A 57,671-nucleotide genomic window follows, 5' to 3' on the forward strand; every position below is an offset into this window, starting at 1 on the left:
TTTGAAATTCTTTTAATTAATTTGAATTTCATGCAGAAAGCCTTAGATAAACAAAAAGACACCGAAGTGTCTTTTTGTTTATCTCATTACTTAAGCATCACCTATCAACAACTACAACACAAACAAATGGTGCTTCTTCTTACCTAATTTGACTAGGAAGTACTTCCCAAAATAACCATTTTCAGCAGTAAAAATATCAGCAGCAGCCATATTGTCGCTTAACCCTTTTGCCACACCATTAACAAACACAGAATCACGCTGAAGAGCATCTTTAACTTGTTTACCACTAGCTGCCAACCCAGCATCAGCCATTAGGCTAGTAAGCGGCATCTCAGAAAGATTAATTCCGGCCAAAGAACTGCTCGGCAAACCATCAAGCTGAATTTGCTCAAGGTCTTGCTCGCTTAACTGATCCGCTTCACCACTAAACAAAGCGTTAGTAATACGCTCAGCCGCTTGCAAGCCATCTTCGCCATGCACCAACTTAGTCGCTTCACGAGCAAGAATTGATTGCGCTTGAGGTTTACCGCCACTTTCTTTATCTGCTTTTTCTATTGCATCAACTTCAGCGAGATCTAGAAAGGTGAAAAATTTCAAAAATTTATAAACATCAGCATCTGCAGTATTCATCCAAAATTGATAAAACGCATACTGACTAGTCTTAGTAGAATCCAACCAAACCGCACCAGATTCTGTTTTGCCAAATTTAGTTCCATCTGACTTTGTAACCAAAGGAACAGTCAAACCAAATGTTTGAGACTGATTTTGACGACGAGAGAGATCAATACCACCAACAATATTTCCCCACTGATCACTACCACCTATTTGCAGAGTACAACCATACGCTCGATTCAACTCAGCAAAATCCATCCCCTGTAGCAGAGCGTAAGAAAACTCTGTAAAAGAAATACCAGCTCCTTCTCTATTAAGGCGCTGCTGAACGGATTCTTTATTAATCATTGCGTTTACAGAAAAATGCTTACCGATGTCTCGCAAGAAATCCAGTACGCTCATTTCACCAGCCCAATCAAGATTATTGACGACTCGGGCAGGGTTAGGGACCTCATCAAATTTTACAAACTGACTCACTTGTCCGCGAATCTTTTCAGCCCAGCTAGCAACTACATCAGATGTATTTAATTGGCGTTCAGCTGCTTTAAAGCTCGGGTCTCCAATCAAACCAGTTGCACCACCAACCAAAGCAATTGGGTTATGTCCAGCATCTTGGAAGCGTTTTAAAACAAGAAGAGGCACAAGATGACCTAAATGAAGGCTATCTGCGGTTGGATCAAAACCACAATAAAGAGTACGACTTCCACCATCTAGATGTTTTTTTAGCTCATCTTCTGCCGTCATTTGGGCGATAAGTCCGCGAGCTTGCAAGTCATTCAAAAGGTCTTTACTGCTTACAGTCATTATTTTGATCCATATCCTAGTTAGTTTATCTTACTTAAGCATTCAATTATAAAAGTAATGTTGGTAGGATTATAAGGCTTTTATTAAAGATTTTTTCAGGTACGCATTTTGATCAAGCTATTACCAACAAAGCATTTACTCCTAATTTCAGGAGTAAGCGTATTCCTCGCCGCAGTGCTTATTGCACTCCCTGAGGAGAAAACCGACGAAAACAACCTAATTTCCCTCGAAGCAAACTTTGAGGTGATAGACCAGTCTCAGCTCATGCTTCAGGACTTACAAAAACTCACACCCAAAAGTAGCACCCTCCCCTTAATAGCCGCTTCACCTAACAATACAAACTCCACCACCTACGAGATACCCACTCCTGACACCTTAGTAAAAAAGAGCCGCCCAGCCACATTCAGAGAACAATCTGTTGAGGTCAAATCTGGCGACTCCCTATCAAAACTATTAGCAAACGAAGGCATATCAGCACAAGACATATATAAAGTATCTCTAGCTGACAAAAAGCAAAAAACCTTACTGCAAATGAGGCCAGGACAAACAATCAACTTCACAACTAATGAAGCATCTGGAGAGCTTACTCAGTTAACACTTGTTCTCAACCGCTTAGATAGCGTAACTTTTGAACGAAATGATGAGAAATTCAATAGAACAGAAACCTCCAGAACACCAGAAATTGTCCAAGCTTACAAAGAAGCAGAAATCAATAACTCCTTATTTGTCGATGGACTAAGATCAGGAATAGATCAACCTCTCTTAATAGAGCTCGCAAACATATTCGGCTGGGATATAGACTTCGCTCTGGATATACGAAAAGGAGACAGCTTAAGCATTCTGTACGAAGAAAAATTTCTTGATGGTGAAAAAATAGGACACGGCAACATAATAGCTGCTCAGTTTATCAATAATGGCCGGACCTATCAGGCCATTAGATACAAAACTGAAAAAGGAGCTAACTACTACACCCCAGACGGTCTCGCTATGAGAAAAGCTTTTATACGCACACCTGTAGATTTCACAAGAATCTCATCAAAGTTCAACCCTAATAGACTACACCCTATATTTAAAACTAGCCGACCACATCGAGGCGTAGATTACGCTGCCGCAAGCGGCACTCCAGTCAAAGCCGCAGGCGATGGAAAAATATCCTTTGCCGGCAAACAAAACGGCTATGGCAACGTTGTTATCATAGATCACGGCAAAGGCTATCAAACCCTGTACGCACACTTAAAGGGTTTTGCGAAAGGCACCAAACGCGGAGCGAGAACCAAGCAAGGAGACATTATTGCTTATGTAGGACAAACCGGCTGGGCAACAGGCCCACATCTACATTACGAGTTCAGAATTAATGGAACTCACAAGAACCCAGTTACAGTGAAGCTACCGAATGATGATCCGATGCCTAAAAATGATTTGAAAAATTATTTACCGTATGCAAAACAAGTGGTTGCCACACTAGCAAACTCACACTCGCCATCGTTCGCACAAAAATTCGCCTCTCTAAAAGAGTAAACCACATTCGATACTTCTTTGCATAATCAGCGCAACCAACTCGCTGATTATGCAACACCCTATATCGTTAAACATGTGAAACCAAGACTTAGTCAATATCAGCTTTTTTGATAAAACCCTACCTACAACTTCATCAAAGAACAAATCAGCAGTTACAAAAAAGCCCATCTATGCACGCTAGACAGGCTCCTCAACAACAAAGCAAGATCTCTATAGAGATTTAGCCTTGTAGACAATACCTGGGTGACATTGAACAATCTCAAAATAATCAGATAAACCGCTCAACGCCTCAGACCCACCAAGAAATAAATAACCTCCAGGCTTCAGAGAGGCATGCATTCTTTTCAAAATGTCCAACTTAAGATCAACAGTAAAATAAATTAGAACATTCCGGCAGAAGATCACATCAAACTTACCTAACATAGAAAATGATTCGATAAGATTCAAGTACTTAAACTCAACTCGAGCACCCAAATGGGGCTTAATTTTCCAAGTTAATTCGTTCACTTTGTCAAAGTAACGACGCTGTAAATCTGCACCAAGACCTCGAGCAATAGCTAAACTGTCATACTCACCCTGCTTAGCATGCTGCAAAATATTAGTACAAATATCTGTCGCTATTATTTTCTCACCCGCCTTCAAAACACCAGGTCGAGACGACTTAAATTCTTCTATAACCATACTAATAGAATAAGGCTCTTGACCTGTCGAAGACGCTGCAGACCAAATTCTTAAAGGCCCCGCAGTCATTTCAGGCAATACTTTGTCTTTTAGAATAGTAAAAGGATGAGTATCTCTAAACCAAAGCGTCTCGTTAGTTGTCATTGCATTAATGACTTCTTCTTTTAGCTTAGACCCGCCCAATCGCTCCAAAGCATCCACTAGCTGCTCGATCTTAGAAAAACCTTCCCTTTCTAAGATTTTCCCTAGCCGACTGGCAACCAAATATTGCTTGTTATCACTCAGTGAGATCCCGCATACTTTCTGCAGGTAATCTCTGAACCTGATATAACCATTAGGTGTAATTGCATTTGTACTACTGAGCATTAAAACTCCATAAGTGTCAGGTTCAATAAATAAAGGCAAATAGTGAGAGCCTAAACATTACTCTGATTGCACCTGCACTGTTTCTATCGCCAATCGAGCCAATTCATCAGGCTGGAACTTCGCTAAAAAGCCATCAGCTCCCACTTTTTTAACCATCGCTTCGTTAAACACACCACTCAAAGAGGTATGAAGAAGAATAAATAGGTCTTGCAGACGACTATCGTTACGGATCGCAGTCGTTAGCGTATAACCATCCATCTCTGGCATCTCTATATCAGATATGACCATTGAGAATTCTTTCGTCACATCCTTGCCTTCTGCAACCATATTTTGAAGATAAGTAAGCGCCTCACGACCATCACATAAAACTGTCGTAGCAAAACCAACCTGCTCCATACAACGCTTAATCTGTTTACGCGCAACCGAAGAGTCGTCTACGATAAGGATATGATGTTTTTGCGCATTTTCTGTCACGCCAGCATTAACAATACCTTCAGAAATATCCTGACGAGTAGGAGCAACTTCAGATAAAATCTGCTCAACATCAATAATCTCAACCATTTCTTTATCAACCTGACAAACGGCCGTTAGGTAATTATCATTCGACAAACCTTTTGGAGGCGGCTGAATATCACTCCAATTCATGTTTACAATGCGCTCTACACCTCGCACTAAGAAACCCTGAATTCGACGATTGTATTCCGTGATAATCACAAAACACTGACTGATATTTTCAATTGGGCTCGCGCCCGTAGCCAACCCCAAATCTAAAATAGGAATAGTACCGCCACGAATATGAGCAACACCTCGAACCACAGGAGAGCTATGAGGCATGGTAGTTAATTTAGGACACTGCAACACTTCTTTCACTTTAAAAACGTTAATGCCATAAATTTGCTTGCCATTTAAGCGAAACAGCAGCAATTCAAGTCGATTTTCTCCTACGAGCTGTGTACGTTGGTTAACAGTATCCAGAACTCCAGCCATAAACGCCTCCAAAATGTGTAAACATTATACTGAGGTATCACCTCAAAATTGTTAAAATGTATCATCCAATGATAAAGTGAATTCAAATTTTTTACTAACTATCTTATTTATAACGTAATAATAAACAAAGAGAACAAATCATGCGAATCATAAGGCTAAGCATAGCCTTCATTTGTTTCCAAGCTGGCTTCACATTTGCCACAACGACTGAAGAACAAATTAATCACTACATCAATCAAGTAGAAATCCCTCGGTTATCAGAAATATACCCTGACGCCACTATCAACATAACATTAAATAATCTCGCAGCTCTCAATTACCTACCTGATTGCGAAGACAAATCCATTCAGATCAACAATCAAAGACCAGACGCCACCAAACGCACAAACTATGAAGTCAGCTGTGACTCACCGACCTGGAAATCCTACGTACCAGTAACACAGTCAATAATGATTCCAGCAATAAAGACCATCACCCCGATAAATAGAGGCCAAGTCATCAGTAAATCAAACACTGATGTAGGCGAAGTTGACATATCCAACCTAAGAGGACACGTTTATACCAAAAGATCCCCACCTTATGGCCTAATTGCTTCACGAAACTTACGTATAAACACAGTTATCACTGACGATCTAACTAATCAGCCGACCTTAGTTAAAAAAGGCGATTCAGTACTAATAACAGCAAGCAGTGGCACTATTATAGTCCGAATGAACGGTGTTGCTTTAGAAAATGGTGTTAAGGGTCAACAAATCCGAGTCAAAAACACAAGTTCTGAACGAATTATATACGCCAAAGTTGTAACTGACAGTGAGGTTCTTGTAAACTATTGAGTACAGACTGATCGGCAACAAATAAATACTCTTTTTTGGGGCTTTTAATTAAAGTTCTTATAGACCCAGCCGACAACATAGACAGGCAAATCATTAAAGGGCGGAAAACCCAATGGCAATACATTTTACAGGTCTATCAAACCAGAGCACGATCAACAAAAGCGAACGATCGCAAAAAGACGATGCAACAAGTAGTGCAACGGAGAAACAAAGTACAGTTCAAAGTGGCGGCACGTTAGCAGAAGACACAGTCAAATTAAGCGGAACTGCGCAAACGCTACAAAGTCAGCAGTCTAAAATTAACAACCTGCCTGATGTCGATATGGATAAAGTAGAACAAATTAAAAGCGCTATTGCAGCTGGCGAATACAAAATAGACACACAGAAGTTAGCGAATAATATGGCTTCTATGGATTCGCTATTCTAGACTGTTACCTCTATACAGTCTGTAAACGGTTTGTCTTATGATTCCTATCGTACCAATATTTATCAGAAGCAAAGAGATTTTAGAAAGACTCTCTTCGCTTCTTGATGAAGAACGTTTAGCTTATGGTGAATTAGATACCGAACTTATTGTTAGCCTATCAGAGCAAAAACAAACCCTTCTTGATGAAATGAATCAACTTAACGAGAAAAGAGTTAACATTCTCATTAAATTTGACATCATCGACAGAAAAAAACCTACCGAAGAAGAATTCAAAAACTGGCTTAGCCTTCAAGACAGCTCTATGGACAAGGTTCGCCTATTAATGCAAGAGTGTGAAGCACTGCTAAAAAAATGTAAAACACAAAACAACACAAACGCTCGAATTCTCAACACGTTACAAAAGCGTAATAAGCACCTTTTCGAACTACTCCAAGGCCATAGCAGTAAAAACAAAGTTTATACCGCCAGAGGCTCTACACGACCAATAAGCAGTAAGCACACACTAGGCAGAGCTTAAAAAACCATAAGAATCAACATCATACTTAGCTGCCATTTGTATTTTTATCGTAATTAATGTATAAATCTCTCCTTGCAATACGTCCTCATAGGTAAACAGGATATACCGGCCGCCTCCTAAGCAGCTATTCCAGGTTCGAGTCCTGGTGGGGACACCAATACCTCAAGCCCAACAGAAAAAATCAAAAAAAAGAACCTCTCGGCTCTTTTTTTAAAACACTCTTATCAAGCAATATCCTATTCAGCTTCAATAACTTCAAAGCTGTGAACAATTTTCACACCGCCTCGCTCTAACATTAGAGACGCTGAGCAATACTCTTCTGCAGACAATTTAACAGCCCGAGCAACAACACTTTCTTTTAGATTACGGCCCGTAACGACAAAGTGCACACGAATTTCAGTAAATACGGCAGGAACAGCATCAGCTCGATCAGCATCAATTTGAGCAACACAAGAAACAACATCTTGACGGGATTTTTTTAAAATTCCAACCACATCATAAGAAGTACAACCGCCCAACCCTGCAAGTATAAGTTCCATTGGTCTTGGCCCAGCAAGCTGATTACCGTCGATTTCTACCCTAAAACCAGAGCCTGTTTCAGCAGTAAAATGCACATCTTCTTGCCAACTAACATTCGTCTTCATATTCCCACCTTACTTAATTCTGCTATAGCTGAAGCTATTATCACTACGACTGAAATAGCTCAGCCAATTTTTCACCTGGATCATCAGCGCGCATAAAAGCTTCGCCAACTAAAAATGCATGAATACCATTTTGTCTCATCAAGGCCACATCATCACGAGTATGAATTCCACTCTCAGTAACAATCAAGCGATTGGAAGGCACACTCCCCATCAATTCAAACGTATGATCTAAACTAAGCTCAAAGGTATGAAGATCACGGTTGTTAATCCCAAGCAGTTCGGTCTGTGTGTACTCCAAAGCCAACTCTAACTCTGGGCGATTATGCACCTCTACCAAAACATCCATACCAAGATCACGAGCCATTTGATCCAACTCTCGCAATTTTTCACCACTTAGACACGCTGCAATCAATAAAACACAGTCTGCACCTATTGCTCTAGCTTCAAGCACCTGATATTCATCGACAATAAAGTCCTTGCGAATCACCGGCAACTTACTAGCCGAGCGCGCTTCAACCAAATAATCTTCATGGCCTTTAAAGAAATCACTGTCTGTTAGAACTGACAAACAAGCGGCACCGGATCTTTCATAGGAACGGGCAATATCTGCAGGAATAAATGGATCGCGTATAATCCCTTTACTAGGCGAGGCTTGCTTAATTTCAGCAATAACACCAGATTTACCGATGGCTATTTGATGCCTTAACGCATGAGCAAAACCGCGAGGAGCGTTATGAACATTCGCCACAGATGCGGCGACCTCTAAGTTGCCATACGGTGTATGAGATTTGCGCTCAGTAATCTCTTCATACTTTCGAGCTACAATTTTCTTTAAAATTGTCGGTGTTTCTATTTGCATTAGGCTACTGCTCCTATCATTACAGTGAGTCAGGACTCATAAAACAACGCGTGAAACTGGCTAATTCAGACATCTTAACTTTGGCCGTACCACCACCAATCACGTCTTCCGCAATATTCACACCTTCAGCTAAGGTATCAGCAATACCTGAAACATAAATTGCTGCACCAGCATTTAAGGCAACAATGTCCCTAGCTGGGTTTATTTTACCTTTACCATCCAATGCCATTTTGACTAAAGCAAGGCTTTCTGTCGCATCTGTTGCTTGAATAGTATCAATAGATTGCAATGGAATACCGAAATCTTCAGGAGATATTTTGTATTCTGAGATTTCCCCATCCTTTAACTCCGCCACATAAGTTGGCGCAGCAATACTAATTTCATCCAAGCCATCTTCAGAATGAACTACCATCACATGCTCACTGCCCAGGGCTTTTAACACCTCAGCAATAGGACGAACCCACTTCTGATGAAAAACCCCCATCACCTGACATTTTGCATTAGCAGGGTTGGTCAATGGGCCAAGCAAGTTAAAAATAGTGCGTGTTGCCATTTCTTTTCGAGGACCGACTGCATACTTCATCGCAGAATGGTGGTTCGGTGCAAACATAAAGCCTAAGCCAATCTCTTCAACACAACGGCAAACCTGTACTGCATCAAGACCAAGATAAATCCCTGCTTGCTCCAGCACATCAGCACTACCAGACTTTGAAGACACAGAGCGACCACCATGCTTAGCAACCTTGCCGCCCGCAGAAGCAACAACAAACGCAGACGCTGTCGATACGTTAAACAAGTTTCCGCCATCGCCACCAGTACCACAGGTGTCAACCACGTGCTCAAGATCCAAGTGTACTTTGCTCGATAATTCTCGCATTACTTGCGCCGCTGCCGTAATTTCTTCGACAGTTTCACCTTTCATTCTCAGGCCAATTAAAAAACCGCCTATCTGTGCTGGTGTGGCTTTTCCCGTCATGATGTCATTCATCACTATTCGCATCTCGTCGCCGCTTAAATCTTGGCGCTCAACAACGGTAGCAATCGCTTTTTGAATATCCACCAGCCTCTCCTATTGTATTAAAACTATCTTGTTAAGAAATTGGCCAATAAGGCATGGCCTGCTTCGGTCAGAATTGACTCAGGATGAAACTGCACCCCTTCAACGGCAAGCGTTTTATGTCGAATCCCCATAATTTCCTCTCTATCGCCTCCTGCATTTTGACTCCAAGCGGTCACCTCTAGGCAATCTGGTAATGAGTCTGCAGAAACAACTAAAGAATGGTAGCGTGTCGCGATCTGTGGATTTGGCAAACCAGAAAACACAGAAGTATTTTGGTGGTAAATCAACGATGTTTTACCATGCATGACACTTTTAGCACGAATTACCTCACCACCAAAGACCTGACCAATACTTTGATGGCCTAAGCAAATACCCAATATTGGAATTTTTCCAGCGAATGCCGCGATTGCAGCCAAAGAAATACCCGCTTCATTTGGCGTACAAGGCCCTGGCGAAATAACCAAATGAGAAGGAGCAAGCAGTTCAATGTCTTTAAGACTAATTTCATCGTTACGATAAACCTGCACATCCGCACCCAACTCACGAAAATACTGAACAAGATTGTAAGTAAAAGAGTCATAATTATCGATCATCAATAACATAAAGAAGAGGCGCGCCTATAAAACAATGTTGACCTAAACTAATGTCACAATCCTCAGAAACTGACATCAAAAACTAAATACACCGACAAACAAACAATAAAACCGAAGTTTAAAGTGCGCTAAATTCTACACTGTCAGGAAGTCCCTGTCTCGCCAGTCCTTACAACCCTAAAACCAGATAAAGCTTAAATAGCACACGCTACTGGCTAACATCTTCATCAACTAACTCAATTATTTGGATTTCATATTTTCAGCATTTTGGAAGGTTTTAAATAATATCGTGTAAAAACAAAGCCTTGTTTGATATGCAAGAGGTTATACCGCACACTAGAAAGCATGTTATCTTTACCGCCATCATTCAGTGTTTTAAGGATGCCCAGTGCATAGCCAAGTCGCCGCCCTCATCGAAACCCTCATTCATGACGAGCACTCTCCTGAGTCCGTTAACAAGGCCATTTCAGAATTAACACCAGATGATGTGGCATTAGCGCTTGAATCCATTCCGCTTGCCCAACGACGACAAGCATGGGCCAATATCAAGCAAGCCAATCGCCTAGACATCTTGGTTGAAATGCGCGGGGAATCCCGCCAGTTACTATTAAAAGAGCTAGATGACTCAGAGATTGAAACCTTATTCACTGATGTCGACGCCGAAGACCTACTCGAAATAACGGACTCATTACCTGACCGCCTTGTCGACATTGCTTTAAAGCAAATGGACAACAAGCAGCGCGAATACTATCAACAAGGTATTGTTTACGATGATGACGTTGTCGGCCGCTGGATTGATCACGAGTTATTAATTGCATCACAGTCTATTCGCACATCTGAAGTAATGAGACTCTTGAAAAAAAGTACGCCAGATTACACAGACATGATCTATCTAGTAAACAGAACTGGCCGCTGGGTCGGTTGTGTAAAATTTGATAAGCTTTTTAAAGCACAAGGCCATGAACCCATTTCGAGCCTAATAGATGAAGATTGCACCTTTATCCGCGCCGATACTGAACTAACAAAAGCTGCTGAGCAACTAGAACGCTCTTATCTCTCAGCACTCCCTGTCGTAGATGACAATCAAATCTTACTAGGTCGTTTCCATGCGGGACTTGCTATGGAAACATGGCGCTTAGAGCATGAAGCACAGCAGATGTCGACCGCAGGTCTAAACGAAGAATCCGATCTATTTGCCCCCGTAAAGCGCAGTGCAGCAACACGTGGCATTTGGCTTGGCATAAATTTACTGACGGCTTTTTTAGCCTCGGCGTTTATTGGTCTGTTTGAAGCCACGCTTCAGCAAGTCGTTGCACTAGCGGTATTAATGCCTGTTGTTGCCTCCATGGGCGGTATTGCTGGTAGTCAAACATTAACCCTGATTGTACGAGGCTTAGCTCTAGGACAAATCACTCGCAGCAACTTAAAATCACTTTTATCAAAAGAGCTAAAAGTCGGTGGATTAAACGGTATTTTATGGGCCATTGTCATTGGCGTCGTCACTTTATGGTGGTTCGAAAGCCCAATGCTTGGCATGGTAATCGGCTTAGCCATTATCGTTAATATTATAATGGCAGCCCTGTCTGGCGTTCTAATACCCGTATTGCTTGATAAGTTACGTATTGATCCGGCGCTCTCTGGGTCCGTCATTTTAACCACTGTAACCGATATTGCTGGTTTCGTTGCTTTCTTAGGATTAGGAACATTATTACTTATTTAGCGTAACACTATAGATCTAACCTCTAATCAGAGCCATTCACGAACTTAACAAAGAGATAGAGTAAGCATAATGAATTGGGAAACAATGCAAGTATATTTGGGCTTGGGCGACACTAAAATGCACTGGGTTGTCCGAGTTTTTTTAGTTGTACTCGGTACACTTATCGTTAATTTTATTGCCACTCGCATATTAATGCGCATAGACAAACAACTCGAAAAAACCAAAACCCCTTGGGACAATGTCTTAATTCACGCCGCCCAAAAACCTGTTGGAGTATTTATCTGGTTAGCTGGCTTGAGCATTGCGGCAGAAATCTCTGGATCAGAAGTCGACCCCAATTTTTTGTCACTTGTTCATGCAATACGTGAAGTTGGAGTTATCGCTATCCTGACTTGGTTTGTATTACGCTGCATATCCGAAAGTGAAAGAACCTTAACAAGCTCTAGTAAAATATCCACCAATGTAGATTACACAACAGCCAGCGCAATCAGTAAATTACTACGTGCATCCGTTATCATCACTTCCGTATTGGTTATTTTACAAACCCTGGGTTACAGCATTTCCGGCGTATTGGCATTTGGCGGCATCGGTGGTATTGCCGTCGGTTTTGCAGCTAAAGACTTACTGGCCAATTTTTTTGGTGGTTTAATGGTGTATTTAGATCGCCCGTTTGCGATTGGCGATTGGATTCGCTCTCCAGATCAAAACATTGAAGGTACGGTTGAACATATTGGCTGGCGACAAACCCGCATTCGCACTTTTGAAAAACGCCCCTTGTATGTTCCTAACTCTACTTTTTCGTTGATTTCAGTTGAAAACCCATCACGCATGACCCATCGACGTATTAATGAAACCATTGGGGTACGCTATCGTGACTTTAGCCTGCTACCAACGATTCTGGCAGATATAAAAGACATGGTTGCCAATCATGAAGATTTGGACACAAACGAAACCTACATGGTGAACTTTAATCAGTTCGGCCCATCCTCTTTAGACTTCTTTATTTATGCCTACACAAAAACCGTAGACTGGCGGACTTACCACAACGTCAAACAAGATGTGCTATTCAAAGCCATGCAAATTATTGAGTCGCACGATGCGGAAGTTGCTTTCCCAACCCATACGGTTCATATGGCAAATGATAGCCAAATGACTCTAGTGTCAGAGCAGGCCAACTCATCTGAGCTGCTTACAAAAGAGCAACCTCAGAAAGAGTCATCTCCGAGAGAACAGAACTAAAGTAATTCATAACGTTTAAAACACTAAATTTCAAACACAAAAAAAGGCCAAACTAGAAACAGTCTGGCCTTTTAGCTTTATCTCACAATCAATAAAATCAGACTAACAGCTCAGCTAAATCATCAATTATTGCATCAGCACCTAGCCCCGCAAGATCAATACCTTGGTTGTAACCATAGGTAACCAATGCACATTTGAAACCAGCATTGTTTGCCGCTTTAAAATCGGTAATCGAGTCACCGATCATCAGGCAATTTTCAGGTAAGGCTTCGATAGACTCACTACAATGCAACAAAGGCATAGCAGATGGTTTTTTCTCCTCTAGCGTGTCACCACCTAACAACCAACCAAACTGTTCGGTCAGCTCAAAATGATCTAGCATGGGTTTCACAAACACACTTGGCTTATTGGTAATCAGAGCCACGGGCACACCGTTATGCTTAAAGGCTTTCAGTAAGGCTTTCACATTTGGATAAAGCGTCGTGCCATCGGTCAAGTGCGCACGGTAATGCGTCAAGAAAATGCGATACGCTTCTTCATGCTTAGCTGAATCAATCTTAGCCCACTCAAGCGCTTGCTCAATCAATTTAGCCGAACCAAAGCCAACCCAACCACGAACAAGTTCCTCGCCCGCAAGCGGCGCACCAAGTTCAGCTAAGAAAGCGTCTACGGCACCTGCAATATCAGGAACACTATCAACTAGCGTGCCATCAAGATCCAAGCAAACTAACTCAGGCCAACCATCAAACCACTTTGAAAAATAGCTAGGCGTTTTCATTAACGTATACTCGCCAATTCTTTACGCATCGCATCGATAACGGCTTTGTAATTGTCTTTACCAAAAATCGCAGAACCAGCCACAAAGGTATCCGCGCCAGCACGTGCAATTTCAGCAATGTTCTTTTCACTCACACCGCCATCGACTTCAAGACGAATGTCATAACCACTGGCATCAATCAAGGCTCGAGCTTCACGTAACTTATCTAAAGTACCAGGAATAAAAGATTGACCACCAAAGCCTGGGTTTACCGACATTATCAAGACCATATCGATTTTATCCATCACATATTTTAAATGCTCAAGAGAGGTTGCAGGATTGAATACCAAACCGGCTTTACAACCACCATCTCGAATCATTTGCAAAGAGCGATCAATATGCTCACTGCCCTCTGGATGAAAAGTAATCATAGAAGCACCTGCTTCAATAAAGTCACCAATCATACGATCTACTGGTTTCACCATAAGATGAACATCAATATCAGCAGTCACGCCATGTTTGCGTAATGCTTTACAGACCATAGGACCAATCGTTAAATTAGGAACATAATGATTATCCATCACATCAAAGTGTATGATGTCGGCTCCGGCCTTCAAGACATTGTCGACCTCTTCACCTAGTCGAGCAAAATCGGCAGAAAGGATCGAAGGGGCAATGATAAAATCATTCATATCTGACTCCAGCAGTGACACAATAAAGGTCTCATAGTGAAAATTTAGACCGTATTTTAACAAGGCCTTTAGAAGAAGTATTGAAAACAATGAAGAAAATTACTGCACTGCGTCACGCTATCATTGCACTTCTTTGCTTAGGCATAAACGCCCATCTTTTCGCAGAAGAATCCCAAGCAGCGCCTAGCAGCACACCCACTCCGCAACAAACTACGCCAGCAGAAAGCACTAAAGAGTACATCATTCCAAAACCACAGGCATCTCGGATTGACGCGCTAAAAACCTCATTAACGATAAGACGCTTAGAACACCAAATCCAAAACCTAGAAGCCAGTGGTGAATCTTTTCTAACGCTTTATCGACCATCACTCACCAGCTCAACCCAAGGCTGTGTGATCATGCTGCATTCAGATAACGAACACCCTGACTGGCCAGATGCCATTGCACCATTACGAGATGCTATGCCGGAATATAGTTGGTGCACGTTATCTATCGAAATACCTGACATTGTCAAACGTGCGGAGCCAGTAAAAATAGCTACACCGCCAACAAACAATACTCAATCACCTATAGGACTTCCTAACCAATCTATAGTTTTCGCTCGCATACAGTCCACTATCGATTATGCAAAAAACCAAGGAGTCGAACAATTCACTTTTCTTGGTTACGGAACAGGAGCTAGTTATGCTCTAAGTTTTTTAGCAGCCAATCCGAGCTCAGGTGAGGCTTTAGCTCTTATCGATATAGAATCCCCACCGAACCTATCAGATTACGAAGTGGCACAACAGATTCGCCAAGTTACCCAGCCTATCCTAGATTATTATGTCAATAAGACAGGAAACGATCAGTTTGCGCTGTGGCGTAAACAAGCAGCCAACCAAAGAGAGGATAAAATTGGCGACTTCACTCAAATAGACGCCCTGCCAGATAGAGTCACAGGAAAAAACAGCAAACAATTACTAATTCAACGAGTTCGTGGCTTTTTAAAGCAAAATACCAGCCAAATAAACCAACGAAAGTCATTACCAAGCGCAAAAAAAGGGCTTTTCTATGAAAGCCCTGTGAACAATTAGATATTAACTTAAGTTACTATTTACGAGCATTTTTTACCATTTCGTAAGCAGACTGAATTTCTTGTGTGCGCTCTTTAGCCAACTCAATCATTTCATCCGGTAAACCTTGTGAACTTAATTTATCGGGATGATTTTTGCTCATAAGGCGTCGATAGGCCTTTTTAATATCAGCATCGCTCATCTCTGGCGTAACACCTAGCGCTTCATATGCAGCCTTCAATAAGTCTTTTGAACCCGCATTGTTAGAAGAATAATCAGAAGAAGATTGGTAACCTTGTCTAAAATGCGCTTGCTGCTTAACTTGAATATGCAAAGCCTCAAACTCTGCCACAGACACACCAAGATATGCACAGACCTGAGACACAAATGACTTTTCTTCAACGCTAAAGTGACCATCTGCATAAGCAGATACCAGCAACACTTCCAATAAAGTTCGCGTTAAATCCCCAGGACCTACAACCTGTTTAAAATTATTTAAAACAGACGCCAAGTCAAAATTGTCAGATTTACCTTCGTTAAACAATTGCTTCGCTTGCTCTTGAGCTGCTGGCGATAAACGCAATCGCTGCATCACAGATTGCGCTAATTGGATCTCTGCTTCCGATACTTGGCCATCAGATTTGGCCAAACGCCCCATTAAAAGAAATAATGTTCGAAAAAAAGTTTCTTGCTGAAGGCGCATATCGGCACGACCACGAATACCGCTGAAAGCGCCGCCAGTCTGCGCCCTATCTACGACTCCGCCGACAATGAACCCCAACAAAGCGCCTAAAAAACCAGCTAAAATATAGCCCAAAATCGCGCAAACAATTTTCCACATAAAGATATTTCTCCAGAATCGGTAGCCCCTATGGGCCTGCTTAGATTATCATTTGTCTTATTACGTGGAACCGCTTAAGGGCAGTATCCGATTTAGGACAATAATTTTTGGTGGCAAGTATACCCTGCATGGTTAAGCATTTACGCACCTACGCCTTATTTTTTCAAAGTCTTTTCATATTGCCTCTTGCGCAAGCGCAAGTTGATCAATGGGACTGGACGCCCAAAGAATCCCTGACGACTGAGCAGAAAGCACAGCTAAGTCGATATTGTCAGGGCTCATACATTAGCAGCTGGACAGCGACAGATACAGAGGGAACTAATCTCACCGCTGACCTCATCGTTCGTGACGAGAACGGTGTCATTCACCTTCAAGGTGCGGCTGAAATCATTCAGCCTAAATCTACCTTGTCCGCGGATAGCATAGAAGGCATTCCAGATGATTATTATCTCGCTGAGGGCAATGTCACCTTGCGAAGTGAAAATCAGCTCATCCGCAGCTCAACGGGTTATATCGCGAACAGCGGTGATGCACCAACAGTATTCAAAGATGCCAAATTCCTTAGCCACGAAACAGGTGCGCGCGGCGAAGCTAAATCCTTATCTCGCAATCAAGACGGAGTCGTCTTTATTGAGGAAGGCTTTTTTACTACTTGTGAACCAAACCAAGAAAGCTGGAAGCTATATGGCAGCTCAATAAAGCTAGACACAAAAAGTGGCTTCGGTACAGCAAAGCACGTACAGGTGCGTATTGCTGACATACCTGTTTTCTATTTTCCTTGGTTAAGATTCCCAATAGACAATGCTCGTCAAACCGGTCTTCTCTTTCCTACTTTTAGCTATTCCGGATCAGATGGACTGAGTGTTTCGACACCCTTTTACTGGAATATTGCCCCAAACTACGATGCGACCATTACGCCGCATTTTATCCAAGAAAAAGGCGAAGGGATTGACTTAGAACTCCGTCATTTAAGCCCTTATGGGGAAACAACTTACGAGCAATCTACTTTTTCTGACAACGATGAAGGCGAACAGACTCTCTTAAAATTAAAATCCACGCAAAAGTTTAATCAGTCCTTTAGCGCTGGCTTTTTATTAGAAGACAATCCAACAAAAGATAAATACCCAGAAGCAAACAGCACGTCGATAGCAGAAAAAGACCATTACGAACGCAGTCTGTACTTTGCCTTTAACAATGGTAACTTTCTTAACAAGGTGACTTACTTAACTTATCAAACACCTGATGATACAGAAGACGAACCATTTGAATGGTTGCCTCGTATAGACAGTTCTTATCGTATAGCAACATCCTTCTTGGATTATAAAATTGATGCTCAATACACAGACTTTTATGACCCAGCCGAAGACAACTTTGACGGACAACGTATCGCTCTTAATCAGGACATCAAACTTGACCTAGGCAGTGACTGGGGAAGCTTAACGCCAGGTATTTTAGCTCAATATAGAGATTACGATCTTCATGACTATACATCAGACTCTGATAGCAACACCTCTGTTGGGCATATCACCAGCTATGTAGATTCATCATTACTATTTGAACGTAACTTTCTGAATAATCAAACAGTATGGCGCCAAACACTTGAGCCTCGTTTAAGTTATTTGAACTCACCATTCGAATCACAAAATCAGATTCCTGATTTTGATGCCAGCGAACCGACTATGACCTACTCTCAAGCCTTTAGTCATAGCCGATTTAACGGCAATGATCGCATTGGTGATACAGAACAAGTCACTCTTGGTTTAGAAAGTCGTCTATATGATGAAAACAATAATGAAAAATGGGCATTCAAAGCAGGTCAGATCTTCTATTTAGAAGACCGTTATGTTGGTATTGAAGGGACAACGGATAAAAATACCGCCATTGATGACGCAAAACGAAGCGATCTACTGACATCAGCTAATTATAATGGCAACCGCTACAGTCTAACGGGTAATTTGAATTACAACCTAGACGATAGCGAGGTAAACTTAGCTCAGCTTATCGCGTCTTTAGAGCCAGTTGATGACATAAAAATAAACCTAAGCTATTTGTACTCAATCAATAACACAGACCCGGATGATGATGCCAAACAAGCAAGCATAGGAACTATTTTGCCGATCAATCAAAATTGGTCCATGTATACACAATATACCTATGATTTCTTAAGAGAGGATGGCACTAAAGAAATTGCAGGGGTAGGCTATGAAAACTGCTGTATCAAGGTTTCGATGAGCTATCAACATTGGCTCAACAATGACAATGAGTTTGATAGAGGCGTCTTTTTACAATTTATTTTACGTAGCTTAAGCAGTTCTGGCGGCGCTAACACCGAAGCCAACAATATTGCTGACAGCTATTGGAACCAAGGAAAAGTTGGATATTAATCATGAAGTTGTTTTCTTTTTTCTGTTACATTCTATTGGCTTTAATGCCGCTACAAACACTGCACGCAGCACCAACAAAAATTGATGGCATTTCGGCTATCGTTGATTCTAAACCCATTTTGGAAAGTGACATTGTGAGCCGCTTTCAAATCGTAAAAGACCGCGTTCCAGGCGGAGTAATGACAGATAATATTCATCGTCAAATCCAGAACCAAATGATTGATGAAGCATTACAAGTCAACTATGCCCGCAAAGTCGGTATGCGCGCATCTAGCTCAGAGGTAGATAATGCCATCCTTGGTGTCGCAAAAAACATGAATTTAGACTTACAAGGTTTGAAAAATGTTCTTGCTAGCAAAGGCATAAATTATGATCGCTACCGCGAGCAGATTGAGCAAGAAATTCTTATCAACAACATAAAACGCGAAATCGTTAAAAAACGTATCGCTATTTCAGATCAAGAAATTAACGACTACCTCAGCTCAGACACCAGCATCACCAAAGAAAAAGAGCAAGTACATCTGCGCCATCTAATTATTAGAGCAAGCAACCCTGAAGAAGCCGCTGCCAAAATTAAAACCATTGCTGGAAAAATAAACTCAGAGGATGACTTTGTTCAGCAGGCCATTGAAAACTCAGACGGTCAATTTGCCATAGAAGGCGGAGACTTAGGCTGGCGCCCATTAAACCAACTACCACCATTATTTGTACGAGCTCTCGAAACGGAAAAAGGCCCACTTATTGGCCCATTGCAAAGTAATGCAGGTTTCCATTTATTGTGGGTGATAGAAAAGCGTTCACCAGATGTAACGCTACAGCAACAAACTAAAACTCGACACATCCTAGTTCGCGCTAATGAAATCCGTAACATGGAACAAACAAAAGTTCTTGCTGATGAAATTTACAGCAAATTAGAAAATGGGGCTGACTTCACTCAACTAGCAAAAGAATACAGTGAAGATCAAGGCTCTACGCTACAAGGTGGTGATTTAGGTTGGGTAACGCCTGGGACAATGGTACCTGAATTCGAAGAAGTAATGAAAAACACCAACATCGGTGACATTAGTAAACCGTTCCGCACACAATTTGGCTGGCACATTCTGCAAGTCGAAGGTCGTCGTGAAGCGGACATCAGTGACAAAGTAAAACGTGTCAATGCTGAACGAGCTTTAACAGCGCAAAAACAAGACATAGTACTTGGCAACTGGCTTGATGAACTACGAGCTGACGCCTTTATTGATATTAAAAATTAAGAGAAAAACAATGGCACATAATTCGGTAGAATCACTCCCCATTATTGCCATTACCTCTGGTGAACCTGCGGGTATCGGCCCAGATATTATTTTAAGCGCTTTAAACGAGCAGGCATTCCCTGCTCGTTTAATTATCCTAGCAGATCCTGATTTACTTGAAGACAGAGCTCTAACGCTAGGCCTAGCGGTAGAGATTAAAACACTCAATAGCTCACAAGATGTCACAACACACCAGCAAGGTACAATTAGCGTATTGCCGGTCCAACTGGCAAATAAAACCATTGCCGGTGCTCTGGATATTAGGAACTCCCCCTATGTACTAGAAACCCTAACAAAAGCAGGCGAAGGCTGTATAAACAAAGAATTTGATGCCATTGTCACACCACCCGTTCATAAGGGTATTTTATGTGAAACCGGAATTCACTTTTCCGGACATACTGAATTTTTTCAAGCTCAATGCAAGTCACCACATGTCGTTATGATGCTAGCAACAGAAGCAATGAAAGTGGCGTTGGTAACAACACACCTACCACTTAAGGATGTGTCTTCTGCTATCACAGAGCAAAGTATCAGCCTTGTAGTGAAAGCACTCAATCAAGACCTACAAGAAAAATTCGGTATTGCACAACCTAAAATCTTAGTCTGCGGTTTAAATCCACATGCAGGTGAAGACGGCCACCTTGGCCGAGAAGAAATTGACGTCATTATCCCGACCCTCAATAAACTTCGCCAAGAAGGCCTAAACTTAATCGGACCACTCCCTGCAGACACCTTGTTTACACCAAAATACTTAAATGATGCCGACTGCGCCTTGGCTATGTATCACGATCAAGGTTTACCTGTGTTAAAATATTCAGGTTTTGGTAATGCCGTCAATATTACATTAGGCTTACCTATTATTCGGACATCCGTCGACCACGGCACAGCCATTGACTTGGCTGGCACAGGCAAAGCAAATAACGGCAGCCTTAAAGTGGCCATTCAACATGCTATTAACATGGCAAATAACGCGAAAAAGTTTTCTAAATGAGCAAACCACAACCCCATAAAGCCAGAAAAAGATTCGGCCAAAACTTCCTTCATGATCACGGTGTTATTCGTCGTATTGTGGCGTGCATTGGCCCTAAAAAAGGTCAGCGCATCGTTGAAATTGGGCCAGGTAAAGGCGCATTAACGGAAGGCATTATCAGTGTTACTGAGCGCATGGACGTTGTCGAGCTTGACCGTGATCTTATTCCTATTTTAAAAGTGAATCTGTTTCGCTTCCCTGAGCTTACTGTTCATGAAGCTGATGCTATGAAATTTGATTTCACGTCATTAAGTACTCCAGAACAAGCCATTCGAGTTGTAGGTAACCTGCCTTATAACATTTCGACACCGCTTATTTTTCACCTATTAAGCCAAGCAGATGCAATTGAAGACATGCACTTCATGCTGCAAAAAGAAGTCGTTGATCGTTTGGCTGCGCGTCCAGGTGACAGCCTATATGGACGATTAAGTGTTATGGCGCAGTATTACTGCTCTGTCGAATCACTTTTTATTGTTGGGCCTGAATCATTCGATCCAGCACCGAAAGTTGATTCAGCTATTGTTAGAATGACGCCTCACAAAACGCTGCCTCATCCTGTCAATAACATCAAAATGTTAGAAGACATGGTAAGAATCGGCTTCCAGCAACGTCGAAAAACCCTACGCAATAACTACAAAGGCGTGTTAGACAATGATGATTTCACTGCTCTAAACATTGACCCAACACTACGCCCAGAAAGATTAGACGTAGAAGACTTTGTTCGAATTACCAACTACGTCCTCAAAAAGGAAGGGTAAATGCAAAAATATGACGTCGTGGTTTCCGTTCGTACAGAATACCTAGCAGGACAATCAACACCAGCAGAGTCACGCTATGTGTTTGCTTATCATATTTCCATTACCAACTGCGGAACTGAATCAGCCAAGCTTCAAACCCGCCACTGGATAATTACTGATGGCAACGAGCAAGTTCAAGAAGTGAAAGGTAGCGGCGTCATTGGTGAATACCCGTATTTAGGTCCAGGCGAATCATTTCATTACACCAGCGGAACAGTGATGGAAACGGTTGTTGGTAGCATGCAAGGCAGCTACCAATTTCTGGCCGATGACGGCACCGAATTCAAAGCCCCTATCCGCCCGTTCACCTTATCCGTTCCAAATCAGGTTCACTGAGGCTATTTATGGCTACCTATGTTATTGGTGATTTACAAGGCTGTCTCACGCCTCTCATACAGCTTTTAGAGCAAATCAATTATCATCCAGAGCAAGATAAGCTTTGGTTTGCTGGTGATCTAATCAATCGCGGTGAAGAGTCTCTAGAAACGCTACGTTTCATCAAGTCACTAGGCAATAATGCGACGATTGTTTTAGGTAATCATGACCTGCATTTGCTCGCCGTCTCTCACGGCCATGGAAAGCTAAAACGTGGCGATACACTCGCAGAAATACTAACTGCTGGTGACCGTGACGACCTAATGGATTGGTTACGCCATCAACCTCTGTTTCACTATGATGCGCAACTCAATACCGTCATGACTCATGCCGGCATTCCACCTTGTTGGGATTTAAAAAAAGCACAAACACTTGCTAAAGAAGTAGAAGACAAACTGAAATCAGACAGTGTTGATGATTTTTTTGCCACCATGTATGGTAATAAGCCAGATCAATGGAGCGACGATCTGACAGGGCTAGACCGCCTTCGAGCTATTACTAACTATTTAACTCGCATGCGATTCTGCGACGAGAACAGTAAACTCGATTTAGAGTCAAAAGAAGGTATCAACACAGCAACTAAAGGTTACGCACCTTGGTTTAACTACCCGACAAAAGTGCCTGAAGATTGCCATATCGTTTTTGGGCACTGGGCCGCTCTAGAAGGGAAAACCCAAAAAGAACGTATTCACGCACTGGATACGGGTTGCGTCTGGGGTGGAAGCCTAACCGCTTTGCGCCTTGAAGACAGACAGCGTTTCAGTACACCTTGCACAATAAATCGGAATAATTCATGACTTACACTTGTATCGACATCGCCGACGCTCTCCCAATCATTGAAAATAATGCCGCTATTGTAGATATCCGCGATTTAGTTAGTTTTCAAAATAGCCACATGACAAACGCTATTAACCTTACTAATGACAACGTTCAAAACTTTATTGATAGCACGGAAAAAAGCCAACCGGTTATTGTCTGCTGTTATCACGGCAACAGCAGCAAAGGCGCAGCAGAATACCTTGCCTCTCAGGGCTTCAAAGAAGTTTACTCTTTGAATGGCGGCTTTAGCCAATGGAGCGCAATGCTCCCTGATCAATGCGAGACAGGTAAATAGATAAAAATGACACTCCCTTATCAAGTTTATCTCGTAGGCGGCGCCGTTAGAGACGCTTTACTTGAACTCCCAGTTATCGACCATGACTGGGTCGTCACAGGCGCCACACCAGAACAACTTGAAGAAAGAGGGTTTCAACAAGTTGGAAAACAATTCCCTGTTTTCCTGCACCCAAAGAGTAAAGAAGAATACGCCCTTGCCCGTAAAGAAAAAAAACAAGGCGAAGGCTACACTGGCTTCATCTGTGATTTCTCACCAGATATCAGTTTAGAAGAAGACCTAGAACGACGAGATCTAACCATCAACGCCATCGCAAAAGATGAAAGCGGCACCTTGATTGACCCCTTTAATGGTCAACAAGATTTGCTCGACCGAGTATTTCGCCATGTCTCAGATGCCTTTATAGAAGACCCACTACGTGTATTACGAGTCGCCCGCTTTGCTGCGCGCTTGCATCACTTTGGCTTTACCATAGCGCCAGAAACCATGCTTTTGATGCAAGCTATTAGCGCGTCTGGAGAGCTCTCCACATTAAGTGCAGAACGCATTTGGAAAGAGCTAGAAAAAGCCCTTAACACTTGCCATGCTGATGTTTTCTTTTCCGTATTGAAGGAAGCGAACGCCCTTGAGAAACTCTTTCCTGAACTTATTTGGAAAGACAATCAAGTAACGACTAATATCTTAAGCCAAACAGAAATAACACCAGCTCAGCGCTGGGCCGTTCTCAGTAAAAACACGCCACTTACTGAACTGACCCAGTTACATCAACGTATCCGTAGCCCAAACCAATTCAAAATTCTCGCAGAGCAAACTCGCTCTTTTTTAGAGAATCAGCGCATTCCAATGAACGCCGTTTCATGGGAGAACTGGCTAATATCCGTCAATGCCATAAAAAAACCTCAACCATTTATATTACTGATTGAAGTTCTAAGTCGCTTAACCAATAGCAGGTTTGAGGACTGGCAAAAACTACGAGACACTATTGCAGCAATCAATGCCGCAGGATTAATCAAACAAGGCTTAAGTGGTGCAGAGCTAGGGCAAGCACTTAAAAAAGTGCGCGCCGAGGCTCTAGACAAAACACTTTCACCACTGATTAGCTAACTCTTAATAGCTCTATCAAACTATCACTTTCTTAATAAGTCACAGCAGATTTTCTGTGAATTTTCACACCGACAGCCTGCGCCGCTGAAACCGCGCCGGGTTTACGCAAAGTTAACGTGACAGCATTCAACTTAAACCGCCCAATCAACTCGCCTACTAAATGCTCAGCTAAGGTTTCGATTAACTCAAACTGACGCTCTGCACAAAATGCCAAAATATAATTCGAGATAGCTTCGTAATCTAGGGTCTTAGCCAGATCATCGGTCTCTGCTGGAACACGGTTATCGTGTTCCATTTCTAAATCAAATACCAAATCCTGCTGAATCTTTTTTTCCCACTCATAGACACCAATCACGGCTTGAGTTTTTAGACCTTCAATAAAGACCAAGTCTTTCATATTAAGATTCCTTCAAAGGTGGCAATTCAGACAAAGGCCAACGAGCACGTATCGACAAGCTTAACTCAGAAGATTGGCCATTCACCAAACGCTGGGCACCCGCATAAGCAATCATGGCACCATTATCAGTACAAAATTCTGGTCGAGCATAAAACACGCTGGCTTTTATTTTTTTCAACTGACTCTCAAGCTGTTCACGCAAACGCTGGTTTGCACTTACACCACCAGCGATAATTAACTGCTTCAAACCTTCCGCTTCCAGCGCACGGCGACACTTAATTACTAAAGTGTCCACCACTGCGGTTTCAAATGCCAAAGCGGCATCCGCTTTAAATTGCTCGTCACAACGGTCGTTATCGAGTGCATCATGAACCGACGTCAAAAACGCCGTTTTCAAACCGCTAAAACTAAAATCTAAACCTGGACGATCTGTCATAGGACGAGGAAATTTCAATCCAGATTTAGGATTACCTTGTTTTGCCAAAGCTGCAATTTGCGGCCCACCAGGATAAGGCAAACCAATCATTTTTGCCGCTTTATCAAACGCTTCGCCAGCAGCATCATCAAGAGATTGCCCTAGAAGACGATACTCACCAATCCCATCTACTCGAACCAACTGAGTGTGTCCACCCGAAACCAGCAAAGCAACAAAAGGCATTTCAGGTTGAGACTCTTCTAACATAGGAGCAAGAAGGTGACCTTCCATATGATGAACACCCAAAGCAGGAATCCCTAAAGCATACGCCAGAGAACGCCCAATCGTGGCGCCAGCCATTAAGGCACCAACCAAACCTGGACCGCTTGTATAAGCAACAGCATCCAATTCCGACTTTTTCATTCCCGCTTCTTGCAACACTTCATCAATAAGCGGCAAGGTTTTACGAACATGATCACGAGAAGCCAACTCTGGCACTACGCCACCATATTCAGCGTGCTGTGCAATTTGAGAATAAATCTTGTGAGCCAACAGACCATTGTCAGTATCGTAAATCGCGATACCCGTCTCATCACAAGAGGTTTCTAATCCCAATACTTTCATCAAAATAATCTCATCAATAATTTGAGCGCATTGTACCCTATCTATCTCGACCGTTGCAGAGGAAAGAACCACTTACTTAAAAGACAAGCCAAATGAAATTAGACACAACAAGACAAAAGCATTATAATGCGCGCGTTTTAAATGTTTAAATTAAAAGGCAGGTGATTTTTCTAGTTTGGCACATAGCTTCTGGTGTAAGTACTTCTTATGGCAGTTAAATGGCGATCCAAACACCCTCTTAAAAAATGAATACAGTTACAGACGCGACAATAGTCTGTTCAGGGTTGGGCTTTTTATAGCCTAGAAAAATCGATCCATACTGGATCACACTCTGTTCAACAAAAGCGCGCTTTGAAAGCCCATTAAATACGGGTATGATTCACGCCGTTTTTGTGAATACTTAAACTTTAGAAAAATATTATTAAAGGTAATAACATGCCAGCAGTAAAAGTAAAAGATAACGAACCATTTGACATCGCTCTACGTCGCTTCAAACGCTCTTGTGAAAAAGCAGGCGTTTTGGCTGAAGTTCGTCGTCGTGAATGCTACGAAAAACCAACTACTCTTCGCAAACGTGCTGCAGCCGCTGCTGTTAAACGCCACGCTAAGAAAGTTTCTCGTGAACAGAAGAAATTCCAACGTTTGTACTAGGCCAATCTGCCGTTTGGCAATTTGCTAAAAAACAAATGTTTGCCTAGACGTTTCTAACATTTAGGCTTATAAAAAACGGCTAGTTAAGCAACTAGCCGTTTTTTTTGCTTCCAAAGAGACCTCTGCGCAGCGTTACAGGCAAACTGTCTCAGTGAATTAAAGCTCTATGAATTAAAAGAGGATCCCATGTCAGAATTAAAAAAGTTTATCTCAGAGACCCTAAAAACCGCAATGCGCGCTAAAGAAAAACAACGCGTCACTGTGATTCGCACTATTCTATCTGAATGCAAAAAAATCGAAGTTGATGAACGCATTGAATTAGATGACGCTCGTGTATTAGCCGTTCTAGACAAAATGAACAAGCAGCGCAAAGATTCTAATCAACAATTCATCGATGGCGGCCGTGAAGACCTGGCTGCAATCGAACAAGAAGAAATGGCAATCATTAGCGAGTTCTTGCCAACACCATTGACTGATGATGAAGTCGGTGAGATTGTTAAAGCGGCAATCGCAGAAACTGGCGCCAGCTCTATGCAGCAAATGGGTGCCGTTATGGCCATTGTAAAACCTCAAGTACAAGGCCGTGCTGACATGGCACAAATCAGCAAACAAGTTAAAGCACAACTAGGCTAATCTAATGGCGGGGCGCATTCCTGATCAGTTTATTGATGAGCTTTTGGCTCGAACCGACTTAACCGATGTGGTTGCGTCTCGTATTAGCTTAAAAAAAACCGGGCAAAATTATAGCGCCCTCTGCCCTTTCCACAATGAAAAAAGCCCGTCTTTTAGCTTAAATCCAAACAAGCAGTTTTATTACTGCTTCGGTTGCGGCGCTGGCGGCAACGCCATTTCATTTATTATGGAACATGACCATGTAGACTTTGTCGACGCGATTGAAACGCTCGCAAAAGACGCTGGCATGGAAGTCCCAAGAGAACAAGGCGCACCAGATAGATACGAGCAAAACGCAGAATTACTAAAACGTCTATCTGAAAGCTCGCAATTTTATCAACAGCAATTAACCCAACACCCAGACAAGAAAAAAGCCACAGACTATTTATCCAAAGACCGCGGATTATCCGGTCAAATTGCTAAAGTATTTGGCCTAGGTTACGCACCACCAGGGTGGGACAATCTTCTCAAAAAAATCGGCACCCGCGCAGAAAGCCAAGAACAACTATTGCTTGGCGGCATGCTAATAGAGAAAAAAGACCAGCTAGGTCATTATTACGACCGCTTTCGTGATCGCATTATTTTCCCTATTCGTGATTCACGAGGTCGAGTTATTGCCTTTGGCGGACGCGCATTTGGGGATGAAAAACCCAAATATTTAAACTCTCCTGAAACACCCGTTTTTCAAAAAAGCCAAGAACTTTACGGTTTATTTGAAGCAAAGCAAAACACCCCAATACTCGACCAAATTATTGTGGTTGAAGGTTACATGGACGTCATCGTATTGGCGCAACATGGCATTACTAATGCGGTCGCCACACTGGGCACATCCGTAAATAGCCAACACATACGCAAATTATTTAAACTGGTCAGCAAAGTGGTACTCTGCTTTGATGGCGATAAAGCTGGCCGTGCCGCCGCAATACGCGGCCTAGAAGCCTCTCTTCCCGTCATGCAAGACGAAAAACAAATACGCTTTCTATTCTTGCCAGAGGGAGAGGATCCGGATTCTCTTGTTAGAAAAGAAGGCAAAGAAGCCTTTAATCGCCGCCTAGAAGACGCATCATCTTTATCTCACGTCCTGTTTGACCACGCCCGAAATCAAGTAACCCTTGGTGATGAAGAAGGTGAAGCGCAATTTGCCCGCAACGCCATGGAAATGATTAAACAAATACCTAAAGAGCTAACCTTTCGCTCGGTATTAATTCGTCAATTAAGCGACCAATCAGGCATAGACAGCGAAACACTAGGCAACACGGTATTTAAAACTCGCCGCCAACACACACCGACGGAAGGTCACGAGCCAACACCTCAAAGCCACACACAGCAAATTCAACATTTTGATGGCGATACACCAGATCTAAGCCATTACGATTACGAACCATCCCATGGCGATTATGATGATTTTCACCATAACGATTACACACCCTCAACCACTCAACCCAAAACACAAGGTTCGTTCAAAAAACCATTTGGAAAAAAACCTTTCTCTAAGGGTAAATTTTACAACGACGAACCAGCTCTTCCACCGGCAGCACCAAGTCTCAGCCGAATAAAACAAGCCACCCTGTGTATTTTGCTGCATCCGCATATAGCGAAAGAAATCGATTTACCCGACCCATTGGTGAATCAAGCTAACGACGAACTACAAATCTTTTGCAAAATATGGAGATATTTCGCAAAACACCCTCAAAAAAACACCGGACACTTGCTGGGCGAAATGACAGATAAAACCACAATATCGTCTATTTACGCACTATTAAACCACCAAGACGCTACAACCAAGCAAAAAATAACCAATGCGCAGCAAGAAGTGCTCGATATGGTTTTAGCGCTAGAAAAAAACCTTGGATTAAATAGCAGCATCGCACGGTTGAAAAGTAAGGGGAATGAATCCATAAAGGATAATAGCAGCAAGCAGGAATTACGGAATTTAATGGATTTAATTAGACAAAAAAAACCTTAAACACCGTTTATTTTTCATTCAAAAAAAATAGGATTCGGTGGATAAAAGTGATTGATTTTGTTATAATCCGCGGCTTGCTAAACTCCCAAATGAATTTCTAACGATAGGTTGTCGAATGCCAGACACTCAACAGTCACGTCTCAAAGAGCTGATCTCCAAGGGTAAAGAACAAGGTTACCTAACTTTTGCTGAAGTTAACGACCACCTCCCTGATGACCTTTCAGACCCGGAGCAAGTAGAAGAAATCATTGCCATGATCAACGACATGGGCATTACGGTTTCTGAAGTTGCTCCTGATAAAGATAGCCTTCTTATGGAAGAAGGCGATGCTACAGATGAAGCTGCTGCCGAAGAAGCGGCTGCCGCATTAGCTGCAGTAGAAGGCGACATTACCAGAACAACCGATCCAGTGCGTATGTATATGCGCGAAATGGGTACAGTTGAGCTATTGACTCGTGCAGGCGAAATAGCCATTGCAAAGCGTATCGAAGAAGGTACTCGCGAAGTCATGGCGGCCATTTCATACTTCCCTGGTGCGGTAGACGTATTGCTTGATGCATACGCAAAAGTACAGGAAGAAGAAGGTCGTTTAAGCGATATATTTAGCGGTTTCATCGACGGTGATGGCGAAGAACCTGTTTTTGAAGAAGCAATTACTGAAGAACCGATTATCGAAGAAGACACTGTAGACAGTGACGACGATGACGATGATTCAGAAACAACTGAAGAAGAGACAGATAACGGCCCTGATCCTGAAGAAACAGCTTTGCGTTTCAACGATATCGCACGCATCTATAATGAATTAAAAGTCTTGCTAGAAAATAGCAATAGACAAGATCCTGCAGTTCAAAGCAAGCAAGAAGAGTTAAGCATCAGCTTTGCTCCTATCAAACTTGTTCCTAAGCTGTTTGATGATTTGATTGATCGCGTTCGTTCACGCATGGAAAAAGTGCGCGACCAAGAGCGTCTTATCATGCAAGTGTGTGTACGTAAATCAGGCATGCCAAGAACTGAGTTTTTGAAACGCTTCCCAAGCAATGAAACCAACCCAGATTGGCTTAAAGAGCAAATTGCTTCTGGTGCCGATTACGCGGCAACGCTTGAAGAGAATGAAGCTGAGTTTATGCGCAGCCAACGCAAACTTCGCGCTGTTTCAAAAGAGACTGGCCTAACTATCGCAGAACTAAAAGAAATTAACCGTCGTATTTCTATCGGGGAAACTCGAGCTCGCCGAGCTAAGAAAGAAATGGTTGAAGCTAACTTGCGTTTGGTTATTTCTATTGCGAAAAAATACACCAATCGTGGCCTACAATTCTTGGATCTTATTCAAGAAGGTAACATTGGCCTAATGAAAGCGGTTGATAAATTTGAATATCGCCGTGGTTATAAGTTCTCAACTTATGCCACTTGGTGGATTCGTCAGGCAATTACTCGCTCGATTGCCGATCAGGCTCGCACCATCCGTATTCCAGTACACATGATTGAAACGATTAATAAATTAAATCGTATCTCTCGTCAGATGCTTCAGGAAATGGGTCGTGAAGCAACACCTGAAGAATTAGCTGCTCGCATGGACATGCCTGAAGATAAAATTCGCAAAGTGTTGAAGATCGCAAAAGAACCTATCTCTATGGAAACCCCTATCGGTGATGATGAAGATTCTCACCTGGGTGACTTCATTGAAGACGATGGCGCTGAATCTCCTATTGATATAGCGACGATTGAAGGCTTACGTGAGTCAACAACTATGGTGCTTGCAGGCCTAACCGCTCGTGAAGCCAAAGTTCTACGCATGCGTTTCGGTATTGATATGAATACCGACCACACTCTTGAAGAGGTTGGTAAACAGTTTGACGTTACTCGTGAGCGTATTCGTCAAATCGAAGCCAAAGCACTACGCAAACTACGCCACCCTAGCCGTTCAGAGCACCTAAGAAGCTTCTTAGACGACTGAGGTTAGTCAAGCACCAAAAAACCGCTGCCATAAACAGCGGTTTTTTTATAACTAAAAAATGTTAAAAAATTCTATTAGAACAAGCATAAGCAACAAAACTGTCATACACTCTAATTAGAGTATGGATAAAGACAGTGAGGTTTAGCTTGCTACAAAGCCATAATCAAAAGAGTTCAATTTTCCACCCATCCTTGGCGGATACAATATCTAGCCAACCGCTTTCTATAGTATTTCACTTTCTCTCATTAAAAGCTCAGCTCCCCCCAAAGACACTAAGTACTTATTTGTTTTGTTCGTTTATTCGTTCTTCAAAAGAAAACTTCATGTTCATTGCCGGAGTAATACTCTATGGAAAAAATCTACGTTCTTGATACCAATGTTTTATTGCACGATCCATTAGCAATTTATGCGTTTGCCGAGCACAAAGTCGTTATTCCTATGACCGTCCTCGAAGAATTGGACGTTATTAAAGACAGAAGAGAAAAAGATGTGAGCCGCGAAGCTCGGGTTGCAATTAACACCATTGATAAAATAGTAGGCGATGCTTCACCTAGAGAACTACAAGCAGGAGTCCCAATCAGAATCGTGAGCAACGATGTGGATAAAGACCAGAATAAGCGAAGCGAAGGCTCTTTAGCCATTTACCCAGACCAACAAATCACCCTTACCGACAATGTTCCTTTCTTAAACGGCAACCACGACCACGCCAACGACAATCGCATCATCAATGTTGGCCTAAGCCTACAGGCAACCCACCCACGCTCTTCTGTTTGCCTTGTAACCAAAGATATCAATATGCGCATCAAAGCCAAAGGCTCTGGGTTAGAGCGCGTGGAAGACTACAGAAAAGATAAAGTTCTTGATGATCTAGACTTAATGAGCAAAGGCTATATTCAGTTTAGCGGTAGCTTTTGGTCTACTATAGAAAGTGTTAAAACTGAAGCGCATGGCCGCCACACAGTACATGTCATAGACAAAAGGCACTTACCCAACATCTATTTCAATATGTTTGTGATTGATGATGAAGACTTTATTGGATTTGTGGTCAATCTGGATCAGGAACACGTTTTTTTACTCGATATAAACAAACAGCACCTGATGAACCAAAACTTCTGGGGTATATTGCCACGCAACCTAGAGCAAGCCATGGCGTTTTATTTATTACGCCATGACAACTCAGACCTCATGGTAATGACAGGCCCAGCAGGCTCTGGTAAGACACTATTAGCCTTAGCCTATGGACTACAAGTCACCATGGAGGAAAAACGCTTTAATAAGATCATTGTTGCCAGATCAACACCACCAATGGCAGAAGACATTGGCTTCTTGCCAGGTACGGAAGAAGAGAAAATGGCGCCTTGGCTGGCAGCCTTCGATGATAACTTAGAAATTCTACATGGCGCTGACGAGCACTCTTTTAGCAGCATCGATTACGTAAAGCAAAAAGCCAACATTCAGTTCAAGTCTTTGAACTTTATGCGCGGCCGATCTTTTAATAATGCGCTAATTATCATTGATGAGGCGCAAGGATTAACGCAGTTTCAGCTAAAGTCTATCGTGACTCGAGTAGGCAGCAACTCAAAAATCATCGTACTTGGCAACTTGGCACAAATCGATAACAAGTACATCACCCCACTTACATCAGGCCTAACCTACTTAGTCGAAAAAACTAAGTCCTTTAAATACGCCAGTATCATGCATGTCAATGGCATAGAACGAAGCCGACTCGCTGAGTTTGCCGAAGAAAATCTATAACAATACCGACAGCGAAAAACAAAAAAGGGAAGAGCATATGCTCTTCCCTTTTTTAATTATATAAATCAATAACACTAAATCTATTTACTGTTTACTGCTTATTACTGAGCGACAGATTTCGCCAACTCAGTAATTTCATCCCATTTACCAGCACGAACCAAATCGGTTGGAACAATCCACGAACCACCCACACAAAGCACGTTAGGCAATGCTAAATACTCACGGAAGTTGTCAGCACCAATCCCGCCCGTTGGACAAAATTTAATTTGCGGTAATGGACCACCAAATGCTTTCAATGCTTTCACACCGCCATTCACTTCTGCCGGGAAAAATTTAAAACGGTCATATCCGTATTCCATCCCCAGTAAAATATCAGAAATGGTCGCAACAGCAGGCAAGTAAGGAACATCATACTCTTTACCTACAGCCAATAGATCAGCCGTCATTCCAGGGCTGATAATAAACTGTGATCCAGCTTCAATCGCCTGAATGTATTGCGCACGTGAACACACGGTTCCCGCGCCAACAATCGCATCAGGCACTTCCTTGCGAAGTGCAGTAATTGCCTCCAAGGCAGCTGGTGTACGCAAAGTAACCTCTAAAACAGGCACTCCGCCAGCAACAAGTGCTTTACCAAGCGCTACAGCTTGAGCAACATCATCAACAACAATAACAGGCACAACAGGCGTAGCTGTCATAACTTGTTCAGCAGTATAAGAAGTGGTCATTATTATTTTCCTTTTTTAAAAGCTTCTTTGTTTTAGGGCTAGTAATCGTGCCAATTACGGCCGTCTTTAATTGGCAATGCCATAGACGCTGCAGGACCCCATGAACCAGAAGCATATTCTTTTGGACGCTCACTAGTTTGATTCCAAGCAGACATAATTCCATCCACCCATTTCCAAGCCGCCTCAACTTCATCGTAACGCATAAACAAAGTTGCGTCGTTGCGCATCACATCAAGCAATAATCGCTCATAAGCTTCCGGGCTACGCTTATCATTAAATGCTTCAGTCAGACTCAAGTTCAAATCAACTGGCTGAAGAACCATGCCTTCGCTCACGCCTGGAACCTTATTCATTACAGTTAAAGAGATTTTCTCTTCTGGCTGAAGACGAATAATCAACTGGTTACGCTGAAGTTGGCGATTACTCTCATCACTAAAGATACTGTGCGGAACAGCCTTATATTGAATAACAATCTCAGAATAACGCTGACCAAGACGTTTACCCGTTCTCAGGTAAAACGGCACACCAGCCCAACGCCAGTTATCAATATCAGCTCGCAAAGCAACAAAGGTCTCAGTTCTTGAATTCGGGTTACTACCCTCTTCATCAAAGTAACCTTGAACATCCTTACCTTTGATCATGCCTTTGGCATATTGACCACGCACGGTTTTGGTATAAGCATTTGCTCCAGCAATTGGACGCAGTGCTTTTAAAACTTTGATTTTTTCATCACGTACAGAGTCCGCATCCATTCGACCCGGAGGCTCCATCGCAACTAAGCATAAAAGCTGGATCAAATGGTTTTGCACCATGTCACGCATTGCACCGGCTTTATCGTAATAACCCCAACGACCTTCTACACCAACCGTTTCTGACACAGTAATCTGCACGTTATCAATGTGCGCACTGTCCCATAAAGGTTCAAATAGTGTGTTACCAAAGCGAATCGCCAACAGGTTTTGTACAGTTTCTTTTCCAAGGTAGTGATCTATACGAAAAGCTTGCTGCTCATTAAAGTTCTTCATTACTTCATCGTTAATCGCACGGGATGAAGCTAGATCTCGACCAAGTGGCTTCTCTAACACAACACGCATGCGATCAGCATTTAAACCGTGTGCTGCCAATGACGAACAGATAGAACCAAATAGATCTGGAGAAGTTGCTAGGTAAAATACAACGTCACGGTCATCGCCACCGACCTGGTGATCATTCAATCGAGAAAAATCAGACTCTTCCTGCGCATCAACAGAAACATAGCTCAAACGCTCTTTAAAGCGGGGCCATGTTTTTTCATCACCAATACTTGAAGGTACAAATTCATCAAGCGCAGCTCGAATCTTTGTCTGATACTCTTCAGTGCTTACTTCTCGTCTTGAAGCTCCAATGATACGCGTCGTCGGAGCAAGCAAACCATCCATATCCAAATGGAACAAAGCAGGAAGCAACTTGCGCATAGCAAGATCACCACCACCACCAAAAATTACAACATCACAGGCTTTTAAACTGGCCTTCATTATCTCTTCTCCAACTAATCTAGGCTTTCGACACAAGATGGGACGCATAACATGCACAGCCCATCAGCCCTGGGTATTCAGACATCACAACAAAAGTCGGAATAGGGGAAACAAATTCTTTCATACGACCTTTGTCTTGCATCGCGTCACGGAAACCACTTTCAAGAATTGCATTTAAATAACGAGGAACAATACCACCGGCAATATATACACCGCCGCGAGATTCAACTGACAGCACAAGATCGCCAATCACTCGCCCCAAAAACACAAAGAACTGCTCTAAAGTAGCAGTTGCTATAGGGTCATTACCAAGCTTTAATGCTTCGCCAATTTCAGGCGCTGTTAAGCGCTTTTCAATCCCGTCGCGCAATGCCAAGGCTTCGTATATATTTTCGAGTCCCATTCCTGATAAAACACGCTCTGCTGAAACTCGCTTATGACGGGTACGTAGGAATTTTAAAATATCATCTTCGACTTCGTTACATGCAGACAAGTCAACGTGCCCACCTTCTCCAGGCAACACAATATTAGGACCATTATCTTGAGGAACAACACAGGATATTCCCAAACCAGTTCCAGCTCCAACCACCCAACAAGCCCCTTTTGGATCTACTGTTGAGTTTTCACCAATGACAACCAGGTCCTTGGGTTCAAGGATTTCCAAACAATGACCAACCGCATCAAAATCGTTCAATAAGGCCACCGCTTTATCATCGCCAAAATAGGCCTGAACTTCTGCACGGGTAAATTGCCATGGATTGTTAGAAAAGCGTATTACAGGTTGGTTTACAGGCCCTGCAATCGCCAAAACAATAGCGTCTATTTTATCCATGCTAATACTACAGTTTTCTACATAGTCTGCTGCAGCATCAAAAAAACTATCGTAATTTTCACAAGGAAGCACTCTAACTTCTAGAGGCTCGTATTGATGGATAGGAACCAAGGCAAAACGCGCATTAGTTCCACCAAGATCGGCGATTAAAGCATGGGACATAAACGAACCCTATTTAATTTTTTTGAAATTTTACAACAAAATTGAGGTGAAAAATACCGCGACCTTGAAAAAATAAGCGTAATATTGTAATAAAATTACAACATTATCTGAGTCTATTTAAAAATTTAAAGACTTTTGTTGGCACCAATCTTTTACGGTTATTTTTATAATCATAGAGGCGCTCATCTGCTACTTTCAGCAAATGCTTATAGTTACTTGGCATGTCAGACATGACACTTGCACCACCGTAACTAATAGTAATAGGTACAAGATTAGATTTATACCTTAATGGGTTAGATTGCAGGTATTCTTGAATAGATTCCGCTACTAAAATGGCTTGATCATAGCTTTTCCCTGGCATGACAAACACAAATTCATCACCAGCAAAGCGAAATGCCAGCCCTTGCTTATGAACGTATTTTAGCAAACGCTTAGCGATATACTCCAATACTTCATCACCACAATTATGGCCCAATGTATCATTGATCGATTTAAAGGCATCACAATCAATGAATACGACCGTTAAATCACGTTCCTGCATCTTAGACCGAGCAAACTCACGATCTAGCATTAACTCTAGCTGTCGGCGATTTAGTAAGCCAGTTAAAGGATCGCGCGTCGCCAAATATTCTAGTTTTTCCCTTGCCGTCACATTGCTCAAGCAAATAGAAATCTTAATCGCCAACTGATCGAGCAAAAAAGTGTCTTTGGTGGTGGCATCATAGCGAGAACTATCTGAATCAGCTTGGCAAAACAACCCAACCAACTCACCATCAATAGTTAATGGTGAGATAGCAACAGAAGAAATAATATCCCGATACACAGGAGGAATGATCTCCCAGCAACGACTGAGATTGGTATTAATCAAAATCGTTTTATTACTGGATTTGATGATATCAATCATTGAACGACGTCTTGAAAAAAGTACTCGATCACGTAGATCAGGCATTTTTTCTAGACTTTCTATCAGATGAGACAAAGGCGCTTCATTGATTAAGTTTACCCAAACATAGGGCACACTAAATTGCTTTTGCACTTCTTTGGTTAATGTAGAAACAAACTGATCACAACGGCCAATCGAAAGGATACAGCGCTCGATCTCAAAAAACTTGCGCGCGATCTCTTCATTGCGTCTAACATTGTCGATCAGTTCGTTAATATCATGCATGCACTATGCCCTACCGCACTGATGTTAAGCGGCTCACTTTTCTAAATAAAAGCAGAAGATTCTAAAAATATAATTGATCTGTAATGCATTATAGTACGATGCTTAAACACTTTGGGCTATACATTGAATAAAAATTGATAGCCTTATCTACAAAAAATCACAATTAGAAAGCGCTCATATCGTACTATAAGGAAAAATAGTTATATTCCACCCACAAAAGCCTTCGATAAAAAGCATTTTTTAATTAGTTCCCTGTTTTCTTTAAGAAAAATCACTCTGTGCCGATAGCGTTATCGTAGATAATTTAATAGGCTCATAAATGAATATAAGAGAAATTGTTGAAACACAGGTAACCCAAAGCAGTAAAGCGGGCAAACCGGTTTCTGGCAGTGCTCATTTTGCCTTATTAATGAGTTTATTTAATCAACCCGGCCCATCAATCATTGATACACCAGATGAATTAAGTCGCCATAAACCTCACGCAATTACACGGCCAATACAGTTTTCGCACAGCATTGGAGAAAATCCAATTGCAAACATAGCCTTGCTAAAAGCATTGAGCTTCGAACCTTTGGCAGAAGGACCCGCCTACCAATACGATGCGGTTGAAAGTTTAGAGCAACAAATAAATACTCATATCTAACGATTTCTTTGCTATAACTCACCACCAATAGAAACCGAACATTTAGTCAATAAAGCGCTCCACTGCCGAGCATGGTTTTGAGAAGCCCACTGATAACGCTGCCAAACACTATCCGATTCCTTCAAAGAAAATTGATCCGAAAAATCATGCATATCTCGACTTAGTGGCTCACTGACCGAGAACAGTCGATTCAAAAGCGGTAAAACCTGATAAGCACCTCGATTAATTCTCCCCATATAAGGTTGAATAACTTTTACGTAATGCACCTCAAACTGTTGTTTAAGGTAAACCATTGGAGCACCACAAATATCGTCATCTAATGTTTTTATCTCACTAGCAACTAAATCCAAATAACTCGAGACCCTAACTAGGGAATACAGCAATCGGCCAGCATACTCGCTATCCATCAATATTTTTAGATCGCCTTCAAACACATTAGCATCTACAAGTGGAAGGTCTTCGAGATTTTCGCCAACAACAACTAATCGATTTAAAGCATTTAATAACTCTTGTTGCTCTGCAGTAGAATAGTTAAGAGGTAAAAAACCATTAGACAAACTAAAAAAAACACCACTTTCTGCGCCATTAAAAAGCGCATTACCAAATGCCATCGGTAACTCACGGCGCTTCTGCTGGGCTATCAGATGCAATTCTTTAGACAAGGATTCATTTTTGATATCGCATGATTCAATGGCTCGAATAATATCCAACTCATATAAAAATCGTTGGCTATCAGGCATGACCTTGCCAAGAATACTATTTTTTCTGCCCGCCACAATACCAACATCACATTGCTGCAAAGACAAAAAATCCAATAAACCAATATCAAACTGAGTCAAACTTTGTTGACGATGACGTGATGACGGTAAGCTAGCTGGCATCACGATTGCAGGAGAAGAAACAGACATAAACTGCGAGCGATTTAAATCAGCAACATATTGAGATAAAACGTCTTCGGCTTGAAAGCGCGTGTCACAACCACTCATTCCAGCGAGTATAATGCAGCTTAACAGAATCATTGAAAGAAAGGGTTTTATTGACATGAACAAGCTACTCATTCAAAAACGAGAAGAAATATCAGAAACGCGCGTTGCAAAAATGGTCTTTCCAGCAACAACAAATCATTACGACACATTATTCGGTGGTATCGCCTTACAGTGGATGGACGAAGTAGCCTATATCGCAGCAACTCGCTTCGCCAGAAAAACCATGGTAACCATTTCAACTGAGCAAGTAGATTTTAAGCAACCTATCCCTTCAGGTATTTTAGTTGAGTTAATTGCTCGTGTCGTTCACGTGGGCAGAACATCATTGAAAGTAGAAGTATCGATTTTTCTAGAACAGTTGGACAGTGATAAACGCACAAAAGCAGTAACTGGACACTTCAACTTTGTCGCAGTAGATAGCAATAAAAAGCCCACTCCGATTTTTGATGAAGAAACAAATATTTAGAGCAAAATAATGATGAGTAGTGCTTAAACTTAAGCACTACTCATCATTATGGCTTATTTAATTAGCGTGACGTTTGGCGATTTCTTCTGCCAATTCATCAAAACTTTTTTCAGATTCTAATTTTTGATACAAAGCTTGTTCATTTTTCATAGAAGTACGCAAAATATCTTGTGCTACTTTTCCAGCTTGATCAGGATCTAAACCAACCAAAACAACCAAACCGCCACTAGGCGTTGGCATCTGACGCACAACTTTAGAGCCAATCAACTTTTGCTCTGTTACTTGCTTAGTCACTACGCTGTTTACGCGATCTACTGTTTCCGCATCACCAGCACCCGTTGTTTCAACATACTGCTTCACCATGTTTTGTAGATCAAGACTTAGCACTTGAGCCAATTCAACACGTGCAGCAGTCGCCGCCATTTGCTTCATGTAGTTAGGGCCAGCAGCTGATTTTTCGCTATAACCTACCGCAGACAAAGCAACACCTTCAACTGGCGCGCCACACACCCAAGCAGGAGCAGCTTGGTTCGAGCCATCAGCAAATACACAATCAGGAATCGCCTCAACAGGCGTGTTCAAAGCATCTTTACTACATGCGGCCAATACAAGGCTAGCTGCCAATAAACCCACGAATCTCAACGTCATCATCTTTTCCTTTATATAAGAGACTGAATTACCAAGAGGTAAACAGTGTCGGAAATACAACCAAAACATAAATTCAATACTGTTATTTTAGTCTATTACATACATTAAAAACAAAAAAAGGCGCTATAAATAGCGCCCTTTTACATCAATTTACACTAATAATTATTCAGTATAAGCTGCTTTTTCTTCTTCAGTCACATCTTTCATAGAAAGCTTGATACGACCACGAGCATCAACATCTAATACTTTAACGATAACTTCTTGGCCTTCAGAAAGGAAGTCGGTTACCGCACGAATACGCTCTTCAGCGATTTGAGAGATGTGAACCAAACCATCTTTACCAGGTAAGATATTTACGAATGCACCAAACTCAGCTAGACGAACCACTTTACCTTTGTAAAGTTTATCTACTTCAGCTTCAGCAGTGATTTCATGAATCTTCAACAATGCAGCATCAGAAGATGCTTTATCAGCAGCGTAAATACGAACAGTACCGTCGTCATCTAGATCGATAGACGCACCAGTTTGCTCAGTGATAGAACGAATTGTAGCGCCACCTTTACCGATAACGTCACGAATTTTCTCTGGATCAATTTTGATCGTCGCCATAGAAGGCGCGTTTGGAGAAACTTCTGGACGAGCGTAACCAATTACTTTTGCCATTTCACGAAGGATATGAGTACGAGCTTCAAGCGCTTGGCTCAAGGCGATATCCATAATTTCTTCGTTGATACCTTCGATTTTGATGTCCATTTGAAGCGCCGTGATACCTTCTGCAGTACCCGCTACTTTAAAGTCCATATCGCCAAGGTGATCTTCGTCACCCAAGATATCAGTTAGTACAGCAAAGCCGTCGTCTTCTTTGATAAGACCCATTGCGATACCCGCAACTGGCGCTTTAAGAGGAACACCAGCGTCCATCATAGATAAAGATGCACCACATACAGATGCCATAGAGCTTGAACCATTAGATTCAGTGATCTCAGACACGATACGGATTGTGTACGGGAATTCATCTTCAGAAGGTAATACAGCTTGAACACCACGACGAGCTAGACGACCGTGACCAATCTCACGACGACCAACACCACCCATACGTCCACACTCACCTACAGAGTAAGGAGGGAAGTTGTAATGAAGCATGAAGCTGTCTTTGCTTTCGCCAGTCAAACCGTCAGTCATTTGTGAATCGCGGCTCGTACCTAGAGTACAAGTTGCAATCGCCTGAGTTTCACCACGAGTGAACAAAGCAGAACCGTGAGTTTTACTTAGTAAGCCAACTTCAACGTTAATTGGGCGAACTGTTTTATTGTCACGTCCATCAATACGAGGCTTGCCATCGATTACACGACGACGAACAATGCGTTTTTCAAGTTTAGAGAAAGCACCAGTCACATCAGCTTCTGAGAACTCGCCTTCTTCAATAACCAGTGCAGCAACTGCAGCATCACGAACAACACCTAGCTGAGCGTAACGAGCCATTTTTTCACTGATTCCGTATGCTTCTTCGATTTGAGCTGCATAACCAGACTGAAGTGCATCAGTCAAAGAAACGTTTGCCGCATCAGCAACCCAATCCCAACGAGGCTTAGCACACTCCGCTGCAAATTCAGTAATAGCAGAAATAGCCGCTTGCATTTCTTTATGGGCGTAAAGTACAGCACCTAGCATTTCGTCTTCTGTAAGCTCTTGCGCTTCAGACTCAACCATTAATACTGCGTCTTTCGTACCTGCTACAACCATGTCTAGCAAAGAACCATCTAGATCAGAGTAGCTTGGGTTAAGAACGTAACCAGACTCATCGTTAAAACCAACACGAGCTGCACCGATAGGACCATTAAATGGAATCCCAGAAATAGTCAATGCTGCAGATGTTGCCAACATAGCCGCAATGTCAGCGTCTAGGTTAGTGTTAGTAGACATTACTGTACAAACAACCTGAACTTCGTTCATAAATCCTTTAGGAAACAATGGACGAATTGGACGGTCGATCAAACGAGAAGTCAGCGTTTCTTTTTCAGAAGGACGGCCTTCACGTTTTAGGAAGCCACCTGGAATTTTACCAACTGCGTAAGCACGTTCTTGATAATGAACAGACAATGGGAAAAAATCTTGACCAGCTTTAGCTGATTTAGCACCTACAACAGTAGCAAGCACTTGTGCATCACCAATTGTACAAAGAACAGCACCTGTTGCTTGACGAGCAATGCGGCCTGTTTCTAGCGTTACGGTATCGTTACCGAACTGGAAAGTTTTTGTAGTAATACTCACACGTATTCCTTTTATTAAAAAATTTCTTCTCCCAAAGACCTCTTTTTAAGCCAGTACTCATATGAACTCTTTTAGTACTTTCCGATTTTTACGGAAGCAAAAGCACATATGAAGTACAGGCTGTCCCTTGGGAGACCAATAAAAAAAGGGCCATAATAATTTATGGCCCTTTCTCAGTCTTAGCGACGCAGACCTAGTTTTTTGATCAAACTAGTGTAACGAGCTGCATCTTTACGCTTAAGGTAATCCAACAACTTACGACGCTGGTTTACCATACGGATTAGACCGCGACGAGAATGATGGTCGTGGATATGAGCTTTAAAGTGACCTTGAAGACCTTCGATGTTCTTAGTCAACAATGCTACTTGAACTTCAGGAGAACCAGTGTCGCCTTCCGCTACTTGAAACTCTTTTACCAACGCTGCTTTTGATTCTGCAGACAATGCCATAATCTTAATCTCCAAATTAATATGCTATTAAAAGTAAAGGATAGCCGAGCATATTTTCAGTCATCCTAAGTTTGCAAGTTTAACACTCTTTTTAGCAGAACTCACTGCTATTTATAAAGAGAACTCGCTAGTATTTACCAATCGATAAGGACGAATAAACGCACCTTTAATTTGCCCAAGACCTAAGAACCGCTGCGATCCCTGATCATACATTCTCACCACCGCCTCATGATCTAATGAAGCAGGACTCGGAATGGTTCGACCAAACATCATGTCCAGTGTATCCGCCTCAGGTAAATCGACTCTAGTGAAGTGCTCTACAGCGGTATCCATCGAAATTAGATGAGAATCTAATGCCTCATATCCTTGCTCTGCTATCGCTTCGAACTGCTCTAGTGTCATCATATTTTCAGGCAAATAACCTGCTGTCGAAATACGATGCAAAGAATGAAGATGCGCACCACAGCCTAACGCCTCTCCAATATCCTCACCAATGGTTCGAATATAAGTACCTTTGGAACACTGAATATCAAGAGTCAGTGTATCTTCGGTTCTCGAAACAAGAGTTAGATTTGAAATAGTAACGCGACGACGTTTCCTTTCTATAACGATGCCTTGACGGGCATATTCATACAAAGGCTTACCTTCATGCTTTAAAGCAGAATACATAGGAGGTATTTGCTCAATTTCACCACGAAATCCATCTAGAATTTCTTCAAGAGATTCATCTGTAAGGATAGGAATCAACTCTTCAGTTAATACCTCACCTTCACGATCACCGGTTGTGGTTCTTTTTCCCAACTGTATGCAGGTTAAATAACGCTTATTTGCATCCAATAAATATTGAGAGAATTTTGTCGCTTCTCCGAGACACAATGGCAACATTCCTGTTGCCAAAGGGTCAAGCGCCCCAGTATGTCCAGCTTTTGCCGCCTGGTAAAGGCGACGTACACGCTGCAGCGCTTGATTCGAACTCAAACCTATCGGCTTGTTCAGTAGGACGATACCGTCTACTGAACGCCATTTTGCTTTAACCATACGAACTTATTACTCGTCTTCGTTACCGTTTTTTGTCTCATCATCACGAATTGCTTCGTCAATCAGAGCAGACATGCGCGAACCATTAACAACACTCTGGTCGTAGTGGAAACGCAAATGCGGCATAACACGAAGTTTTACTTCTTGTGCTAAACGACGACGCAAGAACCCTTTTGCACTATCGAGTGCAGCTTGGTTCTCAGCCAATACTTCTGGCTGATCATCTTTACCAAGTACGGTGTAATAAATATCCGCATAGCCTAAATCTTTTGCTACACGTACTTCGTTGACAGTAACCAATCCTAAACGCGGATCTTTTACTTCAAACTGGATCAAGGACGCCAGCTCCTTTTGGAGCTGGTCACCAATCCGACTAGTACGACTAAATTCGCCTGCCATGATCTTGTCCTATTAAAGCGTACGCGCTACTTCGACGGTTTCAAAAACCTCGATCTTATCGCCTACTTTGACATCGTTGTAGTTCTTCACGCCGATACCACATTCCATACCGCGACTAACGTCGTTAACGGCATCTTTGAAACGACGAAGAGACTCAAGTTCACCTTCGTAAATAACAACATCATCACGCAATACACGAATCTGCTTGTTACGGTAAACCGTACCTTCAATAACCATACAGCCGGCAATCAAACCAAATTTAGGCGAACGGAACACATCACGTACTTCAGCCGTACCTTTGATGTCTTCACGAAGATCTGGCGACAACATGCCAGACAAGGCAGACTTAACATCATCAATGATGTTATAGATAACGCTGTAGTAGCGAAGATCGATGCTTTCGCGTTCGATAAACTGCTTAGCAGAGTTGTCAGCACGTACGTTGAAACCGAAGATAACGGCATCAGAAGCCAAAGCCAAGGTTGCATCCGTTTCGGTGATACCACCAACGCCACTAGAGACAACATTCACTTTCACTTCGTCAGTGTTCATATCAGTCAATGATTTAATCAAAGCTTCTAGAGAACCACGAACATCGGCTTTTAAAACAACATTCAAAGTACGAACTTCGTCTTTGCCCATTTCAGAGAACAAGTTCTCCAATTTAGCAGAGTGTTGACGAGCAAAGCGTACTTCACGGTATTTACCCTGACGGAAGTTAGCTACTTCACGCGCTTTACGCTCATCAGCAACAACGATGAACTCTTCACCAGCTTCTGGCGTTCCGTCAAGACCAAGAATCTCAACAGGAATAGATGGACCAGCAGAATCAATAGCCTTACCAGTTTCATCCAACAAAGCTCGAACGCGACCCATTTGAAGACCAGCCAACACTATGTCGCCCTTCTTCAAAGTACCGTTTTGCACAAGCAAGGTTGCAACAGAACCACGACCGCGATCAAGGCGAGCTTCCACAACAACACCTTTAGCTGGTGCGCTAGGAACAGCCGTCAACTCCAATACTTCAGCTTGTAAAAGAAGCGCTTCTAGCAGCTCTTCAATACCTTCGCCCGACTTAGCAGATACACCAACGAACTGGATGTCACCACCCCATTCTTCCGGCACAACTTCTTGCGCTACCAATTCGTTTTTAACACGATCGATATCAGCGCCTTCTTTATCTATCTTAGTCATGGCAACAACCATCGGCACGCCAGCAGCACGTGCGTGCTGGATTGCTTCGATTGTTTGCGGCATAACACCATCATCAGCAGCACAAACCAGGATAACAATGTCTGTTGCCTTAGCACCACGAGCACGCATAGAAGTAAACGCTGCGTGTCCAGGTGTATCCAAGAAACTGATCATGCCATGTGGTGTTTCTACATGGTATGCACCAATGTGCTGGGTAATACCACCAGACTCACCCGCAGCAACGCGAGTGGTACGAATGTAATCAAGTAGTGATGTTTTACCATGGTCAACGTGACCCATTACCGTAACTACTGGTGCGCGTTTAATTGCTTCACCTTGGTAGTCAATGGCTTCAATCATGTCATTTTCGACGGCATTCTCATCGATAAACTTAACCGTGTGACCCATTTCTTCAACAACCAAAGTCGCTGTATCACGATCAATTGTTTGGTTAATAGTCGCCATAGCGCCCATTTTAAACATGATCTTAATAACTTCAGCGCCTTTCACTGCCATTTTTTCAGCAAGGTCAGCAACAGTAATGCTTTCTGGTAATGCTACTTCGTGAATCATTTTAGCTGTAGGCTTTTGGAAACCATGTTCTTGTTTAGATGGCTTCTTATTCTTACGACCCAATTTACCACGACGAGTAAATTCATCTTCGTCATTCACATTGACGCGTGAAGTACGTTTGTTATCTGGGTTTACGCGTCCACGAGGTTTGTCTTTATCTTTGTCGTTATCATGTCTAACCGGACCTTTTTTACCTTTAGGTGCAACAGTAGATTTTTTACTATCCATTGCTGGTTGAGACACTTTTTTCGCCGCTTTAGGCTGCTTCGGTGATTCCACGGGTTCTGCCGCTCCTGTATCGGAAACATACTGCTCCGTTTCATTGACCGCGCCAGCATCCGCTACGACGTTTTTCACCGCTGCTTCTTGACGCGCTTTTTCTTCGGCTTCAGCCTTCGCTTTGGCCGCCTTCTCTTCTTCTAACTTACGCTCTGCTTCAAGACGAGCTTTTTCTTGTGCCAAACGCTCTTGCTCTTCTGCAAGACGCTTCGCTAACTCTTCTTTCTGTTGAGCTTCTTCATCAGCATCATCACGCTTAACATAAGTACGCTTTTTCTTAACAGCAATATTGACGGCTTTTCCACCATCGCCACGAGACAAAGTGCTTGTCGTCTTACGCTGCAAGGTAATACGTTGGCTATTATCGCCTTCTTCGCCATGTTGACGCTTCAAATAATTCAATAGAGCTTGCTTTTCAACTTCAGAGACTTCTTGACTTGCACTCGTTTGAGGTAAGCCAGCGTCTTTCATCTGAGCTAGTAGCTTATCGACTGGTGTATTTACCAGCTCGGATAGTATCTTTACGGTTTGAACTGTCATTAAGTTCCCCCTTATGTACTCAGATTTTATTCAGATTCAGTAAACCAAGGTGCGCGAGCAGTCAAAATAAGACGACCTGCACGCTCTTCAGTCATACCTTCAACGTCAAGCAATTCATCAACCGATTGTTCAGCCAAATCTTCCATAGTGATCACACCCATAGAAGCAAGGACCAAAGCAAGGTGATTATCCATTCCTTCCATCGCCAATAAGTCGGCAGCAGGTTTGGCATCGTCTAATTGCTCTTCAGCCTGAAGCGCTTGATTCAGCAAGGCTTCTTTTGCACGTGAACGTAGTTCGTTTACTAAATCTTCATCAAATCCGTCGATGTCTAACATTTCTTCCATTGGGATATAAGCGACTTCTTCTAAAGAAGTAAATCCCTCATCAACCATCTGGATCGCCAAATCATCATCGATATCTAATCCATTAACAAAGATATCAATCAGCTTTTGCGACTCTTCTTGTTGCTTAGCTTCTGCATCTTCGCTGGTCATTACATTCAAAGACCAACCAGTCAAAGTGGACGCCAAACGAACATTTTGACCGTTGCGGCCAATCGCTTGCGCTAAATTATCACTCTTAACTGCTACATCCATTGAATGCGCATCTTCATCAATAACAATAGAATCTACTTCTGCAGGCGCCATTGCGTTGATCACTAGCTGAGCTGGGTTATCATCCCACAATACGATATCGACGCGCTCACCATTCATCTCGTTAGAGACAGCTTGCACGCGCGCACCGCGCATACCAACACAAGCACCGATTGGGTCAATACGGCGATCGTTTGTTTTCACAGCAATTTTGGCACGTAGACCAGGATCACGCGCTGCACCACGAATTTCGATAACTTCTTCAGAAATTTCTGGCACTTCGAGGCGGAACAATTCGATCATGAACGCTGGCGCGTTACGAGAAAGAATCAATTGCGCACCACGGCTATCATCGCGAATTTCAAGCAACAACGCACGAATACGGTCATTCATTCTGAAGCTTTCACGAGCGATCAATTGATCTTTTGGTAATGACGCTTCCGCGTTTTCACCAAGATCGATGATCAAGCTATCACGAGTCACTTTTTTCACTTGACCATGAACAAGCTTGCCAACTTTTTCTGTATACAACGCCACCATTTTAGCGCGTTCAGCTTCTCGTACTTTTTGCACGATAACTTGTTTTGCTGTTTGAGCAGCAATACGACCGAACACTTCAGACTCAACTTCTTCTTCATAAATCTCGCCAATAGGCACGCCAAGATTTTGCTCTTCAGAATCATCGATTGTTAATTCAAACGCTGGTGCAGAATAATCTTCATCTGCAACAATGTGCCATTGGCGGTAAGTTTTATAATCGCCTGTACGCTGATCAATAGAGACACGAATTAATGCGTCTTCTTCAAAACGGCGTTTGGCAGCACTAGCTAAAGCAATTTCAACGGCTTCGAAAATAACTTGTTTCGGAACATCTTTCTCGTTGGAAACGGCTTCCACTACCAAAAGAATTTCTTTGCTCATCCTTTTAGCCTCTCTTCAAGGTTAATTTTTAAAATTGTGGAACAACATTTGCCTTGTCGATCAAATCAATAGGCAATAAGTATTCTTCTTGATCTACGCGAATAACAATATCTTCGCTTTCGATCCCCATTAGTTGCCCTTTAAATTTACGACGGCCATCAAAAGGCACACGCAAACGCAAAGAAACAATAGAACCGATATAAGCCTGATATTGAGCCAAACTGAATAAAGGCCGATCTAAACCTGGTGACGATACTTCTAGGTTGTATTCCCCTGTAATTGGGTCTTCAACATCTAGAATAGAACTAACTTGACGGCTAACGCGGGCGCAATCTTCTACATCAATCCCTTTTTCATCATCCGTTTCAATATAAATACGAAGTACAGAATCCTTACCTAAAGATAAGTATTCCATCCCCCAAAACTCAAACCCTAAACCTTCAACGACTGGTCGAATAAGTTCTTCTAAAATCGTATATTTTGCTGACAATCGTTTTCTCCGAAAACCAATTTTGTAAAACGCAGAAACAAAAAACGGGCTCAAGGCCCATTTCCATTTATAAACAGTCACAGTACAGATAACAAAAAACCCCATATAGGGGTTCTCAGCACTCTGCTCAAATAAAACTGAGAGAGCATCCTTCATAAAGAAGGTCGTCAATCCTGACACTAAATACCAAGAACAAACTGGTGCGGATACCTAAACTAGGAAAACCATGAGAAGAATATCTTTTTAAAAGAACTCAAATCTCGACAAACCAGATCATTCTGCATCAATATCCCGACATCATACACAGAATACGACATCATTTCAAGATTGGTGCGGATGGGGGGACTCGAACCCCCACGAGCAAAGCTCACCACCCCCTCAAGGTGGCGCGTCTACCAATTCCGCCACATCCGCAAAACACTACACTACTAACAAAAACACTTTTAGAACAATGCAACTAAATATTATTCAGTTACAGGCAAGTCCGATGATGTTTTTTTCTTCTCACCAAGCTCAGGCAAACCCACTGTTTCATCAACCTGAGGAGCCGAAGGAACAAAATCAAGCGCACCTGAAACACTTTTTGCCTGTTCACTGGCAAAATAAGCCAGACCAAAGCTAGTCAAAAAGAAAACTAATGCAAACACTGCAGTCATTTTCCCAAAGAAACTACCACCACCTTGGCTACCAAATACAGTTTGGGACGCACCACCACCAAAAGAGGCGCCAGCGTCCGCACCCTTGCCTTGCTGCAACAAAACCAACGCGATAATAACTACCGCCGCCAGTACATGCAAAACTAAAATTAGTGCTTCCATCAATTAACCTGCTGTTTTTACAATCGCGATAAATTCTTTTGCATCAAGAGATGCACCACCAACAAGAGCACCATCTACATCAGGCATTTGAAACAAAGCCGAGCTGGTTGATGCCTTAACACTTCCACCATACAAAATCTGCACTTTTTGAGATACAGATTCTGACGATTTTGCCAAAAAGGCTCTAATAGAACTATGAACTTCTTGAGCCTGCTCCGCACTTGCAGACAAACCAGTTCCTATTGCCCATACCGGCTCATAAGCAATAACCATCTGCTCAAATGACACAATACCAACAACATCAATCACTGCCTGAAGCTGCTGCTCGCATACTCCAAGCGTCTTGCCTGACTCTCGCTCAGCCAATGTTTCACCGATACATAACATTGGAGTCAGACCAGAATCTAAAACTGCCTTTACTTTAGAAGCAACAAGCTCATTGGTTTCACCATAAAGAGAACGCCGCTCTGAATGACCAAGCAATACATACTTAACCCCAAAGTCACCCAACATTGAAGTGGACACTTCACCTGTGTAGGCGCCTTTAACTTCTTGACTCACATTCTGCGCAGCTAAAACAATACTGCTGTCAGATATTAAATCATTAACTTGTGACAAATAGGGAAAAGATGGAGCAACAACCACTTCAGAGTTAGAATCTTCCATCTCAAGCAAGCCATTAATCAGCGAAACAATAGACTCTTTAGAGCCATTCATTTTCCAGTTACCAGCCACTATCTTTTGACGAATCATATTCTAACCCCTAAATTCGAGGCGCCCATTCTATGGAATGGGCGCTTTGGTTTCAAGTATTTATTGTTATTCAACACATAAAATTCGTTTTATGCGTTCGCTTTTGCAGAAACGACAGAATTAACTTCTTCAACTAAATATTCAACAAGCTCATCGACAGTATCATCATCTCGACCTTCGACCATAACTCTAATCAAAGGCTCAGTACCAGAGGCCCTAAGCAATACACGCCCCAAGCCATTTAAACGCTCGTTTGCCACCGCGATTGCCTTTTGCAAAGCCGGCTCTTCATTTGGAATAAAGCGCTTAGCCACACGGATGTTTTTCAATTTTTGCGGAAATTTAACCAAACCAACTAAAAGCTCATCGAGCGCCTTACCCTCTTCAACCATGGCGCGAAGCACCTGAAGCGCAGCAATGATACCATCACCTGTTGTCGTAATTGAACGACATACGATATGGCCAGATGGCTCACCACCCAACACCCAACCATGCTGCATCAACTTTTCATTCACATAACGATCTCCAACCGCAGCGCGACTAAAACCAATACCCGTTTCAGAGAAAGCCAACTCTAAACCAAAGTTACTCATCAGAGTACCAACAACACCACCACTAAAGCGCCCAGTACGCATCAAATGATTGGCGATAATATATAGAATATCATCACCATCGCGCACCACACCGTGACGATCGACCAATATTAAGCGATCACCATCACCATCCAGAGCAATGCCAAGATCAGCCTCTTCCGCCAAGACGTTTTTGCGCAACAACTCAGGCTTAGTTGCCCCACTAAATTCATTAATATTCAAACCGTCAGGATTAACACCAATAGGAACAACTTCCGCACCCAACTCAGAGAATACTCGAGGGGCTACGTGATAAGTAGCACCATCAGCACAGTCAACAACAATCTTAAGACCACTTAACTGCAAGCCAATAGGAAATGTACCTTTACAATATTCGATATAACGCCCAGCAGCATCATCAATACGCTTAGCTCTACCTATAAGACTAGACTCAACCACTACCATTGGCTGCTCAAGAAAGTATTCAATGCGCTCCTCTATCTCATCAGAGATTTTGCCACCTTCAGCAGAAAAGAACTTAATGCCGTTATCCGTATAAGGATTATGAGATGCACTAATAACAATACCCGCACTTGCACGAAATGTACGTGTTAAATAGGCAATTGCAGGTGTAGGCATAGGGCCAACCAAACGCACATCCGCTCCTGCAGCAACAATGCCAGACTCAAGCGCAGATTCGAACATATAGCCAGAAATACGAGTATCTTTGCCTATCAGGATTTTTTTATCATTTTCTTTAAAAACTTGGCCAGCCGCCCAACCAAGCTTAAGCATAAACTCTGGCGTAATTGGTGTCGTACCGACTTTTCCACGAATTCCATCTGTACCAAAATACTTACGCATTAAATCTCTCTCTCAATACGAGACATTAACGCCAACATTTCAACATGCGGCCTAACGTCATGAACTCTAAAAATACGAGCACCCTTCAAGTAAGCAGAAGCATTTGCTCCCATAGTACCATATAAGCGCTCTTCAACAGGCAAACCTAAAGCCTCTCCTATCATAGTCTTTCTCGATAGACCGATAAGAACCTCAAAACCCATACCTTTGAACACTTCAGTGTGCTTCAGCAACAATAAATTATGCGCTAGCGTTTTCCCAAACCCAATACCAGGATCCAAAATAAGGCGAGAACGGTGAATCCCCATCAACTCGCACTGAACTACTCTTGACATCAAATAGCTCATCACATCATCAACTACTGATACATAATCAGGTCGATCCTGCATCGTTTGTGGCATACCTTTCATGTGCATCAAACAAATGGGCAAATTAGTTTCAGCTGCAGCCAGCAAAGCCCCTTCGCGCTCAAGCGCCCTAACATCGTTTATCAACCCCATTCCAAGCAGAGCGGCTCCCCGAATAACCTCTGTCGTACTAGTATCTACAGACACAACAATATCGAAGCGTTTTTTTATTGCTTCAACAATAGGCAATACACGATCCAACTCTTGCTGAATAGAAACAGGCGCCGCACCGGGACGAGTTGACTCTCCGCCAACATCAATAATACTAGCACCTTCTTGAATCATCTTTTCAGATTGACGCAAAGCGGCATCTAAGGAGTTAAAAGCACCGCCATCAGAAAACGAATCCGGCGTAACATTTAATATCCCCATTACATGAGGAAGGGACAAGTCTAGCGACTTGTCCCCAAAAGGCATTAACGACATGAAAAAACCATATCAAAAAATTAACAGTTCGAAGTTACTCACCTGCAGGCTTAGGCGAGGCCTGACCTGAGTCAGAATCAAGATCACCTGACTCCACCTCACCTTCAGTAGAGCCAACATCAGATGAAGCAACAACGCCATCGTTCACTTTATCTGCATCATCACCTTTCGGAGCATTAGCACCAGGATCAGACCAACCCTCAGGAGCAGAAGGCTTCTTACCATCCATAATTTCTTTAATTTGCTTAGCATCAATTGTCTCATACTGCATCAAGGCTTCCGCCATCACATCCAGCTTAGGACGATTCTCAACTAATATAGTTGTCGCTTTTTCATAGCAACGACTAATAATGTCTTGAACTTCAGCATCAATAATCTTGCCAGTTTCAGGTGAAAAATAGTTTGCTTTGCTTCCGGTTGGCCCAGAAATATAGCTACCACTATTATCATCTTCTTCATATGCGAATGGACCAAGTTTTTCAGACAAGCCCCATTTAGTCACCATATTACGAGCAATACTCGTTGCACGCTCAATATCATTTGATGCGCCCGTAGAAACACCATCAAAGCCATGAATCATTTCTTCAGCAATACGACCGCCGTACAAACTACAAACCTGACTTTCAAGACCGCGCTTACTAATACTGTATTTATCCTCTTCAGGTAAATACATAGTGACACCAAGAGCTCGACCTCGAGGAATAATCGACACTTTGTAAACCGGATCATGCTCAGGCATCAAGTAACCAATAATAGTATGACCAGCTTCATGGTAAGCAGTATTAAGCTTTTCTTTATCGCTCATCACCATGGTTTTACGTTCAGCACCCATGAGGATTTTATCTTTCGCTAACTCAAGTTGTTCCATATTCACTAATCTACGATTAGAGCGAGCCGCAAACAATGCTGCCTCGTTGACCAAGTTAGCTAAATCCGCACCAGAGAAACCTGGCGTACCACGGGCAATGTTTTTTGGCTCAACATCATCATCGCAAGGCACTTTGCGCAAATGCACTTTTAGAATCTGTTCACGACCACGAATATCTGGCAAACCTACCTGTACTTGACGGTCAAAACGACCAGGACGAAGCAAAGCTGGATCCAATACGTCTGGACGGTTTGTCGCAGCAATAACGATAATACCTTCGTTACCTTCAAAACCATCCATTTCAACCAATAACTGGTTCAATGTTTGCTCACGCTCATCGTTGCCACCGCCCATACCGGAACCACGGTTACGACCCACGGCATCAATCTCATCAATGAAGATGATGCATGGTGCATGCTTTTTAGCTTGTTCAAACATGTCACGGACACGAGAAGCACCAACACCAACAAACATTTCAACGAAGTCAGAACCAGAAATAGTAAAGAACGGCACTTTTGCTTCACCGGCAATCGCCTTAGCAAGCAAAGTTTTACCTGTACCTGGAGGCCCGCACATCAAGATACCGCGAGGGATTTTACCACCTAGGCGCTGAAATTTACTCGGCTCACGAAGGAAGTCCACCAACTCAGATGTGTCTTCTTTTGCCTCATCACAACCAGCAACATCTGCAAAAGTTGTTTTAATCTGATCTTCAGGTAAAAGTCGTGCTTTAGACTTACCAAAAGACATTGGACCACCCTTACCACCGCCACCGCCTTGCATTTGGCGCATGAAAAACATGAAAATGGCAAGAATAAGAAGAATAGGAAAACTGGCAACTAATAGTTGAGTCCAAATACTTTGCTGCTCAGGCATACGCCCTTCAACAACAACATTATTACTAAGCAAATCATCCATTATTTTTGGATCAGCTGCCGCAGGACGCACTGTATCAAAAGTGTCGCCACTAGTTCGGCTGCCGCTAATGGTGTAACCATCAACAACTACTTTAGCTATACGCCCATCTTGGACCTCTTTCACAAACTCAGAATAAGAAATTCGATTTGTGTCAGATGTCGTATTAAAGTTATTAAACACAGTTAGTAGTACAGCAGCTATTACCAACCACAACAGTATATTTTTCAGCATATCGTTCAAGAGCACACCTCTTAACGGTTATTTTAAATGTCTCTGGCAATCATACCAGAACATATCCCATTAACCTTTATATTGTCTTCCTAATAAGTAAACTTCGCGACTTCTTGCTCGCGATGCATCCGGCTTACGTGTCACCACAGAATCAAATTGAGCCCGCATGGTTTTGAGATATTCTTCAAATCCCTCCCCCTGAAACACTTTTACCAGAAAATTCCCACCTGGACGTAGCACTTGAGACGCCATATCCAAAGCAAGTTCTACAAGATACATAGCTTGTGGCTGATCAGAAGAACTGTTACCACTCATATTGGGGGCCATATCCGAAATTACAAGATCTGCTTTCTTATCTCCAATTTCAGCCAAAATCGCCTCGTACACTTCTTGCTCAGTAAAATCCCCCTGAACAAAACTTACACCAGGCAAAGGCGCCATCTCTAAAATATCAGAAGCCACAATAGTCCCGTTATCACCCACCAGCTTTGCCGCCACTTGAGACCAACCACCAGGAGCAGCACCAAGATCAACAACACGCATCGCAGGTCTAAATAACTTGTCCTTGTCATTAATCTCTATGAGCTTATAACTCGCTCTAGAGCGATAACCATCTTGTTGGGATTTTTTGACATACGGATCGTCAAAATGTTCCTTCATCCAATTATTACTACTTTTTGATCTTGCCACGTTTTCATCATACCTAAATCAGTCAATATTCCGCTATAATATCGCTTAACCTCTTAAGCCTCCAATAAAGAGGGTCAACTAATATGAGAAATTTTTACTATGAGTCTTACAAACGCCCAAAAAAAGCAATATCGCCTAATCGGCCACGCACTTAATCCTGTGGTTATGATTGCGGGCAACGGTTTAACAGAAACCGTTCTCACTGAAATCGATCGTGCTCTTGAAGATCACGAGCTGATTAAAATACGCATCAGCATTACGGATCGCGAAGTTCGCACCGCACTGATTGAAGAAATTAATAAAATAATGAAGTCTGAAACCGTGCAAACCATTGGTAAAGTAGCACTTTTCTACCGCGCTGCTTTAAAACCAAACCCAAAATTGTCTAACTTACTTCGTTAAAAAAACTTAGAGATAGTCTTTTTTGAGTAAAAAACAGACTATCTCTAAACTCTTCAAAAATACGGCCGATACCTTTGACAGCTAACAAAGGAGTCGTACCATGCTATTTATAGAGGCACTCAATAGAGCCAGCACTCAGCCGAATGAAAAAAAGTTGATTTCTAGAGCCAAATATCGCCCTATAATCAGCAATAAAGACTCTGTCGACTTAAGCTCTGCCGCACACCAAGTAAAGGAAATACATTTAGATAGCCAAACCAAATCACCACTCACTGCATCAACAAGTGTTTTTGCCAACCTTATTGAGCACGTATTGAGCCATCTTATAAACACCAATGCGCACTTACATTCCCCAGAAGAGCTTAATTTAGACACAAAAGACTGGAAACTCTTTCTACAAGTCCCACCAATGACAAAAGAGAAGGACAACAAATCAGTAGAATATGTTGCACCAGAAGTGTTGCAGCGGCCACCAGCCAAACAACTTATATTCCATATTCCAGTAAAGCCGTCATACGGCATCCCTATAGAAATGACACTATTGCTGTCGCCTCATAACGGCTCACCTGAAGCACCAAGCATCTTCTACACTTTCCCTAAGGAAAACTGGTTGCCAGTATTGCGTACACCCTACCCACCAGAATTTCTTGAACAGCAAATCACTCATTATCACATACTGCTTGATCAAGATGGCGAACCAGACCAGCTGTCCTCCCTCTACACGCACATTAATCAAAGCAGAGTGATGAGCGAAGACACATTTTCACCACAAACTTTCGGCCTACGAATTTGGAGAGCAAAGAACAACGCCTTAACACCTGTTGTTTTAGGGGATAGTCAGATTGGCTTATTATTTGTTGGCCATTTCAAACCGATTGAAGGCAATCCGATCAGCGAAGAAGAAAGAGCCCGGCAAGCGAGCAACCTTTATACAAAGGCCTAAGTCGCATTTCATGCAATAAAAAAACCCTTCATGCAATTCGCATGAAGGGTTTATTTTTTATCGACGAACTTAATGAACTTTTAAGGCCGAGTGCTAAACACTAAAGCTCGCACCACAACCACATGTAGAGGTGGCATTAGGATTTTGCACTACGAAGCGCGAACCTTCTAAGTTTTCTTTATAGTCCACTTCCGATCCAACAAGATACTGGAAGCTTAACGGATCAACAACCAAAGTGACTCCATTACGCTTTACTTCTGTATCGTCTTCTTGATGCTCTTCATCAAACGTAAAACCATACTGAAAGCCGGAACAACCGCCCCCCGTCACATAAACACGCAACATGAGTCGATCATTTTCTTCTTCTTCAATTAACGATTGCAGCTTTGCCGCTGCAGCGTCTGTAAATTCAATAGGATCAATCGATTCAACCATGCTCATTCCACTACCACTAAAACCATTTCGATAAATGAATTATCCGCTTATCCTAGTAATTTAGTCAAGTATTGATCAGTGCTCACGAGTAGAACGGAAACGCACCTGAGGCCATTTCTCTTCCGCCATCATCAAATTCACTCGCGTTGGTGCCAGATAAGTCAAATGCCCACCACCATCAATGGCTAAGTTATCACGACATTTATTCTTAAATTCTTCAAACTTCTTAGCATCGTCACATTCAACCCAACGAGCCGTATTAACATTAACCGGCTCGTAAATACATTCCACCTTGTATTCATCTTTTAAGCGATAAGCAACAACTTCATATTGCAACTGACCAACAGCACCAACAATAAGTTCGTTGTTACGTTGAGGCATAAACAGCTGGGTAGAGCCTTCTTCAGAAAGCTGCTGCAAGCCTTTTTGCAAGGCTTTCATTTTCATCGGATCTTTTAAGCGTACACGGCGGAATAACTCAGGCGCAAAATGAGGAATACCAGTGAACTTTAAATCCTCACCTTCCGTAAAAGTATCACCTATCTGAATCGTACCATGGTTATGCAAACCGATAATATCACCAGAGAAAGCCTCTTCAACACCCTCACGATCACCTGCTGTGAAAGATACCGCATCAGTCACCTTAATATCTTTACCAATACGGCAATGACGCATTTTCATACCACGATTATATGTCCCTGAGCACACTCTCATA

At 42.4% G+C, this 57,671-nt stretch carries 57 protein-coding genes and 2 tRNA genes (1 of these 59 running past the window's edge); 25 read left to right on the forward strand and 34 right to left on the reverse strand.

Features of this window, described 5'->3' with window-relative positions:
• Positions 1-111 precede the first annotated feature (111 nt).
• Entirely contained in the window at positions 112-1,416 is a 1,305-nt protein-coding gene (gene tyrS, locus KPL72_RS12515) for a tyrosine--tRNA ligase (RefSeq protein ID WP_219703068.1), read from the reverse strand.
• Positions 1,417-1,524: 108 nt separating this feature from the next.
• On the opposite strand from tyrS, the gene KPL72_RS12520 reads away from it, so the two are divergent.
• Entirely contained in the window at positions 1,525-2,934 is a 1,410-nt protein-coding gene (locus KPL72_RS12520; RefSeq protein WP_212917932.1) for a peptidoglycan DD-metalloendopeptidase family protein, read from the forward strand.
• A 210-nt stretch (positions 2,935-3,144) separates the two neighbouring features.
• On the opposite strand, the gene KPL72_RS12525 is transcribed toward KPL72_RS12520, so the two are convergent.
• Positions 3,145-3,981, reverse strand: coding sequence for a CheR family methyltransferase (locus tag KPL72_RS12525; RefSeq protein WP_212917931.1), 837 nt, complete (start codon positions 3,979-3,981; stop codon positions 3,145-3,147).
• Positions 3,982-4,038: 57 nt separating this feature from the next.
• Positions 4,039-4,968: a chemotaxis protein CheV gene (locus KPL72_RS12530; protein WP_072840335.1), complete on the reverse strand. Its 930-nt coding sequence runs from the start codon at positions 4,966-4,968 to the stop codon at positions 4,039-4,041.
• A 140-nt stretch (positions 4,969-5,108) separates the two neighbouring features.
• On the opposite strand from KPL72_RS12530, the gene flgA reads away from it, so the two are divergent.
• From flgA to KPL72_RS12550, 4 genes are all read left to right on the forward strand, one after another.
• The gene (flgA, locus tag KPL72_RS12535) at positions 5,109-5,801 is read left to right on the forward strand and encodes a flagellar basal body P-ring formation chaperone FlgA (protein ID WP_212917929.1); all 693 of its coding nucleotides are present in this window, start codon (positions 5,109-5,111) and stop codon (positions 5,799-5,801) included.
• Positions 5,802-5,913: 112 nt separating this feature from the next.
• Entirely contained in the window at positions 5,914-6,228 is a 315-nt protein-coding gene (flgM, locus tag KPL72_RS12540; protein ID WP_212917928.1) for a flagellar biosynthesis anti-sigma factor FlgM, read from the forward strand.
• A gap of 37 nt (positions 6,229-6,265) precedes the next feature.
• A complete protein-coding gene (locus KPL72_RS12545) occupies positions 6,266-6,745 on the forward strand; it encodes a flagella synthesis protein FlgN (protein ID WP_212917927.1) in 480 nt (159 codons plus the stop codon).
• Positions 6,746-6,826: 81 nt separating this feature from the next.
• A tRNA-Arg gene (locus tag KPL72_RS12550) sits at positions 6,827-6,902 on the forward strand.
• 79 nt (positions 6,903-6,981) lie between these two features.
• Here the strand turns inward: KPL72_RS12550 and KPL72_RS12555 are convergent.
• The 4 genes from KPL72_RS12555 to KPL72_RS12570 are packed head-to-tail and all read right to left on the reverse strand — an operon-like array spanning position 6,982 to position 9,910.
• Positions 6,982-7,389, reverse strand: a complete 408-nt coding sequence (locus KPL72_RS12555) for an OsmC family protein (protein ID WP_219703070.1) — start codon at positions 7,387-7,389, stop codon at positions 6,982-6,984.
• 43 nt (positions 7,390-7,432) lie between these two features.
• Positions 7,433-8,248: an indole-3-glycerol phosphate synthase TrpC gene (gene trpC / locus KPL72_RS12560; RefSeq protein WP_219703072.1), complete on the reverse strand. Its 816-nt coding sequence runs from the start codon at positions 8,246-8,248 to the stop codon at positions 7,433-7,435.
• A 19-nt stretch (positions 8,249-8,267) separates the two neighbouring features.
• Positions 8,268-9,308 carry an anthranilate phosphoribosyltransferase gene (gene trpD, locus KPL72_RS12565; RefSeq protein ID WP_219703074.1) on the reverse strand — a complete coding sequence of 347 codons (1,041 nt, stop codon included), beginning with the start codon at positions 9,306-9,308 and terminating at the stop codon, positions 8,268-8,270.
• A gap of 23 nt (positions 9,309-9,331) precedes the next feature.
• Positions 9,332-9,910, reverse strand: coding sequence for an anthranilate synthase component II (locus KPL72_RS12570; RefSeq protein WP_219703076.1), 579 nt, complete (start codon positions 9,908-9,910; stop codon positions 9,332-9,334).
• A 379-nt stretch (positions 9,911-10,289) separates the two neighbouring features.
• Between KPL72_RS12570 and KPL72_RS21455 the strand changes: the two genes are divergently transcribed.
• Both KPL72_RS21455 and KPL72_RS12580 read left to right on the forward strand, forming a co-directional pair.
• Positions 10,290-11,621 carry a magnesium transporter gene (locus KPL72_RS21455; protein WP_212917922.1) on the forward strand — a complete coding sequence of 444 codons (1,332 nt, stop codon included), beginning with the start codon at positions 10,290-10,292 and terminating at the stop codon, positions 11,619-11,621.
• A 69-nt stretch (positions 11,622-11,690) separates the two neighbouring features.
• Positions 11,691-12,860 carry a mechanosensitive ion channel family protein gene (locus KPL72_RS12580; RefSeq protein WP_249422238.1) on the forward strand — a complete coding sequence of 390 codons (1,170 nt, stop codon included), beginning with the start codon at positions 11,691-11,693 and terminating at the stop codon, positions 12,858-12,860.
• Positions 12,861-12,957: 97 nt separating this feature from the next.
• Here KPL72_RS12580 and KPL72_RS12585 read toward each other — a convergent pair whose 3' ends face one another.
• Entirely contained in the window at positions 12,958-13,638 is a 681-nt protein-coding gene (locus KPL72_RS12585; protein WP_219703078.1) for a phosphoglycolate phosphatase, read from the reverse strand.
• Positions 13,638-14,309 carry a ribulose-phosphate 3-epimerase gene (gene rpe, locus KPL72_RS12590; RefSeq protein WP_219703080.1) on the reverse strand — a complete coding sequence of 224 codons (672 nt, stop codon included), beginning with the start codon at positions 14,307-14,309 and terminating at the stop codon, positions 13,638-13,640. The genes KPL72_RS12585 and rpe overlap by 1 nt, the downstream gene beginning before the upstream one ends.
• A gap of 89 nt (positions 14,310-14,398) precedes the next feature.
• Between rpe and KPL72_RS12595 the strand changes: the two genes are divergently transcribed.
• Positions 14,399-15,382: a DUF3530 family protein gene (locus KPL72_RS12595; protein WP_212917919.1), complete on the forward strand. Its 984-nt coding sequence runs from the start codon at positions 14,399-14,401 to the stop codon at positions 15,380-15,382.
• 16 nt (positions 15,383-15,398) lie between these two features.
• Here KPL72_RS12595 and djlA read toward each other — a convergent pair whose 3' ends face one another.
• Positions 15,399-16,202, reverse strand: a complete 804-nt coding sequence (djlA, locus tag KPL72_RS12600) for a co-chaperone DjlA (protein ID WP_219703082.1) — start codon at positions 16,200-16,202, stop codon at positions 15,399-15,401.
• Positions 16,203-16,330: 128 nt separating this feature from the next.
• On the opposite strand from djlA, the gene KPL72_RS12605 reads away from it, so the two are divergent.
• From KPL72_RS12605 to KPL72_RS12640, 8 genes are read left to right on the forward strand one after another with little or no spacing between them, the layout of a single operon-like run.
• Positions 16,331-18,586 carry an LPS-assembly protein LptD gene (locus KPL72_RS12605; protein WP_249422239.1) on the forward strand — a complete coding sequence of 752 codons (2,256 nt, stop codon included), beginning with the start codon at positions 16,331-16,333 and terminating at the stop codon, positions 18,584-18,586.
• Between the two features lie 2 nt (positions 18,587-18,588).
• On the forward strand, positions 18,589-19,839 hold the full coding sequence (locus KPL72_RS12610; protein ID WP_219703084.1) for a peptidylprolyl isomerase: 1,251 nt from the start codon (positions 18,589-18,591) through the stop codon (positions 19,837-19,839).
• Between the two features lie 10 nt (positions 19,840-19,849).
• Positions 19,850-20,869, forward strand: a complete 1,020-nt coding sequence (pdxA, locus tag KPL72_RS12615) for a 4-hydroxythreonine-4-phosphate dehydrogenase PdxA (RefSeq protein ID WP_212917916.1) — start codon at positions 19,850-19,852, stop codon at positions 20,867-20,869.
• Positions 20,866-21,666 (forward strand): 16S rRNA (adenine(1518)-N(6)/adenine(1519)-N(6))-dimethyltransferase RsmA, encoded by an 801-nt coding sequence (gene rsmA / locus KPL72_RS12620; RefSeq protein ID WP_072840319.1) that lies wholly within the window; start codon positions 20,866-20,868, stop codon positions 21,664-21,666. The genes pdxA and rsmA overlap by 4 nt, the downstream gene beginning before the upstream one ends.
• Positions 21,667-22,041, forward strand: a complete 375-nt coding sequence (gene apaG / locus KPL72_RS12625) for a Co2+/Mg2+ efflux protein ApaG (RefSeq protein WP_212917914.1) — start codon at positions 21,667-21,669, stop codon at positions 22,039-22,041. It begins immediately after the preceding gene.
• 8 nt (positions 22,042-22,049) lie between these two features.
• Positions 22,050-22,877 (forward strand): symmetrical bis(5'-nucleosyl)-tetraphosphatase, encoded by an 828-nt coding sequence (locus tag KPL72_RS12630; RefSeq protein WP_219703086.1) that lies wholly within the window; start codon positions 22,050-22,052, stop codon positions 22,875-22,877.
• On the forward strand, positions 22,874-23,194 hold the full coding sequence (gene glpE, locus KPL72_RS12635) for a thiosulfate sulfurtransferase GlpE (protein ID WP_212917912.1): 321 nt from the start codon (positions 22,874-22,876) through the stop codon (positions 23,192-23,194). Before KPL72_RS12630 ends, glpE begins: the two co-directional genes overlap by 4 nt.
• Positions 23,195-23,200: 6 nt before the next feature.
• A complete protein-coding gene (locus tag KPL72_RS12640) occupies positions 23,201-24,298 on the forward strand; it encodes a tRNA nucleotidyltransferase/poly(A) polymerase-related protein (RefSeq protein ID WP_219703088.1) in 1,098 nt (365 codons plus the stop codon).
• Positions 24,299-24,329: 31 nt separating this feature from the next.
• Here the strand turns inward: KPL72_RS12640 and folB are convergent, their stop codons facing one another.
• Positions 24,330-24,695: a dihydroneopterin aldolase gene (folB, locus tag KPL72_RS12645; protein WP_219703090.1), complete on the reverse strand. Its 366-nt coding sequence runs from the start codon at positions 24,693-24,695 to the stop codon at positions 24,330-24,332.
• Position 24,696: 1 nt separating this feature from the next.
• On the reverse strand, positions 24,697-25,734 hold the full coding sequence (gene tsaD, locus KPL72_RS12650; RefSeq protein WP_219703220.1) for a tRNA (adenosine(37)-N6)-threonylcarbamoyltransferase complex transferase subunit TsaD: 1,038 nt from the start codon (positions 25,732-25,734) through the stop codon (positions 24,697-24,699).
• Positions 25,735-26,169: 435 nt separating this feature from the next.
• Here tsaD and rpsU point away from each other — a divergent pair, with 435 nt between their 5' ends.
• From rpsU to KPL72_RS12675, 5 genes are all read left to right on the forward strand, one after another.
• Positions 26,170-26,385 (forward strand): 30S ribosomal protein S21, encoded by a 216-nt coding sequence (gene rpsU, locus KPL72_RS12655; RefSeq protein WP_009835737.1) that lies wholly within the window; start codon positions 26,170-26,172, stop codon positions 26,383-26,385.
• A gap of 186 nt (positions 26,386-26,571) precedes the next feature.
• On the forward strand, positions 26,572-27,018 hold the full coding sequence (locus tag KPL72_RS12660; RefSeq protein ID WP_219703092.1) for a GatB/YqeY domain-containing protein: 447 nt from the start codon (positions 26,572-26,574) through the stop codon (positions 27,016-27,018).
• A gap of 4 nt (positions 27,019-27,022) precedes the next feature.
• Positions 27,023-29,023: a DNA primase gene (dnaG, locus tag KPL72_RS12665; protein ID WP_219703094.1), complete on the forward strand. Its 2,001-nt coding sequence runs from the start codon at positions 27,023-27,025 to the stop codon at positions 29,021-29,023.
• 115 nt (positions 29,024-29,138) lie between these two features.
• Positions 29,139-30,977 (forward strand): RNA polymerase sigma factor RpoD, encoded by a 1,839-nt coding sequence (gene rpoD / locus KPL72_RS12670; protein ID WP_212917907.1) that lies wholly within the window; start codon positions 29,139-29,141, stop codon positions 30,975-30,977.
• A gap of 348 nt (positions 30,978-31,325) precedes the next feature.
• Entirely contained in the window at positions 31,326-32,732 is a 1,407-nt protein-coding gene (locus KPL72_RS12675) for a PhoH family protein (protein WP_212917906.1), read from the forward strand.
• A 101-nt stretch (positions 32,733-32,833) separates the two neighbouring features.
• Here the strand turns inward: KPL72_RS12675 and KPL72_RS12680 are convergent, their stop codons facing one another.
• The 4 genes from KPL72_RS12680 to KPL72_RS12695 form a co-directional block, all read right to left on the reverse strand.
• On the reverse strand, positions 32,834-33,460 hold the full coding sequence (locus KPL72_RS12680) for a bifunctional 4-hydroxy-2-oxoglutarate aldolase/2-dehydro-3-deoxy-phosphogluconate aldolase (protein ID WP_212917905.1): 627 nt from the start codon (positions 33,458-33,460) through the stop codon (positions 32,834-32,836).
• Positions 33,461-33,498: 38 nt separating this feature from the next.
• The gene (gene zwf / locus KPL72_RS12685) at positions 33,499-34,974 is read right to left on the reverse strand and encodes a glucose-6-phosphate dehydrogenase (RefSeq protein WP_212917904.1); all 1,476 of its coding nucleotides are present in this window, start codon (positions 34,972-34,974) and stop codon (positions 33,499-33,501) included.
• 19 nt (positions 34,975-34,993) lie between these two features.
• Positions 34,994-35,968, reverse strand: a complete 975-nt coding sequence (gene glk / locus KPL72_RS12690) for a glucokinase (protein WP_212917903.1) — start codon at positions 35,966-35,968, stop codon at positions 34,994-34,996.
• A 103-nt stretch (positions 35,969-36,071) separates the two neighbouring features.
• Positions 36,072-37,136, reverse strand: a complete 1,065-nt coding sequence (locus KPL72_RS12695) for a GGDEF domain-containing protein (protein ID WP_212917902.1) — start codon at positions 37,134-37,136, stop codon at positions 36,072-36,074.
• A 319-nt stretch (positions 37,137-37,455) separates the two neighbouring features.
• Between KPL72_RS12695 and KPL72_RS12700 the strand changes: the two genes are divergently transcribed.
• Complete coding sequence (locus KPL72_RS12700; protein ID WP_212917901.1) at positions 37,456-37,779, forward strand: hypothetical protein; 324 nt, start codon at positions 37,456-37,458, stop codon at positions 37,777-37,779.
• A gap of 11 nt (positions 37,780-37,790) precedes the next feature.
• Here KPL72_RS12700 and KPL72_RS12705 read toward each other — a convergent pair whose 3' ends face one another.
• Positions 37,791-38,822 (reverse strand): DUF3080 family protein, encoded by a 1,032-nt coding sequence (locus KPL72_RS12705; RefSeq protein WP_249411701.1) that lies wholly within the window; start codon positions 38,820-38,822, stop codon positions 37,791-37,793.
• On the opposite strand from KPL72_RS12705, the gene KPL72_RS12710 reads away from it, so the two are divergent.
• Positions 38,821-39,231, forward strand: a complete 411-nt coding sequence (locus KPL72_RS12710) for an acyl-CoA thioesterase (RefSeq protein ID WP_212917900.1) — start codon at positions 38,821-38,823, stop codon at positions 39,229-39,231. The two genes, KPL72_RS12705 and KPL72_RS12710, sit on opposite strands and share 2 nt — an antisense overlap.
• A gap of 57 nt (positions 39,232-39,288) precedes the next feature.
• Here KPL72_RS12710 and KPL72_RS12715 read toward each other — a convergent pair whose 3' ends face one another.
• The 15 genes from KPL72_RS12715 to rlmE form a co-directional block, all read right to left on the reverse strand.
• A complete protein-coding gene (locus KPL72_RS12715) occupies positions 39,289-39,879 on the reverse strand; it encodes an LPP20 family lipoprotein (protein ID WP_212917899.1) in 591 nt (196 codons plus the stop codon).
• A 162-nt stretch (positions 39,880-40,041) separates the two neighbouring features.
• Positions 40,042-42,150 (reverse strand): polyribonucleotide nucleotidyltransferase, encoded by a 2,109-nt coding sequence (gene pnp, locus KPL72_RS12720; RefSeq protein WP_219703096.1) that lies wholly within the window; start codon positions 42,148-42,150, stop codon positions 40,042-40,044.
• A 179-nt stretch (positions 42,151-42,329) separates the two neighbouring features.
• Entirely contained in the window at positions 42,330-42,599 is a 270-nt protein-coding gene (rpsO, locus tag KPL72_RS12725) for a 30S ribosomal protein S15 (protein ID WP_012068748.1), read from the reverse strand.
• A 111-nt stretch (positions 42,600-42,710) separates the two neighbouring features.
• Positions 42,711-43,637 (reverse strand): tRNA pseudouridine(55) synthase TruB, encoded by a 927-nt coding sequence (gene truB, locus KPL72_RS12730; protein ID WP_219703098.1) that lies wholly within the window; start codon positions 43,635-43,637, stop codon positions 42,711-42,713.
• Positions 43,638-43,646: 9 nt separating this feature from the next.
• On the reverse strand, positions 43,647-44,036 hold the full coding sequence (gene rbfA / locus KPL72_RS12735; RefSeq protein ID WP_012068746.1) for a 30S ribosome-binding factor RbfA: 390 nt from the start codon (positions 44,034-44,036) through the stop codon (positions 43,647-43,649).
• Positions 44,037-44,048: 12 nt separating this feature from the next.
• Positions 44,049-46,622 (reverse strand): translation initiation factor IF-2, encoded by a 2,574-nt coding sequence (infB, locus tag KPL72_RS12740; RefSeq protein WP_212917896.1) that lies wholly within the window; start codon positions 46,620-46,622, stop codon positions 44,049-44,051.
• A gap of 26 nt (positions 46,623-46,648) precedes the next feature.
• The gene (nusA, locus tag KPL72_RS12745; RefSeq protein WP_212917895.1) at positions 46,649-48,139 is read right to left on the reverse strand and encodes a transcription termination factor NusA; all 1,491 of its coding nucleotides are present in this window, start codon (positions 48,137-48,139) and stop codon (positions 46,649-46,651) included.
• Between the two features lie 28 nt (positions 48,140-48,167).
• Complete coding sequence (rimP, locus tag KPL72_RS12750) at positions 48,168-48,629, reverse strand: ribosome maturation factor RimP (protein ID WP_113916650.1); 462 nt, start codon at positions 48,627-48,629, stop codon at positions 48,168-48,170.
• Positions 48,630-48,957: 328 nt separating this feature from the next.
• Positions 48,958-49,043: transfer RNA gene (locus tag KPL72_RS12755), tRNA-Leu, on the reverse strand.
• A gap of 50 nt (positions 49,044-49,093) precedes the next feature.
• Positions 49,094-49,447 carry a preprotein translocase subunit SecG gene (gene secG / locus KPL72_RS12760; RefSeq protein WP_212917894.1) on the reverse strand — a complete coding sequence of 118 codons (354 nt, stop codon included), beginning with the start codon at positions 49,445-49,447 and terminating at the stop codon, positions 49,094-49,096.
• A gap of 3 nt (positions 49,448-49,450) precedes the next feature.
• Complete coding sequence (gene tpiA / locus KPL72_RS12765) at positions 49,451-50,200, reverse strand: triose-phosphate isomerase (RefSeq protein WP_219703100.1); 750 nt, start codon at positions 50,198-50,200, stop codon at positions 49,451-49,453.
• A gap of 89 nt (positions 50,201-50,289) precedes the next feature.
• Entirely contained in the window at positions 50,290-51,636 is a 1,347-nt protein-coding gene (glmM, locus tag KPL72_RS12770) for a phosphoglucosamine mutase (RefSeq protein ID WP_212917892.1), read from the reverse strand.
• A complete protein-coding gene (gene folP, locus KPL72_RS12775; RefSeq protein WP_212917891.1) occupies positions 51,636-52,469 on the reverse strand; it encodes a dihydropteroate synthase in 834 nt (277 codons plus the stop codon). The genes glmM and folP overlap by 1 nt, the downstream gene beginning before the upstream one ends.
• A gap of 34 nt (positions 52,470-52,503) precedes the next feature.
• The gene (gene ftsH / locus KPL72_RS12780; RefSeq protein ID WP_219703102.1) at positions 52,504-54,495 is read right to left on the reverse strand and encodes an ATP-dependent zinc metalloprotease FtsH; all 1,992 of its coding nucleotides are present in this window, start codon (positions 54,493-54,495) and stop codon (positions 52,504-52,506) included.
• Positions 54,496-54,555: 60 nt separating this feature from the next.
• Entirely contained in the window at positions 54,556-55,176 is a 621-nt protein-coding gene (rlmE, locus tag KPL72_RS12785; RefSeq protein ID WP_212917889.1) for a 23S rRNA (uridine(2552)-2'-O)-methyltransferase RlmE, read from the reverse strand.
• Positions 55,177-55,275: 99 nt separating this feature from the next.
• On the opposite strand from rlmE, the gene KPL72_RS12790 reads away from it, so the two are divergent.
• Positions 55,276-55,578: a YhbY family RNA-binding protein gene (locus tag KPL72_RS12790; protein WP_012068736.1), complete on the forward strand. Its 303-nt coding sequence runs from the start codon at positions 55,276-55,278 to the stop codon at positions 55,576-55,578.
• 100 nt (positions 55,579-55,678) lie between these two features.
• Positions 55,679-56,521 (forward strand): hypothetical protein, encoded by an 843-nt coding sequence (locus KPL72_RS12795; protein ID WP_219703104.1) that lies wholly within the window; start codon positions 55,679-55,681, stop codon positions 56,519-56,521.
• Positions 56,522-56,614: 93 nt separating this feature from the next.
• Here KPL72_RS12795 and erpA read toward each other — a convergent pair whose 3' ends face one another.
• Both erpA and KPL72_RS12805 read right to left on the reverse strand, forming a co-directional pair.
• Entirely contained in the window at positions 56,615-56,962 is a 348-nt protein-coding gene (erpA, locus tag KPL72_RS12800; protein ID WP_072840290.1) for an iron-sulfur cluster insertion protein ErpA, read from the reverse strand.
• Positions 56,963-57,031: 69 nt separating this feature from the next.
• A protein-coding gene (locus tag KPL72_RS12805) for a peptide chain release factor 3 (RefSeq protein WP_212917887.1) crosses the window boundary here: on the reverse strand, positions 57,032-57,671 show its 3' end. It continues 947 nt past the right edge of the window; 640 of the gene's 1,587 nt are visible here — the last part of the coding sequence; the start codon falls outside the window, past its right edge — the gene reads right to left on this strand; it ends in the stop codon at positions 57,032-57,034.

This window comes from Marinomonas lutimaris, assembly GCF_019426345.1.
Lineage (GTDB): Bacteria > Pseudomonadota > Gammaproteobacteria > Pseudomonadales > Marinomonadaceae > Marinomonas > Marinomonas lutimaris.

What these genes read in the sequence shown, in the direction of transcription:
- folP (WP_212917891.1), bottom strand. Translation starts at nt 52,469, where the DNA reads ATGTCGTTAATGCCTTTTGGGGACAAGTCGCTAGACTTGTCCCTTCCT.
- KPL72_RS12530 (WP_072840335.1), bottom strand. Translation starts at nt 4,968, where the DNA reads ATGGCTGGAGTTCTGGATACTGTTAACCAACGTACACAGCTCGTAGGA.
- rpsU (WP_009835737.1), top strand. Translation starts at nt 26,170, where the DNA reads ATGCCAGCAGTAAAAGTAAAAGATAACGAACCATTTGACATCGCTCTA.
- KPL72_RS12605 (WP_249422239.1), top strand. Translation starts at nt 16,331, where the DNA reads ATGGTTAAGCATTTACGCACCTACGCCTTATTTTTTCAAAGTCTTTTC.
- pdxA (WP_212917916.1), top strand. Translation starts at nt 19,850, where the DNA reads ATGGCACATAATTCGGTAGAATCACTCCCCATTATTGCCATTACCTCT.
- KPL72_RS12525 (WP_212917931.1), bottom strand. Translation starts at nt 3,981, where the DNA reads ATGCTCAGTAGTACAAATGCAATTACACCTAATGGTTATATCAGGTTC.
- KPL72_RS12790 (WP_012068736.1), top strand. Translation starts at nt 55,276, where the DNA reads ATGAGTCTTACAAACGCCCAAAAAAAGCAATATCGCCTAATCGGCCAC.
- KPL72_RS12595 (WP_212917919.1), top strand. Translation starts at nt 14,399, where the DNA reads ATGAAGAAAATTACTGCACTGCGTCACGCTATCATTGCACTTCTTTGC.
- KPL72_RS12675 (WP_212917906.1), top strand. Translation starts at nt 31,326, where the DNA reads ATGGAAAAAATCTACGTTCTTGATACCAATGTTTTATTGCACGATCCA.
- truB (WP_219703098.1), bottom strand. Translation starts at nt 43,637, where the DNA reads ATGGTTAAAGCAAAATGGCGTTCAGTAGACGGTATCGTCCTACTGAAC.
- flgM (WP_212917928.1), top strand. Translation starts at nt 5,914, where the DNA reads ATGGCAATACATTTTACAGGTCTATCAAACCAGAGCACGATCAACAAA.
- secG (WP_212917894.1), bottom strand. Translation starts at nt 49,447, where the DNA reads ATGGAAGCACTAATTTTAGTTTTGCATGTACTGGCGGCGGTAGTTATT.
- KPL72_RS12585 (WP_219703078.1), bottom strand. Translation starts at nt 13,638, where the DNA reads ATGAAAACGCCTAGCTATTTTTCAAAGTGGTTTGATGGTTGGCCTGAG.
- nusA (WP_212917895.1), bottom strand. Translation starts at nt 48,139, where the DNA reads ATGAGCAAAGAAATTCTTTTGGTAGTGGAAGCCGTTTCCAACGAGAAA.
- KPL72_RS12580 (WP_249422238.1), top strand. Translation starts at nt 11,691, where the DNA reads ATGAATTGGGAAACAATGCAAGTATATTTGGGCTTGGGCGACACTAAA.
- KPL72_RS12705 (WP_249411701.1), bottom strand. Translation starts at nt 38,822, where the DNA reads ATGTCAATAAAACCCTTTCTTTCAATGATTCTGTTAAGCTGCATTATA.
- KPL72_RS12700 (WP_212917901.1), top strand. Translation starts at nt 37,456, where the DNA reads ATGAATATAAGAGAAATTGTTGAAACACAGGTAACCCAAAGCAGTAAA.
- KPL72_RS12570 (WP_219703076.1), bottom strand. Translation starts at nt 9,910, where the DNA reads ATGTTATTGATGATCGATAATTATGACTCTTTTACTTACAATCTTGTT.
- tyrS (WP_219703068.1), bottom strand. Translation starts at nt 1,416, where the DNA reads ATGACTGTAAGCAGTAAAGACCTTTTGAATGACTTGCAAGCTCGCGGA.
- infB (WP_212917896.1), bottom strand. Translation starts at nt 46,622, where the DNA reads ATGACAGTTCAAACCGTAAAGATACTATCCGAGCTGGTAAATACACCA.
- KPL72_RS12795 (WP_219703104.1), top strand. Translation starts at nt 55,679, where the DNA reads ATGCTATTTATAGAGGCACTCAATAGAGCCAGCACTCAGCCGAATGAA.
- KPL72_RS12610 (WP_219703084.1), top strand. Translation starts at nt 18,589, where the DNA reads ATGAAGTTGTTTTCTTTTTTCTGTTACATTCTATTGGCTTTAATGCCG.
- apaG (WP_212917914.1), top strand. Translation starts at nt 21,667, where the DNA reads ATGCAAAAATATGACGTCGTGGTTTCCGTTCGTACAGAATACCTAGCA.
- KPL72_RS12680 (WP_212917905.1), bottom strand. Translation starts at nt 33,460, where the DNA reads ATGACCACTTCTTATACTGCTGAACAAGTTATGACAGCTACGCCTGTT.
- KPL72_RS12545 (WP_212917927.1), top strand. Translation starts at nt 6,266, where the DNA reads ATGATTCCTATCGTACCAATATTTATCAGAAGCAAAGAGATTTTAGAA.
- zwf (WP_212917904.1), bottom strand. Translation starts at nt 34,974, where the DNA reads ATGAAGGCCAGTTTAAAAGCCTGTGATGTTGTAATTTTTGGTGGTGGT.
- KPL72_RS12660 (WP_219703092.1), top strand. Translation starts at nt 26,572, where the DNA reads ATGTCAGAATTAAAAAAGTTTATCTCAGAGACCCTAAAAACCGCAATG.
- rpoD (WP_212917907.1), top strand. Translation starts at nt 29,139, where the DNA reads ATGCCAGACACTCAACAGTCACGTCTCAAAGAGCTGATCTCCAAGGGT.
- KPL72_RS12640 (WP_219703088.1), top strand. Translation starts at nt 23,201, where the DNA reads ATGACACTCCCTTATCAAGTTTATCTCGTAGGCGGCGCCGTTAGAGAC.
- KPL72_RS12695 (WP_212917902.1), bottom strand. Translation starts at nt 37,136, where the DNA reads ATGCATGATATTAACGAACTGATCGACAATGTTAGACGCAATGAAGAG.
- tpiA (WP_219703100.1), bottom strand. Translation starts at nt 50,200, where the DNA reads ATGATTCGTCAAAAGATAGTGGCTGGTAACTGGAAAATGAATGGCTCT.
- flgA (WP_212917929.1), top strand. Translation starts at nt 5,109, where the DNA reads ATGCGAATCATAAGGCTAAGCATAGCCTTCATTTGTTTCCAAGCTGGC.
- dnaG (WP_219703094.1), top strand. Translation starts at nt 27,023, where the DNA reads ATGGCGGGGCGCATTCCTGATCAGTTTATTGATGAGCTTTTGGCTCGA.
- KPL72_RS12630 (WP_219703086.1), top strand. Translation starts at nt 22,050, where the DNA reads ATGGCTACCTATGTTATTGGTGATTTACAAGGCTGTCTCACGCCTCTC.
- glmM (WP_212917892.1), bottom strand. Translation starts at nt 51,636, where the DNA reads ATGCGTAAGTATTTTGGTACAGATGGAATTCGTGGAAAAGTCGGTACG.
- rsmA (WP_072840319.1), top strand. Translation starts at nt 20,866, where the DNA reads ATGAGCAAACCACAACCCCATAAAGCCAGAAAAAGATTCGGCCAAAAC.
- erpA (WP_072840290.1), bottom strand. Translation starts at nt 56,962, where the DNA reads ATGAGCATGGTTGAATCGATTGATCCTATTGAATTTACAGACGCTGCA.
- rpsO (WP_012068748.1), bottom strand. Translation starts at nt 42,599, where the DNA reads ATGGCATTGTCTGCAGAATCAAAAGCAGCGTTGGTAAAAGAGTTTCAA.
- KPL72_RS12555 (WP_219703070.1), bottom strand. Translation starts at nt 7,389, where the DNA reads ATGAAGACGAATGTTAGTTGGCAAGAAGATGTGCATTTTACTGCTGAA.
- KPL72_RS12710 (WP_212917900.1), top strand. Translation starts at nt 38,821, where the DNA reads ATGAACAAGCTACTCATTCAAAAACGAGAAGAAATATCAGAAACGCGC.
- trpC (WP_219703072.1), bottom strand. Translation starts at nt 8,248, where the DNA reads ATGCAAATAGAAACACCGACAATTTTAAAGAAAATTGTAGCTCGAAAG.
- glk (WP_212917903.1), bottom strand. Translation starts at nt 35,968, where the DNA reads ATGTCCCATGCTTTAATCGCCGATCTTGGTGGAACTAATGCGCGTTTT.
- rpe (WP_219703080.1), bottom strand. Translation starts at nt 14,309, where the DNA reads ATGAATGATTTTATCATTGCCCCTTCGATCCTTTCTGCCGATTTTGCT.
- KPL72_RS12715 (WP_212917899.1), bottom strand. Translation starts at nt 39,879, where the DNA reads ATGACGTTGAGATTCGTGGGTTTATTGGCAGCTAGCCTTGTATTGGCC.
- glpE (WP_212917912.1), top strand. Translation starts at nt 22,874, where the DNA reads ATGACTTACACTTGTATCGACATCGCCGACGCTCTCCCAATCATTGAA.
- djlA (WP_219703082.1), bottom strand. Translation starts at nt 16,202, where the DNA reads ATGTGGAAAATTGTTTGCGCGATTTTGGGCTATATTTTAGCTGGTTTT.
- rbfA (WP_012068746.1), bottom strand. Translation starts at nt 44,036, where the DNA reads ATGGCAGGCGAATTTAGTCGTACTAGTCGGATTGGTGACCAGCTCCAA.
- tsaD (WP_219703220.1), bottom strand. Translation starts at nt 25,734, where the DNA reads ATGAAAGTATTGGGATTAGAAACCTCTTGTGATGAGACGGGTATCGCG.
- folB (WP_219703090.1), bottom strand. Translation starts at nt 24,695, where the DNA reads ATGAAAGACTTGGTCTTTATTGAAGGTCTAAAAACTCAAGCCGTGATT.